Here is a 56423-nt window from a genome sequence, read left to right on the forward strand (position 1 = left end):
TACCTGATCGGCTGGGCGCTGCTGGTCACGATGCTCGACGCCGTCGCCTTCGCCGTCCTCGTCGGGCGCGGACACGTGCGGTCGCGGCGCACCGCCGCGTGGTTCTGGTGCGCGGCGCTGCTGCTCCTCGGACCCATCGCGCTGTACCGCATCGATGCCGTCACCGTGCCGATCGCCGTCGTGGCCGGCCTCTGGCTGGTGACCCGCCCGACCATCGCCGCGACGCTGCTGACCATCGGCGCCTGGATCAAGATCTGGCCCGGTGCGCTCCTCCTCGCGGCGGTCGTGGCCGCGAGGGCGCGGCTGCGGATGCTCCTGGCCGCCGCGGTCGTCACCGCCGGTGTGGTGGCGGTGCTCCTGCTGCTCGGCGCCGACACCGAGATCTTCGGCGTCCTCGCCGCGCAGACCGGCCGGGGACTCCAGATCGAGGCGGTCGCTGCAACGCCGTTCCTCTGGATGGCCGTGACGGGGGCCGCCCGCATCGAGTACAGCTACGACATCCTCACCTTCCAGATCGTCGCGCCGGGCGCGGAGGCCCTCGCGACGATCCTCACCCCGCTCCTGGTGCTCGCCGCCGCCGTCGTCACCGTCGTCGGCGGGGTCAAGGCCGCCCGCGGCGCGTCGTTCGCGCGGCTCTTCCCGCCGCTGGCCCTGCTCCTGGTGACGGTGCTCATCGCGCTGAACAAGGTCGGCTCGCCGCAGTTCCAGACCTGGTTGCTCGCCCCCGTGATCCTGTGGCTCGTGCTCGACCGCGGCCGGGCGCGCACCGCCGCCGCCCTCGTGCTCGCGCTGTGCGTGCTCACGTGTCTCGTGTATCCGCTGAGCTATGACGGGCTGCTGCGTGCCGAAGCCGCCCCCGTCCTGCTGCTCACGATGCGCAACGTCCTGCTCGTCGTCCTCGCCGCCGTGAGCGCCGTCGCGCTCGCGCGGGTCCCCGCCGTCCGTCGTCCCCGAACCCAGGAGTGAACCCATGCTGATCGCCTTCTCCGTCGCCCCCAGCGGCACGCCCGCCGACGGTGCCGAGCGCACCGATGCCTCCGTGCATGACGCGGTCGCCGCGGCCGTGCGCGTCGTCCGCGCGTCGGGACTCCCGCACCGCACGACGAGCATGTTCACCGAGATCGAGGGGCCCGACTGGGACACGGTCATGGACGTGGTCAAACGCGCGACCGAGGCGGTCCTGCCGTACGGATCGCGAGTGTCCCTCGTCCTCAAGGCGGACATCCGCCCCGGGTACACGGGGGAGCTCGACGCCAAGGTCGAGCGCCTGGAGGCGGCGATCGAGGAGTCCGACGACCGGTAAGCTGAACCGGTGAATCCCTCGACACCTTCGAGGGGTGCGGCGAAGTGGGCGCTCCTCTCCCTCGCCATCGGCAGTTTCGGCATCGGCATGACCGAGTTCGTCGTCATGGGCCTGCTGCCGAACATCGCCGCCGACCTCCTCCCGTCCGTCTGGGCGTCGAGCCAGGAGGAGGCACTGAGCCAGGCCGGCTGGCTGATCTCGTTGTACGCACTCGGCGTGGTCATCGGCGCCCCGACCATCGCCGGCTTCGTCGCCCGCTATCCGCGGCATCGGGTGATGATCGTGCTCGCCCTCGCGCTGACCGTCTTCAACGCCCTCACCGTGGTGCTGCCGACGTTCGAGCTCGTCGGGGTCTCGCGCTTCCTCGCCGGGCTCCCGCACGGCGCCTACTTCGGCATCGGAGCGCTGGTCGCCGCCGACGTGATGGGGCCGGGAAACCGTGCCAAGGGCGTCGCGTTCATCCTCACCGGCCTCACGGTCGCCAATGTCGTCGGCGTGCCGCTGGGCACCTTCCTCGGCCAGGAGTGGGGCTGGCGGGCCGCCTTCGCGGTCGTCGCGCTCGTCTTCGCGCTCGCCACCGTCTTCATCGCGCTGTTCGTGCCCGCGCACCCGAGGAACCCCGGACGCACGATGCGAGCGGAGCTCGGGGTGTTCCGCATCGGTCAGGTCTGGTTCACGCTCGGCGTCGGGGCGATCGGCTTCGGCGGGTTCTTCGCCGTCTACAGCTACATCGCCCCGCTCGTGACGGAGGTCGCCAGATCGCCAGACTGGGTCGTGCCGATCGTGCTCGTGCTCATGGGGCTCGGCATGACGGGCGGGAACCTCGTCGGCGGTCATCTGGCCGACATCGACCTCCGCCGGACGCTGCTGCTGGGCCTCGCCGCGATGGCCGTCGTGTTCGCTCTCCTCGCCGTGCTCTCGTTCTGGATCGTGAGCCTGAGCCTCGTGGTCGTCCTCGTCGGGTTCGTCTCGTCCGTGCTCAGCCCGACGATCCAGACGCGGTTGATGGACGTGGCCGGCGACAACCAGTCCATCGCGGCGGCCATGAACCACTCCGCCCTGAACATCGGCAACAGCCTCGGCGCCTTCCTCGGCGGCATCGTGATCGCGATCGGCTGGGGCTTCACGGCACCGGCGTGGACCGGGGCGGTGCTCGCGGTGGCCGGACTCCTCATCGCCCTGGTGTCGTACCGCGTGGAGGCACGGCGGGTCGCGCAGACGCCGGTCCTCGCGTCGTAGAGTGACGGGGTGACCGCTCTCGACGACGACCTCCCGCTCGCCGGAACCGTCGTGCTGCTGCGCCCGAGTCCCGGTGGCTTCGAGGTGCTGCTGCTGCGCCGTCCGTCGCGAGGCTCCTTCGCGGACGCCTGGGTGTTCCCCGGGGGGAAGGTCGAGCCGGAGGATCGGCGGGCGGGCGCGGCGGACGTCGAGGACGCGCGCCGGGCCGCCGCCCGGGAGACCGCGGAGGAGGTCGGACTCGTCGTCGACGACCTGGTGCCGCTGTCGGAGTGGCGCCCGCCCGCGGAGGCGCCCGTGCGGATCCGCACCTGGTTCTTCCTCGCCCTCGCGCCGGACGTCGAGCCGTCGCCTGCCGCCGACGAGGTCGTTGAGCTCGCCTGGGTGTCACCGGACACGGCCTTCGAGCGGCACGCGGCGGGGGAGTGGCGGCTCTTCCCGCCCACCTGGCTCACGCTGCACCGGCTCTCCGCCTTCACCGACGTCGAGGCCGCGCTGGCCTCCGGCGGGGCGGTCGAGCTGTTCCAGACGGAGGTGCGCGACGGGGGCCGGGCGTTCGGCTGGGCGCAGGGGACCCTCCACGCCCACACCCTGCCGTGGCGGTTCGACCCGGCCTGACGCGGGTCAGGCGTCGAGCAGGCGCCGCAGGTGCGTGCCGACGGCCTCGGTCTCGATGAGGAACCCGTCGTGGCCGAAGTCGCTCGTGAGCACCACCGCCTCGCCGTCGAGCACGTTCCGGATGCTCCGGGCGATCCGCTGCTGACCGTCGACGGGGAAGAGGCGGTCGCTGTCGATGCCGAGGACGAGGGTCGTCGCGGTCACCGCCTTCAGGGCCTCCTCCACGCCGCCGCGGCCCCGGCCGACGTCGTGCGAGTTCATGGCCTCGACGAGGGTGATGTAGCTGTTGGCGTCGAAGCGGCGCGTGAACTTGTTCCCGTGGAAGTCGAGGTAGGACTCGACGGCGAAGCGTCCGCCGTGGCCGAGCGGCGACACGTCCGACTGCCAGGAGCGCTGAAACCGCTGGTTGAGCTCGATCGGGCTGCGGTAGTTCAGCAGCGCCATGCGGCGGGCGAGGGCCAGGCCGCGGTGCGGGCCGTCGCCGTCCGCGAGGTCGTAGTACTCGCCGCCCTGGAAGCGCGGGTCCATGCGGATGGTCTCGAGCTGCACGGTGTTGAGCGCGATCTGGTCGGCGGTGGTGACCGGGGGCGAGGAGAGCACGGCGAGGCGCTGCACGCGGTCCGGCTGCGCCACGGCCCACTCGAGCGCATGCATGCCGCCCATCGAGCCGCCGACCACCGCCGCCCAGCTGTCGATGCCGAGCGCGTCGGCCAGGCGCACCTGCGCGGCCACCTGGTCGCGGATGGTGAGGTAGGGGAAGCGCGACGCCCACTCGTAGCCGTCCGGGGCGATGCTCGCGGGGCCGGTCGATCCCTGGCAGCCGCCGAGCATGTTCGGCGCGATCACGAACCACTCGTCGGTGTCGAGGGGCGCACCGGGGCCGACGACGTCCTCCCACCAGCCGGCGGTCGGGTGGCCGGCACCGGCGTCTCCGCGCACGTGGCTGTCCCCGGTGAGGGCGTGCAGGACGAGCACGGCGTTGTCGCGCGCGGCGTTGAGCTCGCCCCAGCTCTCGTACGCGAGGCGGATGCCGGGGAGCTGAGCTCCGCTCTCCGTGTCGAAGGCGCCGAACGCGGCGAATCGGCGGCCGCCGACGGGGTCGCCGTCGCGCCAGGCGCCGGTGGCCGGTGGTCGGGCACGGAGCAGCCGGACGTCGGCCTCCGTCACCGGTGCCGACGGCACCGTGTCCTCGGAGGTCGTCTGCCAGTCCATGTCTCCATTCTCGCCTGGCCGGTCGGTCCCGGCCCGCAGGTTACGACACCGGGAACGACGAAGGCCCCGGACCGTGCGGTCCGGGGCCTTCGCGGAGAGGATGCTCAGGCGCGCGCGGCCTCGGAGACGGCGCGGGCGGCGGCGAGTGCCTGGTCGAGATCGGCCTTGAGGTCCTCGATGTTCTCGAGTCCCACGGACAGGCGCACGAGGCCGGGGGTCACGCCCGCGGTGAGCTGCTGCTCGGGCGTGAGCTGCGCGTGCGTCGTGGAGGCCGGGTGGATCACGAGCGAGCGCACGTCGCCGATGTTGGCGAGGTGGCTGAACAGGGAGAGGCTGTTGACGAACTCGCGTCCGGCCTCGACACCGCCCTTGAGCTCGAACGACAGCACGGCGCCGACACCCTTCGGGGCGTACTCGTTCGCCTTGGCGTACCAGGGCGAGGACGGCAGGCCGGAGTAGTTGACCGCGGCCACGTCGTCGCGGCTGTCCAGCCACTCGGCGATCTCCTGGGCGTTCTGCACGTGGCGCTCGATGCGCAGGGACAGCGTCTCGACACCCTGGATGAGGTTCCACGCGCTCTGCGGGGCGATGGCCGAGCCGAGGTCGCGGAGCAGCTGGACCCGGGCCTTGATGATGTAGGCGAGCGGGTCGCCGACCGCGGCCGTGTAGCTGGCGCCGTGGTACGACGGGTCCGGCTCGGTGAGTCCGGGGAACTTCTCGACGTTCTCCGACCACGCGAACGAACCGCCGTCGATCACGACGCCGCCGATCGTGGTGCCGTGGCCGCCGAGGAACTTCGTGATCGAGTGGACGACGATGTCGGCGCCGTGCTCGAACGGGCGGATGAGGTACGGGGTGGCGATCGTGTTGTCGACGATCAGCGGGACGCCGTTCTCGTGCGCGATGTCGGCGACCGTGCGGATGTCGAGCACGTTGATCTGCGGGTTGCCGATGGTCTCCGCGAAGAAGAGCTTCGTGTTCGGGCGGACGGCGCGACGCCACTCCTCGGGGTCGTCCTGGTTCTCGACGAAGGTGACCTCGATGCCGAGCTTGGCGAGCGTGTACTTGAAGAGGTTGTAGGTGCCGCCGTAGATCGAGCTCGACGCGACGAAGTGGTCGCCAGCCTGCGCGATGTTGAGGATCGCGAAGGTGGAGGCGGCCTGACCGCTGGAGAGGACGAGGGCGCCGGTGCCCCCTTCGAGCGCGGCGAGGCGCTGCTCCAGGACGTCCTGGGTCGGGTTCTGGATGCGGGTGTAGATGTTGCCGAACTCGGCGAGCGCGAAGAGGTTCGCGGCGTGGTCGGCGCTGTCGAACACGTAGGACGTGGTCTGGTAGATCGGGGTCGCCCTGGCCTTGGTGACGGGGTCGGGGGCGGCGCCCGAGTGGATCTGCTTGGTCTCGAAACGCCAGGTCTCGGGTGCGGACATGTGTTCCCCCTGGAACGGTCGGAAGGTCGGATGGGCGGGTGCCCTTGCAGCGAGAGTACGGAATATCGGTCCGTGTCAACAACGACCGGGAAATGTGACGTAACACGGCGAGGGGGCCGGGAACGGGCGGAACCCGCGCGGACATCGTACGGTGGAGGACATGGCCAACAGACGTGCAGTGGTGACAGGTGCGAGTTCCGGGATCGGTCAGGCGACGGTGCGGGTGCTGCGGTCTCGGGGGTGGGACGTCGTGGGCGTCGCCCGTCGTGCGGACCGGCTCGCCGCCCTGTCCGCCGAGACCGGGGCGTCGACGATCGCCTGCGACCTGACCGACGACGCCGCGGTGGCGGAGCTCCTCGGGGAGATCGAGCGCACCGGACCCGTGCACGCCCTCGTCCAGGTCGCCGGTGGCGCGCGAGGGACCGACCGCGTCGAGGACGCCGCGCTCGCCGACTGGCAGTGGATGTACGACGCGAACGTGCTCGCGACCCAGCGCCTCGTCGCCGGGCTGCTGCCGATGCTCCGTCGCACCGCGGACGCGGACGGACACGCCGACCTCCTGTTCGTGACCTCGACGGCCGCGCAGACCGCCTACCCGGGTGGCGCGGGCTACAACGCGGCGAAGGCGGCCGAGGCGATGGTCGTCCGTGCGCTGCGTCAGGAGCTGAACGGCGAGCCGCTCCGGGTGGCCGAGGTCGCTCCGGGGATGGTGCACACGGAGGAGTTCACGCTGAACCGGCTCGGGGGCGACGCCGTCGCCGCGGAGGCCGTGTACTCCGGGGTCGAGGCACCCCTTCGCGCCGAGGACGTGGCGGACGTGATCGCCTACGCCCTGGACGCTCCTGCCCACGTGAACCTCGACCTCGTCACGATGCGGCCCGTCGCCCAGTCGGCGCAGCACCTGCTCGCCCGAGGCCCGCTGCGGGTCCGGCCCGTCGAGTGAGCGGAGGTCGCACCCTCGCGGAACTCGCCGACGAGGGACTGATCGACGCGGGATGGGCGGAGGCGCTGGCCCCGGTGCAGGACACCATCACGGCGCTTGGCGAGCGGCTGCGCGCCGAGCAGGCGGCCGGTCACGGATATCTCCCCGCGGGACCGAACGTGCTGCGCGCCTTCCGGCGACCACTCGCCGACGTGCGTGTGCTCATCACGGGCCAGGACCCGTATCCGACCCCCGGCCACCCGATCGGGCTGTCGTTCGCCGTGGACCGCGACGTGCGGCCGCTGCCGCGGAGCCTGACGAACATCTACAAGGAGCGGGAGGCCGACCTCGGCCTCCCGCCCGCACCGCACGGAGACCTCACCGCGTGGAGCGATCAGGGCGTGCTGCTGCTCAACCGCGTTCTGACGGTGCGCCCAGGAGCGGCCGCCTCCCACCGCGGCTGGGGATGGGAGCAGGTGACGGAGCTCGCGATCCGCACCCTCGTGGCCCGGGAACAGCCGCTCGTCGCGATCCTCTGGGGGCGTGACGCGGCGAACCTCCAGCCCCTCCTCGGCGACACCCCCGTGATCGCCTCCGCGCATCCGTCCCCTCTCTCCGCGAGCCGTGGCTTCTTCGGCTCCCGGCCCTTCTCCCGCGCGAACGCGCTCCTGGAGGGACTCGGCAGTGCTCCGGTGGACTGGAGGGTGGAGGGCGAGGGGTCCGGCTCTCTAAGCTGAGCGCATGCAGTTCGAGCCGGGGGACCGCCGCCGCGTTCTCCCGCGTCATCTGCGACCGGCGACCGCGCCGGACACGTTCTCCTACGTCATCAGACCGGCACGCGCGGCCGATCTGCCGCACGTGCGGGAGATCTACAACCACTTCGTCAGCAATTCGGCCGTCACCCTGGACGAGCGCCGCAGCAGCATCCCGTACTGGCGGGACAAGTTCACCCTGCTGGAGCGGCTCGGGCTGCCGTTCCTCGTGGCGGTGTCGCCCTCCGGCGCCATCCTCGGGTATGCGCTCGCGCAGCCGTGGGCGGGCAAGAACGCCTACCGGTATACGGTCGAGGACTCGATCTACCTCGGCCCCGGCGCGGCCGGCAAGGGCCTCGGGTCGGCCCTTCTGCAGGCGCTGATCGCCGCGTGCGAGCAGCGGGGGCTCCGGGAGATGGTCGCCGTCATCAGCGACCAGGGTGCGGAGGCCTCGATCCGGTTGCACGAGAAGCTGGGGTTCGTGGAGGCCGGTCGCATGGGGCGCGTCGGCCACAAGTTCGGCCGCGACCTCGGCACCGTCTACCTGCGCCGGGCGCTCCGCCCGTCCCGCCCTCGCCGCCGTCTCTCGCTCTTCCCGCGCTGACCCTTCGACCCACCCCCTTGCGTGCCTCCCACCCCGTTGCGGGCGCACGCAACGGGCCGGGGCGGCCGCAAAGGGGTGGGTCGGCGGTCAGGCGTCGGGGATGACGGGGATCGCGGAGAGCAGGGTGCGGGTGTAGTCCGCGGTCGGGTGCAGGAGCACGTCGCGGGTCGGACCGCGCTCGACGATGCGGCCGTCCTTCATGACGACGACCGTGTCGCAGAGGTTCTGCACCACGCCGATGTCGTGCGACACGAGCAGCAGCGTGAGCTCGTCCGCGACTCGCAGCTCCGCGAGCAGCTCGAGGATCTGTGCGCGCACCGTGACGTCCAGCGCCGACAGCGGCTCGTCGCCCACGAGGATCCGCGGACGATGGACGAGAGCGCGGGCGAGAGCGATCCGCTGCCGCTGCCCGCCGGAGAACTCGTGCGGATAGCGATCGCCCATCTCGGGGTCCAGGCCGACCCGGGCGATGACCTCGCGCACCCGTGCCCGATGGTCGCCGTCGACGCCGAGGGCCCACAACGGCTCCCGCACGATCTGCCCCGCCGTCATCCGGGGGTCGAGCGAGGCATAGGGATCCTGGAAGACGAGACCCGTCTGCCGGCGCAACCAGTGCAGCGATCGCGCGGAGGCGCCGGCATCGACGAGCCGGCCGTCGACCGACACGGTTCCCGCGGTCGGTCGGTCCAGGCCCAGCAGGAGTCGCACGAGCGTCGACTTCCCCGAGCCGGACTCGCCGATGATCCCCAGGGAGGCGCCCTCGGGCACGTCGAGGTCGGTCGGCTGGAGCGCCGTCTGCCGCCGCGTGCGCTCGAACGCCGTCCGCTTCGGCGCGACGAAGTCCCGTCGCAGCCCGCGCGCTTCGATCAGACTCATGCCTCTCCTCCCTCGGGCCGCCACAGCGTCGCGGTCGCGTCCCGCAGCAGCCCCTGCGTGACAGGAGAGGTCGGCGCGGTCAGCAGCCGCGACACCGGTGCGCTCTCGACGACGCGACCGTGCTCCAGCACGACCCCCTCCGTCGCCACCTGGGACAGCACCGCGAGGTCGTGCGTGATGAACAGGAGCGACATGCCTTCGTCGGCGACGAGCCCGAGCAGCAGGGACAGGATCTCGGCCTGGATCGTCACGTCGAGGGCCGTCGTGGGCTCGTCCGCGATCAGCAGCCGCGGACGGCAGGCGAGGGCCATCGCGATCGCGACGCGCTGCCGCTGGCCGCCGGAGAGCTGGTGCGGATACCGGTCGACGATGGTCTCCGGGTCGGGGAGTCGCACGCGGGCGGCTTCCGCGATCGCCCGGTCACGGGCCTCGCGTCGGCCCAGGCCTTCGTGGATGCGGATGGACTCCGCGATCTGGCGGCCGACCGTCCGGATCGGGTTGAGCGCCGTCCGGGGTTCCTGGAACACGATGCCGATGTCGTCGCCGCGCAGCCGGGCGAGCTCACGGTCCGGCATCCCGATCAGCTCGGTGCCGTCCCACCGGATGCTCCCGTGTACCGTCGCCCCCTCCGGCAGCAAACCGAGCACGGCGAGCGCCGTGAGGGACTTGCCGGAGCCCGACTCGCCGATCACCCCGAGGCGGGTGCCGTCGGGGACCTGGAGCGAGACGCCGTCGGCCACGCGGCGTCCGTCGATCTCGATGACGAGATCCTCGACCGTCAGACTCATGCGACCACCGCCGGTGTGTGCGTCTCGGCGGCACGGTGCCGCAGGGTGGGGTCCGTGGCTTCGCGGAGCCCGTCGCCGAGCAGGTTGAGGGCGAGCACGGTCAGGGTGATCGTGAGCCCGGGCCAGATCACGGTGAGAGGGTGCACGCCGATGTAGCGCTGGAGATCCGCGAGCAGCAGCCCCCAGCTCGGTTCCACGACCGAGGCCCCGAAGCCGAGGTACGACAGGCCGGCCTCTGCGAGCACGGCGACGGCCATCGACCAGGAGAGCTGCACGATGAACACCGGAGCCACGTTCGGGAGGAGGTGGCGGACGAGGCTCTGCGCAGGGGTGAGGCCGGACGCGCGCGCGGCGAGCACGAAGTCGCTCTGCTGCACGCGACGCAGCTCCGGCCGCGTGACCCGCGCGATGTTCACGCCGAACCCGATCCCCACCGCCCAGATCACGACCCAGAGCGATCCGCCCCACACCGACGAGATCATCATCGCGATCAGCAGCACGGGGAAGGCGATGAGGATGTCGACGAACACGGCGACCGTCTCCCGCACGAGCCGGGTGGTCAGGGCGCCGAGGGCGGCGAGGGCGATGCCGACGACGGTGGCCACGAGTCCCGCGCCGACACTGACGAAGACCGTGGTCCGCGCGCCCGCCATGAGCAGGCTCAGGATGTCCCGTCCCGTGTCGTCCGTCCCGAGCAGGTGCGGCCAGCCTGGCGACAGCCAGCGGTCGCCGATGTTCGAGGCCCGCGGGTCGAACGGCGTCCAGAAGAGGGACACGACGGCCGCCAGGGCGACGATGGCGATGACGATCAGTCCGAAGCGGCCGGTGGAGGTCCGCCAGAGCCGAGGGAACCAGCGCGTGCTCATGCGGCCTCCCGCTGTCGAGGGTCGATCGCCCGGTGCAGCAGATCCACGAGGAAGCCGACCACCAGCACGAAGCCGGTCAGCACGAGCAGCTCGCTCTGCACCTTGACGAGGTCGCGGGTGCCGACGTCGGTCACGAGCATGCGGCCGATGCCCGGAAGCGTGAACAGCTGCTCGATCACGACCGAGCCGACGATGATCCCGGCGACCTGGAGGCCGAGCACCGTGATGATGGAGAGCCCGACCGCCGGGATGCCGTGCTGGATGAGGGCGCGGGTCTTCGTCAGGCCCTTGGCGGCCGCGGTGCGGACGAAGTCCTGTCCGGCCGCCTGCAGGGTCGCGCTGCGCACGAAGCGCATGAGCATGGCGCCCTCGACGATGCCGATCGTGAGGGCGGGCAGCAGCAGCGCCTCGATCGCTCTGCCCGGTGTCGACCACCCGGTGCGGGGGAAGCCCTGGGGCGGCAGCCAGCCGAGCCACACGGAGAACACGACGATCAGCATCATGCCCGCCCAGACGACGGGGACGGCCGCGAGAGCCTGCGCGCCCACGCTGAGCGCCGTGCCGTCGCGGTGGCCGCGACGCAGGGCGGCGAGGATCCCGAACGGCACGGCGATGAGCACGGCGATCACCAGCGACATGATCCCGAGCGGAACGGTGACCTGTGCCTTCAGCAGCAGCTCCTCGCCGACGGAGGCGCCGGACAGCAGCGACGTGCCCAGGTCGCCGCGGAGGATGCCGCCGATCCAGTCGGCGTACTGCGCGAGCAGAGGCTGGTTCAGCCCCAGTGACTCCCGCAGCGCCTCGACCTCGGCGGGCGAGGCCTGGGTGCCGGCGATGAGCTGGGCCACGTCGCCGGGGAAGACGCGCAACGTGAGGAAGATGAGCGCGCTCGACACGAGGAGCCCTGCGATCAGCAGGGCTCCTCGGACGAGCGCGTAACGCAGCACGGAGCGTCGACCGTCGTCAGCTCACGGCGGAGACGGTCACACCCGCGAGGTTGATGCGCGAGTTGATCGAGTCCTCCGGGAAGCCGCTGACGACCGGATTCACGGCGGTGATGGTCTGACCGTTGTAGAGCCAGTCCGCCGCGTGGTCCTCGGAGACGATCCGGGCCGCCTCGGCGAGGAGCTTCGCGGAGGCCTCGGGATCGACCTCGGCCAGCGCCTGCGTGTAGAGGTCCTGCACCTCGGCGTTGTCGTAGCCGAAGTAGTAGTCCGGGTTGGCGAAGTTGCCGAAGTCCCGCGGCTCGACGTGCAGGACGAAGCTCAGGTCGTAGTCCTTGTTGGTGTACACGTCCTCGAGCCAGGTCGGGAACTCCACGGAATCGACCTCGAGGTTCACACCCACCTTGTCGAAGTCCGAGATGAGGACCTTCGGGACGGTGGTGCCGTAGAACGACGGGATCGTCAGGGTGAGGTCGAGGTCCTCCTGGCCGGCCTCGGCGAGCAGCTCCTTGGCCCGCTCGGGGTCATAGGAGATGACGTCGGAGAGGTCCTCGTAGCCGGGGTCGAGCTCGGGGATGGGGCCGTACAGCGGGGTACCGGCGCCGACGGCCTCGATGAGGGCCTCATGGTCGATCGCCAGGCGCAGGGCCTCGCGCACCCGGACGTCGTCCAGCGGCGCCTTCTTGTTGTTGAAGGCGAGCGTGGCCTTGTCCGTCGTGCGTCCCGTCGTGAGGGTGAAGTCGCCCGAGTCCTCGAGCTGCGGAGCCAGGTTCGGGTCGACGGCGGTGAGCACGTCGACGTCGCCGGCGAGAGCGGCGTTCACCCCGGCCGTGAAATCGGGGATGTACTGGAACTCGACCTCGGCCACGCCGGCCGGCTCGCCCCAGTACTCGTCATTGCGGGCGAAGGTGATCGTGCTGCCCTTGTTCCAGCGCGTGAGGGTGAACGGCCCGGTGCCGTTCTCCGCGGTCTTCAGATCGGTGGTGTCGCCGTCCTTGAACACGAGCCCGGCAGGTCCGGTGAGGGCGAAGAGGAAGTTCTGGTTCGGCTGCGACAGCACGATCTCGACGGTCGTGTCGTCGGGAGCCGAGATCGAGGAGACGGACGCGAACTCCTCGTTGCCCTGCACCGTGTCATCGGTGCGGACGGTCTCGTAGGAGGAGACGACGTCGGCCGCCGTCAGGGGCGAGCCGTCGTGGAAGGTGATCCCGTCGTTGAGGGTGAAGGTGTACGTGAGGCCGTCGTCCGACACCTCGTACTCCGAGGCGAGCCGCTCCACGATCTCGTTCTCCTGCGTGCGGCTGACCAGTCCCTCGTAGATGTTGTCGATGAGGATCTGCTCCAGCGCGGCACCGCTGGTGTGCCGGATGTCGAGGTTGGTGGGCTCGAGCACGAGACCGACGTGCAGGGTGGCGTCGGGGTCGGGCTCGCCGCCCGTGGACGGGGCAGGCTCGGCGGAGCCGGAGCAGGCGCTGAGGATCACGGCGGTGGCCGCGAGCGCGGAGATCAGCGCGAGGCGTCGGTGACGTCGGAACATGGGTGTTTCCTCTCGGTGCGGCAGGTGCTGTGTGCCGGTGGGACGAGCCTAGGGTCGGGCGGGATTCGGCGCGGCGGACGTGGAACGGAGCGTCATATTCCGGCTGCGGTCGCCGAGCCGACGAGCAGGGCGAGGTCTCGGGGCGCCGTCTCCTGCACGTTGTGCGTGGCGTCCATCGCGACGACCCGCGCTTCCGGAAGGCGGCGCTGGAACTCCTCCGCGTCGGCAGCGCTCACAAAGCCCCGCTCGGCGCGGACGAGCGTGACGGGCGCGGTGACCGCCGCCAGATCGTCCCAGCCGGTCTCATGCAGGACCGACGGCGCCGTCGCGGTGCCGGGGTCGTGGGCGGCCAGAGCGGTGGCGGCGAGGTGGGCGAAGTGGTGCTTCCACTCGACGCGGCCGTCCGCGCGGACACGGGTGTTCAGGAAGACGCCGCGCTCGGTCTCGGGGCGAGTGCCGCCGAACCCCAGGGCCATCGCCTTGTCGACGAGCTCGTCGCGGGTCGCGAAGTCCGTGGGCCCGGCGTAGAACTCCCGGAGCGCCGCGGGGCCGGCGGACACATCGATCCCGGGCGTGATGTCGACGACGATCAGAGCGGCCACGAGGTCGGGCCGCGCCGCGGCGACGGCGGTGCCGGTGAGACCGCCGAGCGACTGTCCCACGAGGATCTGCGGCGCGGAGACCCACGCGTCCAGAGCGGCGACGACGTCGGCGGCGAGGGTGCGGGGGGAGTAGTCCGCGTCGTCGCGCCAGGAGGAGTCGCCGTGGCCGGCGAGGTCGATCGCCAGGAGCGGCTGCCCCAGCGCCAGCGCCGTCGTGTCCCAGGTGTGGGCGTTCAGGCCGGCGCCGTGCAGCAGCGTGATGCGCGGCGGCTCGGACCCGAAGCGCAGCCCGCTCACGACGCGACCCTCGGGGAGGGGGAGCGTCAGGCGCTCCACAGTCGGAAGCGGAACGCCGAGCGCGTCGGCCTGCGCGGGAAGATAGGAGAACTCGCTGGTGTCGATCGCCACGCGGCTATTCTGCGCCCCGATTCGACCTGGCGGGAAATGCCGGAGCAAAGTGACAAGCTGCGGGGCGGACCGACGGGGCGAAATGTAGAGTAACGGCACTTACGGGTTGGCAGTGTGCATTTCGGTGCGGCCGGTCCCGCACCGTCTCCCGCGCCCGGCGACGAATATCATGGAGGTATGACCGAACAGCGCGTGCACCTGTCCAAGACGGAGCCTGCGGCCTACCAGGCCCTCGATGCCTTCTCGAAGACGGTCGGCACGATCTGCGCCGAGAACGGGATCGACGATCGCCTGAAGGAGATCGTCATGATCCACTGCTCGCAGCTGAACGGCTGCAGCTACTGCACGCGGGTGCACGTGGACCGGGCGGTCGCCGCCGGGCTGGACGTCGACACGATCAGCCAGATCGCCGTGTGGCGGGAGAGCGGTGTGTTCAGCGATCGCGAGCGTGCCGCGCTCGAACTGGCTGAGGCCTTCACCTTCATCGCGGAGGACGGCATCTCGGACGAGGTCTACGACCTGGTCGGGAGTGTGTTCACCGAGAAGGAGTACGCCGCGTTGAGTTGGGCGTGCGTGTCGATCAACGCCTTCAACCGCATCGTCATCGCCGGGCGCTACCCGGTGCCCCCGCGCGGCCCCCGGGCGGGCGCGTGACGATCCTCGACGTCGAGGGCGTCACGAACGTCCGCGACGTCGGCGGGATCCCCGCGGAGGGTGGACGCATCCGCCCCGGCGTCCTGCTGCGCTCCGGCCAGCTCTCCACGGCGACCACGAACGGCGCGGCGCTCCTGCGGGCGACGGTGCGTCACATCGTCGACCTCCGCGACGGGGAGGAGGTCGCCGCGGAACCGAGCGAGATCGAGGGTCCGGAGACGACTCACCTGCCGCTGTTCCTCGGGTCCGTGCGCTCCTTCTTCGAATCCGACACGAGTCTCGACGACCTGTACCTGCATCTCCTGGAGGAGAGCGGGGAGCGCCTGGTCGCCGCTGTCCGGGTGATCGCCGCGGGCGAGCCGACCCTGGTGCACTGCACGGTGGGCAAGGACCGCACGGGGGTGACGGTCGCGCTGGCGCTCTCGGCGGTCGGCGCCGATCGGGATGCCGTCATCGCCGACTACGCCCTCACCGAGTCGCAGTTGCCGGCCGAACGCTCGCGGCGCATCGCCGCGTATCTGCGGTCGCAGCACCCCGAGGCGGTGCACGCGGTGGATCTCGCCACCCGCTCTCCCGCCGAGGTGATGCGTCGCCTGCTGGCCCAGGTGGACGAGCGCTGGGGGTCGGCGGCCGGCTACCTGCGCGCGAACGGCATGACAGAGGGGGAGCTCGCCGCGCTGCGCGAGGCCCTCGTCGAGCCCATGACGGAAGAAGGCGTCTTCGAAGGTTAGGCAAGCCTTCGCTTGGTGTACGATGGGATCACCATGGACACCACGCTCGACACCCGAGGCACGCGTGCGGCTCGCCGCGCGGCGCGCCGTCGCGCACACCACCTGGTGACCGCCGACGAGCACTCCCTGCTCGACCTCGAGGCGTTCCTCGCGACCCTCCCGCTGTGCGCGTCCGGTCGCATCTTCATCGAGGTTCCCGACGTCTCCGACATCGGCGTCATCCACGCGCCCGGTCGCATGACGGTCACCTGGCTCGCCCGCTCCGCGCGCTCCGGAGCCCCGGGAAGCGGTCGCGGCTGCGCGCCGGGGCAGGCCCTGGCCCGAGCCACCTGCGCATGGGCCGACGAGATGCTCGTCGACGACGAGGTCGAGACGCACGTCACGCTGCTCGGGGGCTACCTCGGCACGGCCGACATCGTCGAGCACCTCACCGACCGCCTCGGCGTGGCCGTGAACCGGATCCGCGTACCGGAGCGCTTCGGACTGCTTCCCGTCGAGGGCTGAGTCAGCGGGGGCGGCGCACGTAGTTGCCGTCTTCCAGCCCGGCTTCAATCTCGAAGCGGTTCCGCAGCGGGTCGCGTCCCGCGAACAGATAGAGCACCGGCATCAGGAAGCCGTAGCGCAGCCACTGCTGCTTGTGCACGGCCTCGTGGCGCAGCACGGCGTCGGTGGGCCGCGTGTCGCCGGTGAGGAAGCACCCGCCCACGCAGACGCCGCCGCGGTGGAAGGTCCATCGGGGCATGCCCCGGAACACCCAGAGACCGCCGCGCCGTTCGATCGGGCCGGTGCTCCACAGAGCGCCCCAGATCCAGCCGACGGCCGTGCCCCAGAGGTAGCCCAGGCGGCTGATCGGGGAGCGCAGCAGGAAGGAGGGGATGCGGCGGTCCGACCGTCGTCCGCGGGCGAGGCGTTCCGCCGCGACGGCCTCCCACCCCGGCGCCGGGCTCACGCGACGGCTCCGACGAGACGCAGGATCGCGCCGAGGTCGTCGACGGCGTCGGCCGGCGTGCGAGGGGCGAAGCCCGCGATGGTCGCCCCGGCGAGGGGGACGCGGCTCCGGAGCTCTCGGATCGCCGTGCTCAGGGACGCGGGGGTCACGCCGAAGGGCACGGCGGCGGAGACTCCGGCGAACGACGCCGGGTCGAGGACGTCGACGTCGATGTGCACCCACACCCGCTGCGCCCCCGTGGCCTGCACGGCGTCGGCGAGCGCCGCCGGGTCGTCCAGATCGGCCACCCCGAGATTCCGGAGGCGGTCCCATTCGCCGGTCTCCGCCTCGTCGAGGTTGCGGACACCCACGGTGACGACACGATCCCGGGGGATGCCGGGGGACAGGGCGAGCTGCGGTTCTCCCTCACCGAGGACGGCACGCAGCGCCATGCCGGAGAAGGCCCCGGACGGCGAGGTGTCCGGCGTGTGCAGATCGCCGTGGGCATCGCACCAGACCACGGCGAGGTCATCGGTACCGCCGGGGAGCGTGTCGAGTGCGGCGACGGTGATGCTGCAGTCGCCACCGATCAGCACGGTTCCGGCTTCGAGATGTCCGGCGACGAGCTGCCGCGTACGGGCGAGGGCGCTGAGCCTCCGGACACCCGTGCCCAGCGCCTCGCCGGCTTCGACCGGAACGTCGAGGACGGTCGTGGCCGCACGCGGCAGATCGCCGGCGATCGCCGACGCGCCGTCGACGAGGAGCATCGCGCGGGCGGCGGGCGAACCCTGCCACTGCGGCACGACCAGGAAACGCACCATGGGAGACCTCCCGGAGACGGAACCGCGGATGCCCGGGCGTGCGCCCGGGCATCCGCGTCGGTGTCAGTTGCCTTCGAGCGCCTGGCGCGGCGCGGTGCCGCCGGCCTTCAGCTCGGCGAGGCGCGCCTCGACCTCGGTCAGCTCGCCGAGGTCCTCGAGGCTCTCGAATTGGGCGTCGAGGCTCGACGCGGCGAGCTCCGCCTTGCCCTGGGCGAGAGCCTCCTGGCGGCGGACCTTGTCCTCGAACCGGCCGAGCTCGCTGGTGGGGTCGAGCACGTTGATGGAGCTGACCGCGTCCTGCACCTTGGTCTGCGCCTCGGCGACCTTGGCGCGGGCGAGGAGCTCGCTGCGCTTGTTCTTGAGCTCGTTGAGCTTGTCCTTCATGCCGTTCAGGCCGCTCTTGAGCTTGTCGACGATCTCCGTCTGGGCCGCGATCTGCGGTTCCGCGCTCGTCGCCTCCCGCTCGGCGCTGATCTGGCGCTGCAGGGCGATCTTCGCGAGGTTGTCGAACTTGTCGGCGTCGGCGGTGTTGCCCGCGCCGCGCATCTCGTCGGCCTTGCGGCTGGCGGCGAGGGCCTTGTTGCCCCACTCGTTGGCCGCCTGCACGTCTTCCTCGTGGTCGCGCTCCAGCAGCCGCAGGTTGCCGATGGTCTCCGCGATGGCGGACTCGGCGTCGGCGATGCTGTTGGTGTAGTCGCGGACGAGCTGGTCGAGCATCTTCTGCGGGTCCTCCGCAGAGTCCAGGAGGGCGTTGATGTTCGCGCGGACGAGGGTGGAGATCCGTCCGAAGATGGACTGCTTGGTCATGCGTGGTTCCTTTCAGAGGGGCGTCTTCGATAGCTTGGCGTATATGTCTGTGCGGGGGATCAGAAGCGTCGACCTCCGGAGCGTCCGCGTCCGCCGCCCCCGCGGGATCCGCCTCCGCCGAAGCCGGAGCTGCGGAAGCCGCCCGAGGAGCGCCAGCCGCTGCTGCGCCGGGACGAGCCGCCGCCCCCGCCGCCGGCGAGGAGTCCGCCGATGATCCCGCCGAGGATGTCCCCGCCGATGCCGGAGCCGCTGGAACGGGAGCCGGAGCCGCCGAAGACTCCGCCCCAGCCGTCGTCCGGATAGCCGCCGGGGGTGTATGCGCGGAGATCGGCCTCCGCGGCGGACGTGGCCTGGCGCGCGAGGTCGAGGGCGCGCTGGGCCTCGGCCAGGGCGTTCTCGACATCCGACGTGCGCAGGGTGAGAGCCTGGGTCAACGCGGCGTCGGCGGTCGCCAAGCGGGTGCGGGCGGTGGAGCCCACGGTGCCGCGGCGCGTCTCGATGAACTCCCGGGCGGCCCGGATCTCGGAGGCCGCCTGGGCCAGGGTCTGCTCCAGGAGCTGCTGGGCCCGTCGGGCGCGCTCCACGGCTTCGTGTCCCTGCGCGATCGCGCCGTCGATCTGGGCATTCGCCGCCGTGAGGGCGTCGAGGGCCCGCTGTGGGTTGCGTGGGGTGGCGACGAGGTCGGCCTGCGCCGTCTGCAGCTGTGCGGTCACCGCGTGGGACGCACTCGCCAGGGCACCGGTCGGGTCGGGCAGTTGCGCTGCCGCAGTGACATCGCTCTGGAGTTCGGTGACGAGCGCCTGCGCCTGCGCCTCGATGCCGGACAGCTCGGTGCCGAGCGCGGTGATCGCCTGGACCAGCTGCGCCGCCTGGGCCACCGCCTGCTCGGCCGTGCGGATCGCGAACGCCGCTTCACCGGTGCGCCCGTTCGCGAGGGCCTGGGCCGCGGCGTCGATCGCCCGATCGGCCAACGCCGCGCGCTCCTGGGCCTGCGCCGGGTTGTCCGTCACGGTGCTCAGGGCGGCCGGGTCGTAGGTCGCGGCGAGAGCGGCGAGGGCGGGAGCGGCCGAGGCGAGGAGCGGCGTCAGGTCGGCGCGCTCTCGTCGCACCCGCTCCAGCTCCTGCGGTGCGTTCTGCTCGAGCTGGCGCAGCTCGTCGAAGGCCTCGGTGTTGTCGTCGAGGATGTCGTCGATCTCGTCGGCAAGCCGGATGATGCGGATGTGCCACGCACGGCGGTCGTGGACGGAATCCTCGATCTCGTCGTCGAGCTTCTGCCGGAGGTCGAACGCCTCGGCGATCTTCGCCTTCGCCGCGTCGACGGCGCGGGAGAACTCCGCGGTCGCGCCCTCGCCGTATTGCGCCACGGCGAATCCCAGCTCCTCCCGGCTGGAGGTGATGGCGTCGTCCGCGCGCACGAGCGCGACGCCGGCCTGCTGCTCGACCTGGGCATCGGTGAGCGTGGAGAACGGGTCGGCGGGATCCGGGGTCTCCGGCATGGCGCCTCGCTCGCGGATGGCCGCGGTGCGGCGTGCGCGTCGGACCAGAGCGACGACGAGCCAGATGAGCAGGGCGGCCGCGACCACCCCGACGACGATCAGGGTGACGCGGAGCGCCCCGGCGCCCCCGTCCCCCTGGATCTCGTCCGCGGCCAGCGTGATCGCGCCGACCCAGTCGCCGTCGCCGGCGAGGGGCGCGATCGCGTCTTCGATGGCGGCGAGCTGCCCGTCGCTCAACGGCCCGGAGGAGTCCGCGGAGATGTAGAGGCTGCGGCCCTCGACGGCGATCGCGAGCAGGTACTGATCGGGGCCGAGCCGGTTGTCGTTCGCGACCTGATCGGCCCAGGCGACGCTGTCGCTCGGGTCGGTGAAGTCGTCGACGAGGACGACGAACAGGTCGGCGGAGGAGTTGTCGGTGAGCTCCTGCAGGCGCGACTCGACCTGTTCCTCCTCGGCGGGGGAGAGGACGTCGGCCTGGTCGGTGACATACCCGGAGTCGAGCGTGAGCGGATCGGTCGCGGACGCCGCCGAGGCGGACAGCGCACCCGTCGCGACCGCGAGGGCGAGAGCGCCCAGCGTCAGCCACCGTTTCGTCATCGTGTTCCCTCCGACCGGCAGCCGAGCCCCATGTGTCGAGTCTATGCACTGGGTCCGACACGCGACAGCACTCGCGCGCGTCTCGGCGTTCGCCCTCAGCGGAGACACATACGCTGGAAGGCATGGACGACAGGTACGGATCCGACGTGCTGGCAGCGGGCTGGCGCGAGCGCGGCGTGAAGCCGGTGCCGCAGGTGCCCGCCGAGGTCGACCTCGTGGTCGAGGTCGCGGCGGACGGATTCTGCGGCGCCGTGACGAAGGTGCAGGGTGGCACCGTGGAGCTCGAGGACCGCGTCGGGCGACGGCGGCTGTTCCCCCTCGGCGGCGGCTTCCTCATCGACGGGGCACCGGTGCGTCTCACGGTGCCGGCGGCATCCGCGCAGGGACCTCGCCGCACCGCCTCCGGGTCCTTCGCGGTGGCGGATCAGCGGGCGCGGACGGCGCTGCCCAGCCGGATCCTCGTCGAAGGACGGCACGACGCCGAGCTCGTCGAGAAGGTGTGGGGTGCCGACCTGCGCGTCGAAGGCGTCGTCGTCGAGTACCTGCAGGGCGTGGACCTGCTCGACGAACTCCTCGCGGCGGAGCCGCCGAGTGCGCGCCGGCGGTACGGCGTCCTCGTCGACCATCTCGTCCCCGGGTCGAAGGAGTCCCGCATCGCCGAGGCGGTGGCCCGCGGACCGCACGGCCGGCACGTCCGCATCGTCGGCCACCCGTTCGTCGACGTCTGGCAGTGCGTGACCCCGCGGGCCCTCGGCATCGCGGCGTGGCCCGAGATTCCGCGCGGCGTCGACTGGAAGACGGGCATCTGCCGTGCCTTCGGCTGGCCGCACGAGACGCAGGCCGACACGGCCAGGGCCTGGCAGCACATCCTGTCGAAGGTGACGACCTACCGCGACCTGGAGCCCGCGCTCCTCGGCCGGGTGGAAGAGCTGATCGACTTCGTCACCGCGCCCGCGGGCTGACCGCGTCCGGCGGCGGCGGCCCCGGCGGCTACCCTGGATCCATGCCCGAACCGCGTACCTTCCGCGACGAGCCGGTGTCCTTCGTGCGTCGGAGCGGCCGGATGTCCGAGGCGCAGGAGCGCGCCTTCAGCGACCTCGCCCCGCGCTATCTGCTGGATGTCCCGCGCGCAGTGGCATGGACCTCCGTGCACCCCGAGGCGCGGTTCGACGTCGCCGCCGAGTACGGCAGGGAGGCGGACCTCTTCGTCGAGATCGGCTCCGGCCAGGGGCATGCCATCGTCGCCGCCGCGTCGAGCCGGCCGCACGACGACTTCCTCGCCGTCGAGGTCTTCCGCGCGGGCCTCGCCCGGACCATGCTCGACGCCGACCGTGCGGGTGCACAGAACCTCCGCGTCGTGGAGGCCAATGCGCCGGAGGTGCTCTCCTCGTACCTGCCGGAGGCCGCGGCAGCCGAGGTGTGGATCTTCTTCCCCGATCCCTGGCACAAGAAGCGCCACACGAAACGTCGTCTGGTGCGGCCCGGATTCGGTGACACGGCGGCCAGGGCGCTGCGCGACGGCGGCCTCCTGCGGCTCGCGACCGACTGGGAGGACTATGCGCTCCAGATGCGGGAGGTGCTCGACGCCGAGCCCCTGTTCGAGCGGGCCTTCGAGGGTGACTGGGCCGAGCGGTTCGACGGTCGGGTCATGACCGCGTTCGAGCGGAAGGGTCTCGCGAAGGGGCGCGATATCCGCGACCTCGTGTACCGCCGACGGGATCGTGCATGACGCAGGCCCCTCCGAGCGCGCCCGTGGGGGTGCGCCTCGTCCCGGCGGCGCTGGTGTGTGCGGCCGCCCCCGCCTTCTTCGTCGTGGCGCTGCCCTGGCTCGGTTGGCTGCTGCTGGCGCTGGGCGTCGGTGCCGCCCTGCTCCTGGAGCGCCGCGGCGAGGCGCTCACCGGGGCCGAGGGGTCCCGGCGGCCATCGCTCACGCGAGACCTCTCGCTGATCGCGCTCGGCATGCTCATCGTGAGTGTGATCCCGCTCGCGGCGGAGCTGGACAACCTGGCCATGCTGCGCTTCACGCTCGCGCTCGGCGGCGCGGTGCTGGTGCCGTATCTGGTCTCGCGGTTCGTCTATCGCGACCGGGCGATCCGGTTCCCCTGGCGCACCGGGCAGCGCTGGGGAGTGCTCCACTGGGGCTGGCTCGTCGCGGTGCTCGTGCTCGGCTGGCTGATCCTGCCCTTCTACTTCATTACCAGCGGCGTCTATCAGAACTGGCCCGTGGTGGACACGCCCGATCTCATCGCGCGGCTGTTCGTCGGCGTCGGCGCCGTCGGCATCTGGGACGAGCTGTTCTTCATCTGCACCGTCTTCGCGCTGCTGCGGCGCCATTTCCCCGATGCGCTCGCGAACGTGCTGCAGGCCGTCGTGTTCGTCTCCTTCCTGTGGGAGCTCGGGTACCGTGAATGGGGCCCGCTGCTGACCATCCCGTTCGCGCTCCTGCAGGGATTCATCTTCCTCCGGACGCACTCGCTGGCCTACGTCGTCACGGTGCACCTCCTCTTCGACGCGGTCGTCTTCGCCGTCCTCGTCCACGCCCACAATCCCGGGCTCCTGCCGGTCTTCCTCGTCTGACGGGGTGACTTCCCGGGCGTCAGCGGCCACACTCGATGCATGGCCGAGTGGGTGCTGCACGTCGACATGGATCAGTTCATCGCCGCGGTCGAGGTGCGGCGCCGTCCGGAGCTGGCCGGGCGTCCGGTCATCGTCGGGGGCCGCGGTGATCCGACCGAGCGGGCGGTCGTCTCGACGGCGTCGTACGAGGCGCGTGCGTTCGGCATCGGGTCGGGGATGCCGCTGAAGATCGCGGTGCGCAAGGCACCGGAGGACGCGGTGTTCCTGCCGGTAGATCACGCGGAGTACGAGCGGGCCTCCGAGGAGGTGATGACGGCGTTGCGGACCCTGCCGGACGTGGTGCTGGAGGTGCTCGGATGGGACGAGTGCTTCCTCGGCGTCGCGACCGACGATCCGGAGGGCGTCGCGCGGGCCGCGCAGCGGGCGGTGGAGGAGGCCACGGGCCTGCACTGCTCGGTCGGCGTGGGCGACAACAAGGTGCGCGCGAAGATCGCGACGGAGTTCGGCAAGCCGCACGGCGTCTTCCGGCTGACCGCCGACAACTGGTTCGCCGTGATGGGCGACCGGCCCACCCGCGATCTCTGGGGCGTGGGGCCGAAGGTGCAGAAGCGCCTCGCGGCACACGGCATCGCCACGGTGCGCGAACTCGCGGCGGCGGACGAGGAGACCCTCGTCGCGGAGTTCGGCCCCAAGATGGGGCGGTGGTATCTCGGGCTGGGCTCCGGGCTGGGGCCGCGGATCGTCGACGATACTCCGTGGGTGGCACGGAGCCACAGTCGGGAGACCACGTATCAGCAGAACCTCACGACGCCTGAGTCGGTGCAGGACGCGCTGCGGGAGCTCGCGGGACACGCGTTCGACGACTGCGCCGCCGAGGGGCGCCCGGTCATGCGGGTGCATCTCAAGGTGCGGTACGCCCCGTTCGAGACGAGGACCTTCGGCCGGAAGCTCCCGGCTCCCACGGCGGATCGAGAAGACGTGGTCGCGATGGCGCTCGCGCTCGGTGAGACCCTCGACCCCGCCCGGGAAGTGCGTCTGCTCGGCGTCCGTGCCGAGATGACGATGCCCGACGAGCCGGACGGCGTCGAACGCACCCCCGTGCGCGGTCGCATCTGACTCAGTCGCGGATGGTCGCGGCGATCGCGCTCACCTCGATGAGGGCTCCGGGCACGCCCAGGCCCGCCACCCGGGCGGCGGTGACCAGCGGCGGGGCGCCGTCCCTGGCGAGGGTGGCGGCCACGGCGCCATACGCCGCGCGCAGATCGGCATCCTGATCGATGAGGATGGTCCAGCTCACGACGTCGTCGAGCGTCGCCCCCGCCGACTCCAGCGCGACCCGGGCGTTGTCGAGAGCGCGAAGCGCCTGCGCCCCCACGTCCGGGGAGACGACGGCGCCGGAGGCGTCGACGCCGTTCTGCCCTCCGATGTAGACGGTGGTCGCCCCGGGAGGGATGACGGCGGCATGGCTGAAGGCGGGGCTGCGGACGAGGCCGTCCGGCTGCAGGAAGGTGATGTCCATGCGCAGATCATGCCCGAGGGCACCGACATCGCGCACCCCGTCCTCACACGGCGTCGGACGGCACGAGGGGTGGCGGGGCCGGGACGCTGGTGACCGTGCCGGTCGTGCCGAGAGCGCCGAGGGCGTCGAAGACCGCGACCACGACCGCGGCGCTGACGAGGGCGCCGTGCAGCGGGTGGTGCCAGAACTGCAGGCGGGCGATCAGCCGGTCTCCGCTCACGCCGACCACGAGCGCCCGCACGCCCTCGTGCCGGTGCACGCCCTCCGCCGTCCGCGCGGCGTCGACGAGCGGTGCGAGCACGCCGTCGATCCCGGTCGTCCCGTCCCGTCGCACCCTGACCTCCACCTCGCTGCGCCGGGCTCCGCGGGTGGAGTCGTTGACCACGGGGTCGGAGAGCAGCCGCGCGTTGGGGATGTGCAGGGTGCGCCCGTCGACCGTGTGCAGGATCACCGCGCGGGCGTTGAGCTCGGTCACCGTCCCCGCGATCACGGAGTCCAGCGCCTCCACGACGATCTCGTCTCCGATGCGGACCGTCTGCCGTGCCTGCAGCAGCACGCCGGCCGCGAAGTTGTCGGCGACACCGCGGAGGACGAGGATCGCGACGACGCCGAGGATGACGACGATCGCGAGCAGCGGCTGCACGTTGGCGCCGAGCATCGCGAGCGCGATGCCGAAGCCCAGCAGGAGGATGGCGTAGCCGACGAACTGCGCGATGGCCGTCCCGACGGCGGTGGAGATCCCGGGGGCGCGCCGGAGCAGGGCGGTGGTGCCCCGGCGCGCGAACCGCGAGATGATCCAGGTCGCGAGGGCCACGAGCAGGGCGAGCAGCAGCTGCCACCAGTCGATGTCGGTGGGCAGGAGATCCTGCAGGTCCATGCCGCGGGCTCCTCGCGCTGGTGCGGTCCGGGCTGCGCCTTACTGCAGCGCCTTCGCCTTGATGAGGGAGTACTCGTCCGGCGTGATGGTTCCGGCGTCCAGGAGCGCCTTCGCCTTCGCGATCTCCTCGCTCGGACTGCTGCCGGCAACCTGCTGGATGTAGGCGTTCGCCGCCTCCTGCGCCCGACGCGCCTCGGCGCTGCTGCGTTCGGCCATGCCGTTGCCGCGGGCGATGAGGTAGACGAGGGCGGTGAGGAACGGCACGAAGATCAGGAAGAAGATCCACACGGCCTTCCACCAGCCGCTCAGCTTGTGATCGCGGAACAGGTCTCCGATGATCGCGAACAGAGCGAAGAGATACGCGGTGAAGGCGAAGATCCACAGGAACCACCAGATGATGTCCCAGAACGATGCCCAAAATCCCATGACTGCTCCTTTCTCGGTGCCGCCGTCGCCGGGGGCACGCTGGGACCATACCGGCGGGCGCTGTGGCTGCGCACCGCTTCCGTCGGGAGTTCACCCGGGTGACTCACGGCCCGTCCGGCGTCCCCGGCGGGCCGCCGCGGGAGCGTCGGCAGTACGCTTCCCTCGACGGCGGAGGGAGTCCCCATGAGCGCAGCGCGCAGACCGTCCTGGCTGCTGAGCACGCTGGACGGGTACCAGCCCCGCTGGATCGTGCGGGACGTGCTCGCCGGCCTCTCCGCGGGCGCCGTCGTGGTGCCGCAGGCCATGGCCTATGCGACGATCGCCGATCTTCCGGTGCAGGTCGGCCTCTACACCTGCATCGTGCCGATGCTCGTCTACGCCCTCCTGGGCGGCAGCCGGGCGATGAGCGTCTCTACGACGTCGACCATCGCCACCCTCACGGCGACCACGCTGGTCTCGGCGGGTGTCGCCGCGGGCGCGGACGACGCCATCGGGGCGCTCATGATGCTCACCCTCCTGGTGGGCGTGGTGCTGCTGCTCGCCCGGGCGTGCCGCCTGGGCTCGCTCGTCGAGAACATCAGCGGGGCCACTGTTCTCGGGTTGAAGATCGGGGTCGGGGCGACGGTCGCCGTGGGGCAGCTCCCGAAGCTCCTGGGGGAGTCCTTCGACTTCTCCGGCCACGGCTTCCTCCGCTCTCTGGTCGCCGTGGGGGAGGCGCTCGACAGCGTCAACATCCCCACGTTGCTCCTCTCGATCGGCTCCATCGCCACCCTCCTGCTCCTGAAGCGCTTCGCCCCTCGCGTGCCGGGCACCCTCGTCGTCGTCGCGGCCGGCATGCTGCTCGTCGGGGTCGGCGGGATCGATGAGCTCGGGGTCGACCTCATCGCCCCGGTGACCGGCGGACTGCCGGTCCCGGGGATCCCGGACCTGTCCGAGGCCGCGGCTCTCGTGCCCGGAGCGCTTGCCATCGCCGTCATGGCGTTCCTCGAGTCCGCCGCCGTCGCGCGCAGCCTGCGTCAGGCGACGGAGCCGCAGATCGACAGTGACCAGGAGCTCTTCGCCACCGGCGCGGCGAACACGGTCGGCGCGTTCTTCTCGGCCATGCCCGCGGCGGGGGGATTCTCGCAGAGCGCCGTGAACCAGGGGGCCGGAGCCCGCTCCCAGCTGGCGACGCTGACCACGGTCGCGCTCGCCGTGGCGGTCGCGCTCTTCCTCGCCCCGGTGCTCAGCCTGCTGCCCGAGGCCACGCTCGCGGCGATGGTCTTCACGGCGGTGGCCGGACTCGTCAACATCCCGGAACTCGTGCGGTGGGCGCGCATCAGTCGGATGGACTTCTGGGTCGCCACGGCCGTGGCGGCGATCGGGCTCACCGCGGGACTCCTGCCCGCTGTCGCCGTGGGGGTGGTGGTGACCCTCGTGCTCGTCCTCCGGGAGCTCAACATCCCTCGGATCCGTGTGGTGGGCAGGAGAGGGAGTGCCCTCGGGGTGGAGTCGGAGCGGGGGCTGTACACGGCGAACGCGCTCGCCAACCAGCGGCTCATCGTCCAGACCGTCTCAGCTCAGGCCGAGCCGGTCCGGACGCTCGTCCTCGGGCTGCCGCAGCAGGTGGTGATGTCCATCACCGTGCTCGACACGCTCGAGGCGCTCGACCGGGAGCTGTCCCAACTCGGCGTGCGGCTCCACCTCGCGGCGGTGCCGGAGGCGGCGGCGGCCGTCGCGGCGCGGACGCCGTGGTACTCCGGGCTGGTGGAGGACGGCCGTGTGCACCCCACTGTCGACATCGGGCTCCGGGCCGCTGCAGATCGGGAGGGGAGCGGAGGCGTTCACCCGGGTGAAGTGGCCGACGAGCGGTGACGTGCGGTCATCGCCTGCCTAGGCTGACGGCACGGAGGATCCGAGGGGCGATCGAGAACGGGGAGTGCATGCCCGACCGCAGCCGGAGCCGGAGAGCGAGACGGTGATGGCGGCGCGCGGGGGACTGACCTGGCGATGGTCGCGGTTCGGTCTCGGCCTCCTATACGCCGTGCCCTCGATGGCGGTCGCCCCGTTCGACCCTGCCGTCGCCCTGGCCCTCAGCATCGGCGTCCTTCCCGCGGCCGCCATGGGACTGCCGGCGCGGCGGCGGGCCCGGTCGGCGATCCCGGTGCTCGGGACGCTGGTCGCGCTGGGGCTCCTGCTCGGCGCGACCCTCGCGCTCGCACCGGTCCTCGCCGTGCCCGCCCTCGCGGTGCTGGCGGTGATGGCCAGCATGCTCGCCGCCCGCGAGCGTGCCGGACCGCTCGCGCTGACGCTGGTCCTGCCCATGGTCGGGCTCGGTCTGAGCTTTCCTCTCTCGGCGACGACCATCCTCCTGGCGGGCGCGATCGTCGCGGGCTCGGTGTACGCGTGGCTCATCGCCCTGCTGTGGCCGGAGCACCGGGCGGGCGCGCGGGTCCCGGCCGCCATGCCCAAGGGACGCGCTCTGCTGGTCTACGGCGTCCTGCTGGGTGCGGCCGCGGGGACGGCCGCCGCGATCGGCTTCGCGACCGGGGTCGAGCACGTGGGCTGGGCGACCGGCGCCGTGCTGCTCGTGATGCGTCCGGTGCGCGGCCAGCTCGTCCTGCGCAGCGTCGGTCGGGCAGCGTCGGTGCTCATCGGGGCCCTGGCGGCCGCCGGTTTCGCCCTGCTCTCTCCGAGCGGCGTGGTGGTCGCGCTCGCGATCGGTGTTGTGGTGGGCGGCCTCGGCGCGGTCCAGGAGAGTCGGTGGTACGTCGCGCCGGCCTTCACGACCTTCCTCGTGCTCTCCCTGCTGCTCTCGACGTCGGACGCATCGCCGACGTCGCGGTTCCTGGAGCGGACCCTCGAGACGCTGCTCGGTGTGGCTCTCGCCCTGTTCTTCGGCGCCCTCGTGCCGGCGCTTCTCGCGATGCGGCGGCCGTCGCGCGCGGACGTCTCCGAGTGATCCCCTCTTGCGGGACCGCTCCCACCTTGCAATAGACTGCCCGCGAGGGGGAGCAAGGTCGAAATCGGGGGGTTTCGAGTGCTGCACAGTGCAAGAACGGCGGGAACGAGCGAGAGCCCAGGATCCGCTGCGGTGAAGGGCGAGGTCCGTCGAGAGCGCCTGCTCTCGCGGTTGACGGCGGCGATGGACGGGCCGTGGACGCTCACGCTCGTGAGCGCGCCGGCGGGATCCGGCAAGACGAGGCTGCTGTCGCAGTGGGCGCAGGGTCTGCGTGCCGATCCCGGTATCGACCTCGTGTGGGTGTCCCTGGAACGCGGCGAGGCGGACCTGCCGCTCCTGCGCGCCGCCCTCGAGAGGATCGACGATCCCGGACTCCAGGACGCGCTCGCGGCCGTACCCGCCGTGCACTCCGCGACGACGGCGCGTGCGCTCGCCAGGGCCCTCCGAGAGGCGAGGAACCGGATCGTCCTCATCGTCGACGACGTGCACCGCGTCGAGGACGAGCACACCGCCCAACTGATCTCGACGTTCGTGCAGAGCGCTCCCGGCACCGTGCACGTGGTGCTTTCCGGGCGCGGGACGCGGGCGATCCCGCTGGCACGACGCCGCATCGCCGGCGTGGCCCTCGAACTCGACGCCCGTGCGCTCGCCTTCACCCCGGCCGAGGTCCGCGCCTTCTTCGGCGCGCGAGGTCTCCGGCTCTCTCAGGGCGAGGTCAGTACCGTGCTCGCCCGTACCGAGGGCTGGGCGACCGGGCTGCAGCTCATGATGCTCGACGCCGCCGGGGCGCAGACCGTCCTCGGGCCCACGCTGCGCGGGGACGCCCCCGAGGTGGCGGACTACTTCGTCGAGGAGGTGCTCGCCGACCTCGACGGCCAACTGCGCGCCTTCCTCGAGGCGACCGCGGTCGTGGACCGCTTCAGTCCCGAGCTCGCCGCCGTGCTCTCCGGGGCCGATTCCGTGACCGCCATGATCGACCGACTGCTCCGCCTCAATGTGCTCGCAGGCCCGGACGCCGAGGAGCCGTCCCGCTACCACTACCCGCCGCTGCTGCGGGAGTTCCTCCTCGGCCGGCTGCGGGAAGGCGGTGCCGGCCGCGAGGAGCGGCTCCACCGGCGGGCCGCCGACTGGTTCGCGCAGCAGGGGCAGCCCCTCCTCGCGCTGCAGCACGCCGTCCGTGGCGGGGAGACGGCCTGCACGGCCGGCGTCCTGCGGCGCTGCGGGATGCAGCTCGTGCTGGACGGCCGGGCGGACACGGTGCGGCGGGTGATGGCGGAGCTGCCGACCGCCCTGCGCGCCGTGCCCACCGTCCGGATGCTCGTCGCCGCGGCGGAGCTGTCCTGCGGCGATCCGTCGGCCGCCGTGATCGTGCCACCGGTGGGCGCGGGGGAGTCCGACGCCGACCGACGCTGGCGCCTCGGGATCGAGATGCACACGGCGCTGCGGCGGGGCGGGATCGCCGAGACCCTCGACGGCGTCGGAGCCGACCTCCGCGATCTCAGCGGAGAGGAGCAGCTCGACACCTATGCCCTCCTGGAGACCGCGACGGCGGAGCTCTATGTGGGACGACTCGATCAGGCGGAGGCGACAGCGCGCCGTGCCGGTGACCTCGCGCGAGCGATCGGTGCCCGCGCCGCGGAGCTGCAGGCGCAGGCGGTCCTCGCCACCAGCGTGCTGTTCCGCGGCCGGCTCCGCGACGCGATCGAGGCGGGAGCCGCCCTGGAGCGCCGCTGGCACGAGTTCGACGAGCCGTACAGCCCGTTCTTCGAGGTGACCAGGGTGTGGCGTTTCTGGGGCTCCTACGAGGGCATGCAGATCCTGGAGGTGGCCGAGACCCTGGAGTCCTCGGCGCAGGTGATCGCCGCGGGCGGAGAGACCGCGATCGCGCGGGGCCTGCAGGGGATGCGCGCGCTGCTCGGCGCGGAGCAGGGCGGCGATCCCCACAACGCGGCCGTGCGGCTCCTCGACACCCTGACTCCCCGTGACGATCTGCCGCTTCCGCCACACTGGTACGCCATGATGGGGCCCTTCGCGGTGCACGCCTTCGACCGGTTGGGGGAGCCGACGCTCCGCGACCGGTTCCTCGCCGACATCGAGGAGGCGCTGGGGGACACGGGAGACGTGCTCGTGCTCCGGGCCATCGCCGCCGTGCACGACCGCCGTGACGGCATCGCGCGTGGCGCGCTGGCGCCGGTCCTGGAGGGCGCCGTCCCGTGTCTGCTCCCGGCATCGATGATCGACGCGTGGTTGGTCGAGGCCGAGCTCGACGTGCACGACGGGGAGCCGGATCGGGCGCAGCTCGCGCTCGCCACCGCGCTCGCCCTCGCGGAGCCGGAGGACCACGTGCGCCGCGTTGCCGAGGCCGGCCCGATCGTGTCGCGGTTGCTCGCTGCGCGGGCGACGGCGGGCGCGCGCACGCACTTCGCCGATCGCGTGCGCGAGCGGCTGTCCGCCGCCGGAGTCCTCGTCGAGGAGGAGCTGACGGAGCGGGAGCGCATCGTGCTGCGCGCGCTGAGCCGGAACGCGACGCTGCGGCAGATCGCGCAGCAGGAGTACATCTCGCCGAACACGGTGAAGACGCATGTGCGCAATATCTACCGCAAGCTCGGTGTCTCGGATCGGGACGGCGTGACAGCGGCCGCCCAGGCCCTCGGATTGCTCTGAGGGCCCGGGCGGCCGCGGGGTCGTCAGTCGCGGGCCATAGCGGCCGCCAGGTGCGCCTCCAGGTCGAGGTAGGCGTCGTCGGCGATGTCGAACACGACCTGGGCGATCTCCCCGCCGCGGAAGTCGAACCCGTAGCCGTACAGGGACGACACGGGGTCGGCGCTGTCCCGCCCGATCGTCAGGCCCTCGCCGCAGAGCGAGAAGTGACCGAGGACCGTGCGGATCTGCTTCTCGTCGACCTTTTCCTCATCGATGTAGAGCCGTGCGGGTCCGACGCCCTCCCGGTACTCGCCCATGCCCTCCTTGACGAACTCGACCCCGATGATGTGCTTCCCGGAAGTGGGGGCGGGCCCCGAGATGCGGTCTTCCGGCGGGATCCCGAGGAAGTTGTAGACGTAGTGGATCTGACCGTCCTTGACCACCAGGGCGTGTCCGCCGAACCGGGAGCCGTGCGCGAAGATGACGCCCTCGGTCTCCGGAGTGAACTCGACCTCCGCGGCGATCTTGAAGGAGACGCCGTGGGTGTTCGCCGCCGACCGCTCCGGCACCTCGCTGGTGCCCGGGTAGTAGACGAACCGGCCGGAGGGCGGCGCGGGCTGATGGAACTCCATCGCGACGAAGGTCTCGAAGTCCTCTGGGTTGCCCAGCACCTGCAGATCGTTCAGCGGAAGCACCGCGTTCGCCTTCGCCTCCTCCATCCAGAGGGCCTTGAGCTCCTCCAGCTTCTCCGGATTCTCGGCGGCGAGGTTGACGGCCTCGGCGCGGTCGACGTCCGTGTGGTACAGCTCCCACTCGTCCTCGTCGAAGTGCCCCTTGCCACTGACCGGCCCGTGCACCGTGACCGCCTTCCAGCCGTCGTGCCAGATGCCGCGCTGTCCGAACATCTCGTAGTACTGCGTCTCCTTCGCCGTCGGTGCCTCCGGTGCCGCGTCGAACGAGTAGGCCATCGAGACGCCGGAGAGCGGCGTCTGCTCGATGCCGTTGTAGACCTCCGGGAACTCGACGCCGCAGGCCTCGAGGATCGTCGGCACGATGTCGGTGGAGTGGTGGTACTGATGGCGGACCTCGCCGCGCGCCTTGATGCCGGCGGGCCAGTGGATCACCAGCGGGTCGCACACGCCGCCCTGGTAGGTGTAGCGCTTGAACATCTTGTAGGGCGTGGAGAAGGCCGCCGCCCATCCGGTCGGGTAGTGGTTGTACGTGTCGGGGGAGCCGAGCTTGTCGACGAGGCGGAGGTTCTCGGCCTCGTCGTCCGGATATCCGCCGAAGATCTTGCCCTCGTTGACGGAGCCGTTCGGGCTGCCCTCGCCGGACGCGCCGTTGTCGGCGCAGTAGATGATGAGGGTGTTGTCGAGCTGCCCCGACTCCTCCAGGTAGTCGACGATGCGGCCGACCTGGGCGTCCGTGTACTCGCTGAAGCCGGCGTAGACCTCCGCCATGCGCGAGAACATCGCCTTCTCCTCGTCGTTCAGCGAGTCCCAGGGACGCACCTCATCGGTCTGCGTGAAAGTCCCCTCCGGCATCGGGTTGAGCGCGGTGAGCTCGGTGCCCTGCGGGACGATGCCCTTCTCGATCATCCGGGCGAGGACCCACTCGCGGTAGGCTTCGTAGCCGTCGTCGAACACGCCCTTGTACTTGTCGATGTACTCCTGCGGCGCGTGGTGCGGCGCGTGATTCGCGCCGGGGCAGAACCACAGGTACCAGGGCTTGTCCGGCTCGGTCTGCTTCACGTCGCGGATCATCGACAGCGCGCGATCGGCGAGGTCCTTCGAGAGATGGTAGCCGTCCTCGGGGAGGTAGGGCTGGTCGATGTAGTGGTTGTCCTCGGCGAGGGACGGATACCAGTTGTTCGTCTCGCCGCCGATGAAGCCGTAGAAGCGGTCGTACCCCTGCGCCAGCGGCCAGTGCTTCTTGGACGCGCCGGCCGTCCACTCGTCGATCGGGACGTTGTGGTTCTTGCCCACCCAGAACGTCGACCAGCCGGCGTCGCGGAGGACGTGGGCCATCGTGGTGTTCGAGTCGGGGATGTGGGAGTTGTAGCCGGGGAAGCCGGTCGACGACTCCGAGATCGTCGCGAAGCCGTTGAGGTGGTGGTTGCGTCCGGTGAGGAACGTCGAGCGGGTGGGGGAGCACAGCGCCGTCGTGTGCCACTGCGAGTATGTCAGACCGTTCTGCGCCAGGCGATCCATGGTCGGCATGTTGATGCGTCCGCCGTACGGGGACCAGGCCGCCATGCCGGTGTCGTCATAGAGGACGACCAGCACGTTGGGTGCTCCCTCGCGGGGCTTCGCCGGGAGGAACGCCTCCCAGTCGGCCTCCGAATCGCGGACGTCGAGTTCGATCCTGCCCTGGAAGTCACGGGCCATGTCCATCTCCTTCATCTCTGCCGAGCCGCCTTTCCCCGCACAGTACTGCCGGGTCAGGGCTGGGGTCACGGGTCCCGTGTCGCGTTCATCCGGGTGATCTCCGTGGGTGCCGGCGAGCGCACGTCGATCAGACGAGGGAGGTGAGGGCCTTGTCCAGCTGCAGCACGCCGATCACGAGCAGCATCGCGGCGTTGAGCACGTGTGTGTTCCCGGCGACCCAGGTGCGCAGGCGCTCCAGCGCCGGTCGTGCGGAAACCCCGCGCGTGACGACGAACAGCACGGGGACGGCGATGGGCAGGGTGCCCAGCGCAGCGAACACGACGGTCACCCCGACGGTCGTGGCGGGAGTGACGTCGGCGCGAGGCCGAGCAAGAAGGTGCGCCCCGGGCGGAAGGTCTCCACCGAGTGCAGCCATCCGGGAAGCTGAGGCGACGCGGCCACGACCTCCCGCGGAGAGGAGGCGCCGGCCATCGCCGCGATCCGGGCCTTCCCCTGGCGATACACCCAGACCGCGGCGCCGGTGAGGAAGAGTCCCAGAAGCAGGCGGACGAGCGGCACCCAGAGCGGAGGCTCATACTGCTCGTGGACGGCGGCGCTCCGGAACACCCAGAGGAAGAGGGCCAGCAGCCCGCCCATTCCGAGCAGCCACCCGAGCAGGTACGCGATGCCGTTCGCGCGGGGGTGCCGGGAGACCAGAACCGCCACGAGGGCCATGATGGCCAGGGGGCTGAGCACCACACCGAGGAGGACGGGAAGCAGCGCGACGACGAGCTCTCCCATGATGCCCTCCCTCCTCGCGGGTCACCCGCGCGCACGCAGCGCATTCAGAAGCTGCCGATGCCCTTGCCGATCATCGACACGCCGATCACGAGCAGCAGCACGGCCATGATGACCGCGTTCTCGGCGGCGAGCCATCCCCGCAGCGCGTCGAGCGGAGCCCGCAGCCGTGCGGCCGCGACGAGGTAGCCGACGACGGGCACGAGCACGGTCGACGCCCCGATCAGCGTGAAGACGGCGATCACGAGGATCGTGGAGCCTGCATCGAGCGCTGCGCCGCCGATGTCGACCCCGGCTCCGGCGGCCAGGAGGAGGTTCTTCGGATTCACCGCCGACAGCAGGAACCCCAGTCCGAGCGCCGTGCCGAAGGACATCGTGTCGATCGCCTTCATCCACGACGGCAGGGCCGCCGGTTGCCCCGCCTTCGGGCGCTTGCGCCACTGACCGACCGCCAGCACCAGCAGCAGGAGTCCGAGGACGAGCTGGATGACGCCGCGGATCGGGCGGGAGGCATCCGGATCCTCCTCGGGGAGCACCGCCGACAGCAGGGTGAAGAGACCGACCGCCACGACGATGCCCGCGATCCAGCCGAGCAGGAATCCGACGCTCGTGACCCGTGCCTTCGGGGACAGGAGCATGAGGATCGCGGCGATGATCGGCACGGGGCTGATCGCGACGCCCACGGCGAGGGGGAGGATCTCCCCGATGACGGCACCCATTCAGCTGCCCTTCCTGTTCGGAGCCGGCGAAGCGGCATCGGTCGGCGCGAGCTCGGTGATGGCGGCGCGGTTGGTCGCGTAGACCGGTTCCCGGTCGAGGATCCCCAGCGAGCGGAGGCGGCGGAGCGTGTTCGGCCGGACGCGGCTGAAGGCGAGGGAGATCGACTGCGTGTCGAGCCACTCCCGCAGCGCCTGGAAGGCCTCAGCGCCCGTGACGTCGACGTCCGTCACCGCTTCCATGTCGACGACGACGTGCTGGACGGCGGACGGGCCTGCGGCGCGGACCGCCTCCTTCACGGCGGCCGAGAACACGGCGCCGTTCGCGAAGAACAGGGGCGCCGCGAGCCGGACGACGATGACTCCCGGGGCGGTCGTCGTGCCGGCGGGAGCGTCCTCCAAGAGGGACTCGCCGGGGTCGCCGGAGGTCTCCAGCACGTCGATCGCCGGGTGCGAGGCGCGTTGCGCGAGGTTGACGAGGGCGAGCACGAACGCCACGAGGATTCCCGCGATCGAACCGACGAACAGGGTCACGAGGAAGCAGACCGCACCGATGACGAACTCGAACCGGTCGAGGCGCCAGAGGCGGATGAAGTCGCGGATGCCGAGGAGCGGGATGATCGCGACGCCGACGATGGCGCCGATCGCCGGGGAGGGGATGTCGGCGAGCAGCGCGGTGCCGAAGAGCAGCAGCAGGAGCGTCCCGACGGCGAGCACGAGCGCCGGGAGCTGGGTGCGCGAGCCGGCCTGGTCCATCGCCGCGGTGCGCGACGTCGAGGATCCGACGGCGAAGCTGCCCTGCGCGCCGGCGGCGACGTTCGCGACGCCGAAGGCGAGCAGGTCACGGTTGGCGTGGAACGGGTAGCGATGCTTCTCGGAGTAGGAGCGCGACACGAGCAGACCCTCCGCGGTGGTGACGAGGGTCAGGGCGATCGCGGAGGGGACGAGCGCGAGCCACAGCGACCAGTCGATGATCGGCCACGTGAGCGCGGGAGGGCCGGCGGGGACCTCGCCGAGCACATCCACACCCCGTCCGTCGAGGCCGGTGAGGACGACCGTGACGGTCGTGGCGACGAGCACGATCAGTGCCCAGGGAACGGCACGGAGGTAGCGCTGTCCGAGGAGCAGCACGGCGACGGAGACGGCGGCGAGCAGCACGGACCAGCCGTTGAGCGAGGGGAGGCCGGTCACCAACGCGACGACCTTGTCCACGAACTCGGCTCCGGAGTCGATCTTCACCCCGAGCATCTTCGCGATCTGGCTGATCATGATGTCCAGGGCCAGCCCGCCGACGAAGCCGACGAGGATCGGCTTCGACAGAAAGTTCGCCAGGAATCCGAGCTTGAAGACGGCGAGCAGCACGAACATCCCGCCGCAGAGGATCGCCTGGGCGAGGGCGAGGGTCGCGTAGTCGGCGCTGCCGGCGACGGCCAGACCGCCGATGGAGGAGGCCACGAGGGCCGCGGCGGCGGCATCGGGGGAGGCGACCAGCTGACGCGACGACACCACGAGCGCGTAGACGACGGTCGGGACGATCAGCGCGTACAGCCCGGCGGTCGCGGGGAGCCCGGCGATCTGCGCGTAGCCGATGTTGAGCGGGATGGCGATCGCCAGGAGGGTGACCCCCGCGGTGAGCTCGGTCGCGAGGGTGCGTCGGGTCAGACCTGCGAGCGGTCGCGGCATGCGCTCTCCCTTCGTCACCGGTGGTGTCCGGCTTCACGATGGCATCGTCGGACGGCGACGACCAGAGCGACGGGCAACCTCGCCCTGGTGATTTCGCGGTGTGGCGCCGGCGGCGCGCGGCGTCAGCGTCGGCGGAACCGGCGCCGGGTCGGCGCCGCGGGCGGCTCCGGCGTCGGCTCGGGCACGGCCGTGCGGTCACCGCTGACCCAGCGCGCCCAGGTCGCCCCCGGGTCGCCATCCAGCACGACGGCGCGCACGAGCAGAGTCAGCGGGATCGACAGGATGGCGCCGAGCGGACCGATCACGAAGGTCCAGAAGACGACGGAGAAGAAGCTCAGCGTCAGGCTCAGGTCGACGGCGTCGCTGACGAACTTGGGCTGGACGAGCACCTGGAGCACGACGTTGACCACGCAGTACACGGCGATGACACCGAGCAGCAGCGGCCAGCCGCCCACCACGAAGGCGAGGATCGCCGGCGGGATGAGCCCCAGCACGAACCCGATGTTCGGGATGAAGTTCGTCACGAACGCGAGGATCGCCCAGACCACCGGGGCCGGGACGCCCATCCACCACAGGGCGAGACCGTCGACGATGGCCACGACGGCGCCGAACGCGGCGTTCACGACGTAGTAGCGACGGACCCCCGTCTGCAGCCGGGCGATGCGCTGCAGCGCGGGGCCGTGCGTGGCGCCGAAGAGGGCCGGAGCCGTCCGATAGCGGGCGCCGTCCGCGGCGAGGAAGATGATGTAGGCGCAGACGAAGAACAGTGCTGTCGCCACCCCGAGGACCGCGCTGCCCAGGCTCCCGGCCAGGCCGAGGAGCGTCTCGGGGTCGAGGATCGAGGCCGCGGCATCCGCCGCCTCCTGGTCCAGCCCGAGGGACTGCAGCCAGGCGACGATCTGATCGGCGGCGCGCACCAGGCCGTCCTGCGATGCGAGGTCGCCGACGAGCCGGGCGAACTGGGTGCCGGCGAGCCACAGCAGCGCCGCCATCGCCAGCAGGATCACGTAGGCGAGCACGATCACGGCGGTCGTCCCGATCCAGGCGGGCCGGCCGGGGCGCTGGAAGGGACGACGGACGGGTTCGCAGATCACCACGATGACGATCGCGAGGGCCAGCGGGCCGAACACCTCGCGCGCCAGCGAGATCCCGGCGAGGACGATCGCGCTCGCCGCCAGGATCAGCAGGGTGCGCAGAGCAGGGGCGGGCGCGTGGTCCGCTGCGGAGCGCGGAGGAGTCGGGAGCGAGGTCACGCGGCCAGCGTAGCCCGCCGCACTTTCATCCGGGTGATTGCGCCTCCGCCCCCTGGAAGGGCGCGGGGACGCGTGGTTTCGTGTTGCCATGTCGCCTCCCGTACGTTCCACGAGGCCGGGACCGGCGATGCGCTTCCGGCCGCCCGCCACGCCCATCGGCGTCGTGCCGCGGGAACGCGTGACCGCAGCGATAGCGGCTGCCGTCGATGCGGACGGTGTGACGGTGCTCAGCGCACCCAGCGGCTATGGAAAGACCACCGCCGTCGCCGCCTGGGCGTCATCGCGCGACGACGTCGCCTGGCTCGCGCTGAGTGCATCCGACGACGATCCCGCGCTGCTGACCGCCGGCGTCCTGAACGCCCTGGCGCTCGCGGCCGAGCGCGCTGGCCGGGCGTTCGTCGTGCCGCGGGACATCGAGGATCCGGTGCGCGCCTACCGGCAGATCTGCGCGGCGTTCCAGGACGCCGAGCACCCGGCGCACCTCGTCGTCGACGATGCCCACCGTGCCGGGGAGGCGTGGAGCGATGGTCTCCTCGGGCTGCTGGCAGACCAGCCTCCGGACGGGCTGCGGCTCCTCCTGGTGGGGACGACCCTGATCGAGGTCACCCTGTCCCGCCACCGCCTCATGAACCCGGGAGCCTTCGTCGGCGTGGACACCCTCCGATTCTCGACGGACGAGATCCGGAGTCTGACGCGATCGGCGCCCGGTGGGCTCGATGCGGCCGCGGTGCGCGACGAGACCGGAGGCTGGCCCATCGCGGTGCGGCTGGTCCTCGTCGGTGGCTCCCTGCCGTCGAGCCCGGCGTCGACGGCCTCGTCCTTCCTCGGCGCGTACATCCGTGAGCACGTCCTGGACGCGCTGCCGCCCGCCCTCGCGGACTTCGTCCTCGAGGGGACGGCCTGCGCGGAGCTCACTCCCGACACCGCCGGACAGGTGACGGGGAGGGACGACGCCGCCGACCTCCTGGAGACCTGCGTTCGGCTCGGGCTGTTCCTCGACCGGTTCGACGGCCCGGAGGGCCCCACGTACCGCTGGCACCCCGCGTTCGCGCGTCGGTGCGCCGATCTCGCGCGGGCGGATGCGGTGCGTTTCGCCACGGTGCACCACCGGGCCGCTCGTGCTCTCGAGCACACGGATCCGATCGCCGCCGTGACGCACGCGCGGCGCGCCGGGGATCGGGCCGGTGCCAGGGCCATCCTCCTGCGGCACTGGCTGGGTCTCGTGGTCGGCTCCTCGGCCGTCGACGTGGAGCGGACGGCGACGACTCTCCTGCGCGACAACCCGGATGATCCGCACCTGCTCCTCGTGCGGGCCGGAGCCAGCGACGTCCTCGGGGACCATCGCGTCGCCCGGGAGCTGTGTCGACGGGCCGAGGCCCTCCTGGATCGCACGCCGGGGCAGGCCGAACCCGCCGTCCTGCTCATCGTCCGCCTGCTGCTCGCGGAGTCGTCCGTCGAGGTGGCCGCGTCCGGTCCGGAGATCCGCGCGCTGCTGGATGCCGCGGACGACAGGATGTACGGCGGTCGGGTGGCGCTCAACCATCTGCTGGGGTGGACCGCGCTGCGCAATCGCGAATCGCCGGACCTCGCGATCGAGTACTTCTCGGCGGCGGCGCGCGAGGCGAGGGAGGCCGGCGATCGGGAGCTCACGTCCCGCGCCGTCGGACATCTCGCCTACGGCCTCGCCACCTCCGGCCGGCTCACGGAGGCCGCGGCTGTGCTCGCCGAGGCCGAGAGCACCCGGGAGGCTCTTCTTCCGCGGAACACCTTCGCGCGCGGAAGCGCCGTGGCCGCCGCGGGGTGGGTCGCGTACTGGTCGGGCGAGGCGGAGGAGGCGGTCCGGATCTTCGACGCGGCGCGTGAGGAAGCCGCGTCCGGCCGCGATCTGGCCGGACATGCACGCATGATGGGCGCCTATGCGGCCGCGCTCACGGGAGACCCCGCGGTCTGCCGTCGAGCGGCCATCGGCGTGCAGGAGCTCCCCATCGACGTCGTGCAGGGGGTGGAGTGGCCGGTGTTCCGGGAGTCGTCGGTGGCCCTGCTCGAAGAGGCGGTGGGGCGGAGGGAGCGCGCACTGCGCATCGCCAAGAAGTATGCCGGCGGTACCGACCTCCCGCTCGTGGGCGTCGCCCTGTCCGGGATCCTGCGTCGCGCCGAGGAGCACGCCGCGGCGCTGGAGATGCTGCGGTCGTTGCGGGGTGCGTCCGAGCTGTCTTACGTCAAAGCCGCCACGTTGATCACCGCGGCCACGCTCCGGAGGGCGACGGGGCACCAGGAGGACGCGCATGACCTGTGCGAGGCCGCCCTCGCCGTCGCGTCCGCGGAGAACCTCGTCGTGCTCTTCGGCCCGCGGGAAGTCGCGGTGCGCCGGCTGCTGCAGGCGCATGTGCATCACGGCACGCAGTTCGAGGAGTTCATCGACAGGTGTCTCGCCGTCGACGCGGTGGGCTCCGTGACCGATCGGCTGTCGGAGCGGGAACGCGACGTCTTCCACCAGATGCAGACGGCGCGCACGCTGCCGGAGATCGCCCAGGAGCTCTCCGTGTCGGTGAACACGGTGAAGACGCATCAACGAGCGATCTACCGCAAGCTCGGGGTCTCGTCCCGGCGGGAGGCCGTCCACGCGACCGTGTGAGCAGGCACGGTGTCAGGGGCTCGTGCCGAGGGTGGCGACGAGCGCGGCGTTCGCGACCGCGGAGGGGATCGCCTGCGTCGCCAGGATCCGGTCCCCGGCGTCCTCGACCTCGCGGATGAAGCGGATGTCCCAGCGCTGTTCGACGAGGATGACGGCCGCGACGGCGCCGGGAGGCACCCACGGGAGGAAATGCCGGACATCGTCGAGGGAGATCAGGCCCGGTGCGTACAGGGGCAGGCCGGCGAGCGAGAAGTCGTCGCCGTCGACCTCCGTGATGCGGTGCCCCTCGGCGGCGTCGCGGCGCACGACGAGGAAGTCGAGCACGCGCAGCGTGCCGTCCTCGACCTGACGCAGCAGCGGTTCGAGGACGGGTGGTCCCGGGTATGCGCTGCGGAGCTCGACCACGACGAACGCCACGTCGCCCAGCACCCGGCTCCTCATATCCGCCCTCGATTCGTCCCGTCCTCCGATGGTGACAGCCGCACGGAGAGGGAGTCCCGAATCCTCACCCGGAGCGGGTGAGGACCGGCGCGCGGGCGACGACGGCGGTGCCATTCTGGACCGCGGATGAAGGGTGGCGACATGAAGGAGTTCCGATTCGGGCCCGTCGAGTTCTATCTCGTGGGCTTCGACGGTGATCGGCCGGATCCGTCCACGTTCGGCACGCTGACCGACCTGGTGTCGAAGGGCGTGGTGCGCGTGCTGGACTTCGTGCTGGTGACGCGGACGGCGGAGGGGGATCTCGACATCCTCGAGGTCGAGGAGGACGACGGGTCTGCCGTCCTCGACGGCCTCGAGCCGATCGTCGCCGGGCTCGCGAGCGAGGACGACGTCCGCGCCCTGGCGGAGGTCGTGCCGCCGGGACAGTCGGCCGCGGTCGTGGTCCTGGAGCTCCTGTTCGCCCGGACCCTCGCCCAGGATGTGGCCGCCGCGGGAGGCCAGGTGCTGCGCAGCGAGCGCGTTCCGGCACCCGTCGTGAACGCGGTGATGGACATCCTCGAACAGGAAGGTGAATGACATGCCCTTGCGGAGATTCGGCCGGCCGGGGCTCATCGGTCTCGCCGCGCGGACCGCGGTGGTCGCCGGGACGGCGACCGCGGTGCAGGGAGCCGCCATGCGGCACCAGGAGCGCCGCGCACAGAGCGAGTACGAGCAGCAGCAGTACGAGGCCGCCCAGCAACAGGCCCAGATGGACGATGCGGCCCGCGCCGCGGCCGCGCAGTATGCGCCGCCGACGAGCCCGCCGGCCGCGCCGCCCGCAGCGGCGGACGACCTGATCGCCAAGCTGCAGGAGCTCGGATCGCTGAAGGCCTCCGGTGTGCTGACGGACGAGGAGTTCACGGCCGCGAAGCAGAAGCTGCTGAGCTGAGCGTCGCGACGATCGAGACGAGGCGGCGATGAGCGAGATCGAGGACCTGCGGGCACGGCTGCGTGTGCTGGAGCAGGAGAACGAGGCGCTCCGACGCCCCCGACGCCGCATCTCCGCCCGCAGCATCATCGCCGGGATCGTGCTCGTGGTCGCCGTGCTCCTCGCGCCGATCGCGGCGATGGGGACATGGGCGCGGCTGCAGCTCGTCGACGCGGACCGGTTCGTCGCGACCTTCGCCCCGCTGGCCGAGGATCCGGACGTGCAGGACTTCGTCGCCGATCAGGTGACGGCCGCCATCGACGAGCAGGTCGACCTGGATGCGGTGGTCGGCGAGCTCTTCGACGGCCTGCGTGCCCTCGACCTCCCTCCGCGCGCCACCGCCGCCCTCGGCCTGTTGGAAGCGCCGGCCGCCTCCGGCCTGTCGTCTCTGATCGACGGCGTCGTGCACGAGGTGGTGTCGTCGCAGCAGTTCGCCGACATCTGGGCGGAGACGCTGCGCTTCACCCATGAGCGCGCCGTCGCCATCCTGCAAGACGAGCCCGGCACCGCGCTGGACCTCAGCGACGACGGGGTCCTCTCGGTGGACGTGGGGGCGGTCGTCGAACGCGTCAAGGAGGCTCTGGCCGAGCGTGGGGCCGGGGTCGCCGACCTCATCCCGGTGATCGATCGCACCATCCCGGTGGTGCAGGCCGACGCCCTGGTGCTGGTCCGCACGGTATACCAGATCGCGGTGACGGCGGGCTTCTGGCTGCCCTGGGTCGTCCTCGGCCTCGTCGTCCTCGGCGTGCTGCTCGCGGTGAACCGGCCGCGGGCGCTGTTCTGGACGAGCGCCGGGTTCGCCGTCGTCTTCCTCCTCCTCGCCGCCGGGATGGGGATCGGACGCGGGTTCTTCGTCAGCGCCGTCAGCCCGTCGATCATGACGGCGTCGGCGGCCGAATCCCTCTTCGATCAGCTCACGGCCCTCCTCGGGTCCACCATCGTGGCGCTCGCCCTCGTCGGGGTCCTCATCGCGCTGTGGGCCTGGCTCGCCGGGTCGAGCCGCAGCGCCCGCACGGTGCGCGGCGTCACGGAGAGCGGGTTCGGGGCGCTGCGCGAGGCGGCGGAGGCACGGGGGATCTCCACCGGGCGGTTCGGGAGAGCGGTCGACCGCTATCGCGGCGCGATCCTCATCGCCGGGATGGCGATCGGGGTGCTCATCCTCCTGGCGACGCGTCCGGTCTCCTTCGGCGCCGTCCTGGGCGTGGCGATCGGCGTGCTCGTGCTGACGATCCTCGTGGAGCTGCTGCGACGGCCAGGCCCCTCCGCGGCGCCGGAGGAGCAGGACGCCGCCGCCGTCGCGGACGCGGGCGACGCGGAGATCACCCGGGACGGGTGAGGGCCCCTGTCGGCACGCACGCGGGGTCGAAAGACTCGGGCCGAGGAGAGCGCGGACGCGCCCTGAGCGAAGGAGAGACGATGTCGGAATTCAACGCGGACTTCTCGGGCGAGATCACGCTGGACGTCCGCGACTCTCGACCCGACTGGTCGCCGTACGAGCTGCGGAAGGCGCCGGACGGAGCGCCGAACGTCCTCGTGGTGCTGTACGACGACACCGGGCTGGCCTCGTGGTCGCCGTATGGCGGCCGCATCGCGATGCCGACGATGGACCGTCTGGCCGCCGGGGGTCTCACCTACACGCAGTGGCACACCACGGCGCTGTGCTCTCCCACGCGGTCCACCATGCTCACGGGCCGTAACCACCACGTCAACCGCGCCGGCGTCATCATGGAGGGCACGAACGGCTTCCCCGGCTTCGCGGGGCGGCTCCCCGCCGAGTGCGCGACCATCGGACAGGTTCTGCAGGAGAACGGGTACAGCACGTTCTGGCTCGGCAAGAACCACAACGTCCCGGAGGAGGACATCGCGCCCGGGGGCAGCCGCTCGATGTGGCCGCTGCAGCTCGGCTTCGACCGCTTCTACGGCTTCCTCGGCGGGGAGACCAACAACTGGTACCCCGACCTGGTCGAGGACAACCACTTCATCGAGCAGCCGTACCGCCCGGAGGACGGCTACCACCTGTCGAAGGACCTCGCCGACCAGGCGCTCGCGATGATCCGGAACCAGCAGGCCTCCAATCCCTCGAAGCCCTGGTACATGTGGTTCTGCCCTGGCGCGAACCACGCGCCGCACCACGCGCCGCAGGAGTACATCGACAAGTACAAGGGGGCGTTCGACGACGGCTACGAGGCCTACCGCGAATGGGTCCTCGCCCGCATGATCGAGAAGGGCGTGCTGCCTGAGGACACGCAGATGACGCCGTTCAATCCGCTGCCGGAGGAGGCGGCGAACCCGGCCGATCACGTGCGCCCGTGGGCGGAGCTGAACGACGACGAGCGGAGGCTGTTCGCGCGGATGGCGGAGGTCTTCGCGGGCTTCTCCGAGTACACGGATGCCCAGGTCGGCCGGATCGTGGACTACCTGGAGGAGACGGGGCAGCTGGACAACACGATCATCTTCTACTGCGCCGACAACGGCGCCTCGGGGGAGGGATCGCCGGACGGCTCCGTGAACGAGAACAAGTTCTTCAACGGCTACCCCGACGACCTCGCCGAGAACCTCGCGATGATCGACACGCTCGGGTCCGCCGACACCTACAACCACTACCCGACAGGGTGGGCGGCGGCGTTCTCCACGCCCTTCCCGATGTTCAAGCGCTACTCCCAGTACTCCGGCGGCACCTGCGACCCGATGGTCGTGCACTGGCCGAAGGGGATCGCGGCGAAGGGGGAGCTGCGCCACCAGTACCACCACTCGGTGGACGTCGTGGCGACGGTGCTCGACGTGATCGGCATCGCGATGCCGGAGTCCTACCGCGGAGTGCCGCAGCGACCGCTCGACGGCGTCTCGATGAAGTACTCCTTCGACGCCGCGCCGGACGGGCCGACGCGGAAGAGCGTGCAGTACTACTCGATGCTCGGCACCCGGGGCATCTGGAAGGACGGCTGGAAGGCGGCGGCGGTGCACGCTCCGCTGAGCGGCAAGGGCCACTTCGACGACGACGTGTGGGAGCTGTATCACGTGGCGGAGGACCGCTCCGAGTCGAACGACCTCGCCGCGACGCACCCGGAGAAGCTGCAGGAGCTCATCGCCGCGTGGTTCGCGGAGGCGGAGGCGAACTTCGCCCTTCCCCTCGACGACCGGTCGGCCCGCGAGATCCTCACGGTCCCCCGGCCTCAGGCGGAGGCGCCCCGGGAGCGGTACGTCTACTTCTCCGGCACCGCGGCGGTGCCGGAGAGCGTCGCAGTGAACGTCCGAGGGCGCTCCTACAAGATCATCGCCGACGTCATCCTGGAGCAGGGCGCCGAGGGAGTGCTCTTCGCGCACGGCTCCCGCTTCGGCGGCCACTCGCTGTTCCTCAAGGACAACAGGCTCGTCTACGTGTACAACTTCCTCGGCATCCCGCCGGAGCAGTCGTTCACCTCGGACGAGCTCGCCCCCGGACCGCACACCCTCGGCGTGGAGTTCGTGCGGGAGGGAGCGGGGGATCACGGCGAGTCCGTCGGCACCGCCACGCTGTACGTCGATGATCGCGCCGTGGCGTCCGGTCCGATGCGGGCCCAGGTCGGGAAGTTCACGCTCTGCGGCGACGGGCTCTGCGTCGGGTGGGACAGTGCCGACCCGGTGAGTGCGCAGTACGCCAACCCGTTCCCGTTCACCGGCGGCACGCTCCTGGGCGTGGCGGTCGACGTGAGCGCGGAGCAGTATCTCGATATGGAGCTCGAGGCGGCCGCGATGCTGTCGCGCGAGTGACCGCGCGGAGCGGGCGGCGGCCTAGCATGAGGGCATGACGGCGATGATCGAGGTCCCCGGCGGAACGCTCCTCATGGGATCGGACGAGTTCTACCCGGAGGAAGGCCCCGTCCACGAACGGCGCGTGGAGGCGTTCGCGCTGGATCAGCACCCCGTGACGAACCGCCAGTACGCCGCGTTCGTCGAGGACACCGGCTACGTCACGATCGCCGAGCGGCCGATGGACCCCGCCGACTACCCCGGCGTGCATCCGGATGACCTCGTCCCCGGCGCCATGGTGTTCACGCCGACCCGCGGGCCCGTCGACCTGCGCGACTGGCGTCAGTGGTGGCGGTGGGAGCCCGGGGCGTCCTGGCGCCACCCGTTCGGACCGGCCTCGTCGATCGACGACCGCCTCGATCATCCGGTCGTGCAGGTCGCGTACCCCGATGCCGTCGCCTACGCCGCGTGGGCAGGCAAGCGCCTGGCCACGGAGGCGGAGTGGGAATGGGCGGCGCGCGGCGGCCTCGTCGGCGCCCGCTTCGCCTGGGGTCAGGAGACGAAGCCGGACGGCACCCTCATGGCCGACACCTGGCAGGGCGCCTTCCCGTATCGGAACGACGGCGCCGACGGATGGATCGGTACCGCTCCGGTCGCCTCATTCCTCGCGAACGGCTACGGCCTGCACGACATGATCGGCAACGTCTGGGAGTGGACGGCGGACTACTGGACGCACCGGCACGTTCCGCCGGGCGCGGTCGGTGTCGACGCCGGTCAGCGCGCGAGCCTGCTGTCCTCCGAGCCCGGGTCGCCCATCCCTCGCCGCGTGCTCAAGGGGGGATCGCACCTGTGCGCTCCGGAGTACTGCCTCCGCTACCGCCCCGCGGCGCGATCGGCGCAGGCGGAGGACACCGCCATGACCCACATCGGGTTCCGCTGCGCCCTCTGACCGGTGATCCCCGACTCAGACGGGGTCGGGGAACATGGACGCCCAGTCGTCGCGGACGCTCACCACGGTGTACCCGCGGTCGGCGGCTGCGCGGAGGGCCTGCTCCGCTCCCGTGTCGTAGGGCGTGTCGTCGCGGTCGGCGTCGTCGTGATGGATCAGCAGCGCGAGTCCGGGCCGAGGGCCGCCGTGCGCGAAGTCGAGCATCGGCATGTCGCCGTTCGAGTTGCCGGCCGCCAGCAGCGGGCGCCGGCCGATCCGACTCCAGATCCGCACGGGCTTCTCCGGACCGTCGTCGAAGAACGCCAGGGCGGACGAGTAGCGGACGCTGGCAGCCTCCTCGTCGTAGGTGAGCCCGAGCGCCGAGCCGATCACGCGCTCGGGAGGGATGCCGTAGTTCGCCTGGGTCATCGGTCGCATGAAGTCGCGCTCGCCGCCCGACACGATGTAGCACGTGAAGCCGTGGCCCTCGAGGTACCGCAGCAGCTCGACCATCGGGCGGTACACCGATTCGGCGTAGGGGCGGCCGAGGAGCGGGTGCTGGGCCGTGCGGTAGAACTCCGCCACGGAGCGGGCGTAGTCCTCCACGCTCACGCCATCGGTCAGTCCCAGGAGCGCCTGGATGATGACGCCGAGGTCGGAGTCGTCGCCGGCGTAGTGCTTGTCGATCGCGGTGCCGAGCCAGCCGAGGTCGCCGGTGACCGCGGCGCGGTAGGGCTGCCGGTCGGCCAGGGAGGGGTCGCGGGTCGCCTCCTCGCGCCAGCGCTCGACGACGTAGTGCAGCTGGGTGGGCATGGGCTTCTCCGACCAGAGAGTGCCGTCGTTGTCGAACACCGCGATGCGTTCGTCGACGGGGACGGCGTCGGGGCCCTCCGTCACGGCGGCGACGAACGCCTCGATGGTGCGCCGCGTGCCGGTGTCCCGCCAGGAAGACAGAGGTGAGGAGTCCATGACCGCGATCCTTCCAGGCGCGGCGTCGGATGCCGAGCGTCCCTCACCCGGAGCGGACGAGTCTCGCCGCGGCCGGGCGTGCGGGAATACCCTCGGAGGGTATAAGGTTGTGCCGAAGGAGTACCCCAGGGGGGTATCCCGTGGAAAGGAAGCATGATGAGCACGAGCGAGTACCAGGTCACCGGAATGACGTGCGGCCACTGCGAGATGGCGATCCGCGACGAGGTGTCGCGCATCCCCGGTGTCGAGGGTATCGATGTCAGCGCGCAGAGCGGGAGACTCGTGGTGCGCAGCTCCGCCCCCGTCGACGACACGGCCGTGCTGGCCGCCGTGGACGAGGCGGGCTACCAGGCGGTCCGGTCCTGATGGACACCCCGTCCGCGACCAGCGTGGAGCTGGAGATCGGCGGCATGACCTGCGCGTCGTGCGCGATGCGGATCGAGAAGAAGCTCAATCGTCTCGACGGCGTCACCGCCACCGTGAACTACGCGACCGAGAAGGCGAGCGTCACGGTGCCGGCGGGCGTCGACACCGCCCTGCTCATCGCCGAGGTCGAGAAGACCGGATACACCGCCGTCCTCCCCGCGCCTCCCGCGCCGGAGGGTGCGCAGCCCGACGGAGAGCAGCCGGATCCGGAGCTCACGGCGCTGCGGCAGCGGCTGATCGCCTCCGTCGTGCTCACCGTCCCGGTCATCGCGATGGCGATGATCCCGGCGCTCCAGTTCACGTACTGGCAGTGGCTGTCGCTCGCGCTCGCGGGTCCCGTGATCGTGTGGGCGGCCTGGCCGTTCCACAAGGCGGCGTGGATCAACCTCCGGCACGGTGCGGCCACGATGGACACGCTCATCTCGATGGGCACGATCGCCGCGCTGCTGTGGTCGCTGTACGCGCTCTTCTTCGGCACCGCCGGGATGCCCGGCATGACGCACCCGTTCGAGTTCACCGTCGCGCCCAGCGACGGTGCCGGGAACATCTACCTCGAGGTCGGAGCGGGGGTGACCACGTTCATCCTCGCCGGACGCTACTTCGAGAAGCGCTCCAAGCGTCAGGCCGGTGCGGCGCTCCGCGCGCTGCTGGAGCTCGGCGCGAAGGAGGTCGCGGTACTCCGCGACGGCGTCGAGACCCGGATCCCGACGAGCGAACTGCGGGTTGGCGACGAGTTCATCGTGCGCCCGGGGGAGAAGATCGCCACCGACGGGGTGGTGGTCGGCGGCACGTCCGCGGTCGACGCCTCGATGCTGACCGGTGAGTCGGTGCCCGTCGAGGTCGGGGAGGGAGATGTCGTCACCGGCGCCACGGTGAATGCCGGGGGACGCCTCGTCGTCCGCGCGACCCGCGTCGGCGCCGACACCCAGCTCGCGCAGATGGCGCGGCTCGTGGAGGAGGCGCAGACCGGGAAGGCCGAAGTCCAGCGGCTCGCCGACCGTGTCTCCGGGATCTTCGTGCCGATCGTGATCGTGATCGCCCTCGGCACGCTCGTGGCCTGGCTCGCGACCGGGTTCCCTGCCGCCGCCGCCTTCACCGCCGCGGTCGCGGTGCTCATCATCGCCTGCCCCTGCGCGCTGGGCCTGGCCACGCCGACCGCCCTCCTCGTCGGCACGGGTCGCGGCGCCCAGATGGGCATCCTCATCAAGGGCCCCGAGGTGCTCGAGTCGACTCGGAAGGTCGATACGGTCGTGCTCGACAAGACGGGCACCGTCACCTCCGGTCGCATGACGCTGACGGCGGTGCACACCGACGACGGCGTGGAGCGCGAGGAACTGCTGCGGCTCGCCGGCGCCCTCGAGGACGCCTCCGAGCACCCCATCGCGCAGGCCGTGGCGGCCGCGGCCACCCGGGAGCTCGGCACCCTGCCGAGCGTCGAGGAGTTCGCGAACGTCGAGGGCAGGGGCGTCCAGGGCATCGTGGACGGCCACGCCGTCGTCGTGGGACGCGCCTCGTTGCTCGCCGACTGGTCGCAGCACCTGTCCGCGGGGCTGGCTGCGGTCAAGGCCGAGGCGGAGGCCCAGGGCAAGACCGCGATCGCGGTGGGCTGGGACGGTCGTGCCCGCGGGGTGCTCGTCGTCGCCGACTCGGTCAAGGCCACGAGCGCGGAGGCGGTGGCGCAGCTCCGGGCGCTGGGACTGACGCCCGTCCTGCTCACGGGAGACAACCGCGCGGTGGCCGAGCAGATCGCCCGCGAGGTGGGGATCACCGAGGTGCTCGCCGAAGTGCTGCCCCAGGACAAGGTGGACGTGGTGCGCCGGCTCCAGGAAGAGGGCAAGGTCGTCGCGATGGTGGGAGACGGCGTGAACGACGCCGCGGCCCTCGCCCAGGCGGACCTCGGGCTGGCGATGGGGACCGGGACCGACGCGGCGATCGAGGCCAGCGACATCACGCTCGTCCGCGGCGACCTGCGCAGTGCGGCCGACGCGATCCGCCTGGCCCGGCGCACGCTCGGCACGATCAAGGGCAACCTGTTCTGGGCCTTCGCCTACAACGTCGCAGCGATCCCGCTCGCAGCGCTCGGCCTGCTCAACCCCATGCTCGCCGGTGCGGCGATGGCGTTCTCCAGCGTCTTCGTCGTCGGCAACAGCCTCCGCCTGCGGTCCTTCCGCAGCAGGGCGGTGGACACCCCGTGAACGAGAGACAGAGGAGTACCGACATGTCCGATTCCCCCGCAGGATCCTGCTGCAGCGTCCCGCGCCAGAGCGGCGTCTCCGCCGAAGGACGCACCGATCTGCCCGCCGTGCCGGCCGAGGGCATGGCCGAATGCCCGGTGATGGCCGGAACACCGGTGGTGATCGCCACGGCCGAGGCCGCGGGGCTGTACCGCGACCACGAGGGCACGCGCTACTACTTCTGCTGCGCGGGCTGCGGGCCGGCGTTCGACGCCGATCCCGCGAAGTACACCAGGGCGGCCTGAGCCCCCACCCGTGCGGGGCCGCGACAGATCCGGCCCCGCACGGCATCATCGACGTTGGAGGGAAGACATGAGCACCTCGCATCACGACCATTCCGCGCACGGTCACCCCACGGGAACGGGGACCGGGACGCCCGTGGACCACACCGGACACGCGGAGCACGCCGCGCACGGAGACCACACGGACCACACCGGACACACGGAGCACGCCGGACACGCGGAGCACGCCGGACACGCGGAGCACGCCGGACACGGCGGTCACGCGGGACACGGCGGTCACGGCGGCCATGGCGGTCACGGCGACCACGTCGCCCAGTTCCGGCGGCTGTTCTGGATCATGCTCGTCCTCGCCGTGCCCACCGTGCTGCTCTCGGGCATGTTCGCGATGATCGTGGGCTACCCGCTTCCCGACATCCCGGGTCTGGTCTGGGTGTCGCCGGTCCTCGGGACGGTCATGTACGTGTGGGGAGGAAAGCCGTTCCTCACCGGCGCCGTCAGCGAGATCCGTGCCCGGCAGCCCGGCATGATGCTGCTCATCGGGCTCGCGATCACGGTGGCGTTCGTCGCGTCGTGGGGAGCGAGCCTCGGCCTGCTGCATCATGAGCTCGACTTCTGGTGGGAGCTCGCTCTCCTCATCGTGATCATGCTGCTCGGGCACTGGATCGAGATGCGCTCGCTGGCGCAGACCACCTCCGCCCTCGACTCGCTGGCCGCGCTGCTGCCGGACGAGGCGGAGCGTGTGGAGGGCGATCAGGTCGTGCGGGTCTCCCCGTCGGACCTCCGCGTGGGCGATGTCGTGGTGGTGCGCCCCGGCGGGAGCATCCCCGCCGACGGGCGGATCGTCGACGGCCGCGCCTCGATGGACGAATCCATGGTGACCGGGGAGTCCCGCACCGTCACCCGGGCGACCGGCGACGCGGTGACCGCGGGGACCGTCGCCACCGACTCGGGGCTGCGCGTGGAGATCACGGCGACCGGAGACGACACGACGCTCGCGGGGATCCAGCGGCTCGTGACGGAGGCGCAGAACTCCTCGTCCCGCGCACAGCGTCTGGCCGACACGGCAGCCGGCTGGCTGTTCTGGTTCGCGCTCGGTGCTGCCGCGATCACCGCGGTGGTGTGGAGCGCGGTCGGCCTGCCGGACGACGCCGTCATCCGCACGATCACCGTCCTCGTGATCGCCTGCCCGCACGCGTTGGGCCTGGCCATCCCCCTCGTCGTCTCGATCGCGACCGAGCGCGCGGCCCGTGGCGGGGTGCTCGTGAAGGATCGGCTGGCCCTGGAGAGCATGCGCACGGTCGACACCGTGCTGTTCGACAAGACCGGCACGCTGACCAAGGGTGAGCCCGTCGTGTCCGCGGTGTCGGTGGCCGGCGCGGAGACCGCGGAGGAGGTGCTGGCGCTCGCCGCGGCCGCCGAGGCCGACAGCGAGCATCCGCTGGCGAAGGCCATCGTCCGCGCCGCGCGCGACAAGGAACTCCGCGTGCCGGCGAGCCGCGACTTCTCGTCCTCGCCGGCGGTGGGGGTGACCGCGACGGTGGACGGTGCGGTGATCCGCGTCGGCGGCCCGCACCTGCTCACGGAAGAGGGGGCCCACGAGCTCCCCGCTGCGGAGGGCTGGCGTGCGGACGGCGCGATCATCCTGCATGTGCTGCGGGACGGCCGCGTCATCGGGGCGCTCAAGCTCGCGGACGAGGTGCGCCCGGAGTCGCGGGACGCGGTCGACGCCCTGCACGCGCTCGGTGTCCAGGTCGTGATGATCACCGGCGACGCGGAGGCCGTCGCGCACACCGTCGCGGCCGACCTCGGCATCGACCGCGTGTTCGCGGGCGTCCGGCCGGAGGACAAGGCCGCGAAGGTGCAGGAGCTGCAGCACGAGGGCCGCAGGGTCGCGATGGTGGGCGACGGCGTGAACGACGCGCCCGCGCTCGCTCAGGCCGACGTCGGCCTGGCGATCGGCGCCGGCACCGACGTGGCGATCGCCTCCGCCGGGGTCATCCTCGCCGGAGACGACCCGCGTGCGGTGCTGTCGGTGATCGAGCTCTCCCGCGCCTCGTACCGGAAGATGACGCAGAACCTCTGGTGGGCGGCCGGGTACAACCTGCTCTCCGTCCCGCTCGCGGCGGGTGTGCTCGCCCCGATCGGCTTCGTGCTGCCGATGTCGGTCGGCGCGGTGCTCATGTCGCTGTCGACGATCGTGGTGGCGCTCAATGCGCAGTTGCTGCGGCGGCTCGATCTCCGTCCGGAGGTCGTCACCGCGGACATCCTGCAGCGCTGAGCGCCACCACGCCGCCGTCTCGGTCCCGGCTCAGCGCCGACGGCCGAGGCGGCGGAGAGCGCGGACGCTCAGGACCGCCGTCAGCACCCAGGGCCCCACGACGATGATCGGGTCGAGCCAGGTGTGCCGGAGATCGATGCGGCCGCGTCCGAACCGCGACGCGAGCGGACGATGCTGCGGTTCCGCGAGGACGCCGGTCTGCGTGATGGGGTCGTCCGGCCGCCGGGTGAGCAGGGAGCGGGCGTGCGCGGTCACGGCATCGACGCGGTCGCCCAGCACGAGCAGCATCCAGCGGGTGTTCTTCGTCTCGCTGAACCGGTCGTAGGCCACGCGCCGGATGGCGCCGGACAGGCCGTGCAGCGGCTGGGCGGTGCCCCAGACGGGAGGCAGCATCCCGTGCTCGATCGAGCGCTCGCGGCCGCGGTCGGGGCCCTGACGCTCGGGGAGGTCCCAATGCGCGCCGGTGTCGCCGACATCCTCCAGCTGCTGCCAGGTGCGGCGGTGCTCGGGGGCGAGGTCGGCGCCCCAGCCCGGGATCCGGGCACGCAGCTCCTCGGGGGTCGGTGCGGGGATGGGTCGAGATCCTTCGTACGGCATGGTCATTCCTCTCCGACGACGATGAGCGGCTTGATGCAGTCGTCGAGCTTGGACGAGAACACGTGGTAGGCCTCCGCGATGTGCTCCAGGGGGAAGCGGTGCGTCAGCAGCTCGGACGGACGGATGTGCCCCGCCTGGATGTGTTCGAGCAGCCGCGGCCACTGCCTCTTCACGGGAGCCTGGTTGCCGCGCACCGTGAGCCCCTTGTTGATGATGTCGCCTAGGCGCACCGAGGTCACCAGCGGACCGTACGCGCCGAGGATCGACACGGTGCCGCCCTTGCGCACGCTGTCGATGGCCCAGTTCACCGCGACGGGGGAGCCGCCCTGCAGCTTGAGCTTGGCCGCGGTCACGTGCTGGACGACACTGCCGTCCGCCTCCGCGCCGACCGCGTCGATCACGACGTCCGCGCCGAGGTAGCCGGTCGCCTTCTTCAGCGCGAGCACGATGTCACCGGCTTCGTGGAGGTGCATCGTCTCGGCGAAGGCGAAGTCCCGTGCCTTCTCGAGCCGGTAGTCGAGGTGGTCGACGACGATGACCCGTCCGGCGCCGAGGAACCAGGCCGAGCGGGCGGCGGCCAGGCCGACGGGCCCGGCGCCGAACACGACCACCGTGTCCCCTTCGGCGATGTCGGCCTGCTGCGCGCCGAAGTAGCCGGTGGAGAACGCGTCCGTGAGCAGCAGCGCGTCTTCGGAGGTGAGCCACTCCGGGATCACCGACGGGCCGACATCGGCGAACGGCACGCGCACGCGCTCCGCCTGCCCGCCGTCGTACCCGCCTGTCGTGTGCGAGTAGCCGTAGATCCCCCCGACCGCGGTCGCATTGGGGTTCACGTTGTGGCAGTTCGAGAAGAGGCCGCGGCGGCAGAAGTAGCACGAGCCGCAGTAGATGTTGAACGGCACCATCACCCGGTCGCCCGGACGAAGCGTCTCCACGGAGGAGCCGACCTCCTCGACCACCCCGACGATCTCATGACCGAAGGTGTGCCCGATGCGGGTGTCGGGCATCATGCCGTGGAAGAGATGGAGATCCGACCCGCACACGGCTGCTCTCGTGACCCGCACGATCGCGTCGTTGGGGTGCTGGATCGTCGGATCGGGTTTCTCCTCGACGCGGATCTTGTACGGTCCGCGGTAGGTCATCGCCTTCATCGGGTGCTCCTTCTCTGCGTGGGGTGACCGACGCTAGGGACCGCCTCGAGGATGACTCAGGGCATTGACGGATGAGCGAGGGAGGCGTAGGGGATCAGGACCGCACGACGCGGATGGTCTCGACCGACGGATCCGCAGCGTCGGGGATCACCATCCCGGCCTCCGCGCCCGAGCGCAGGTAATCGACCACTGCCTCCTCGATGCGCTCGCCGGGGAGGACCGCCGGCACCCCTGGCGGGTAGGGCGTTATCTGCTCGGCGGCGATGCGTCCGACCGCCTCGACGGCCGGCACCACCTCGACGGGACCGAAGAACGCGTCGCGCGGGCGCATCACCGTCTCCAGCTCGAGATCGCCCGGCGCGGGCCGATGTACGGGCGGAGCCGCGGGCAGGCCATCCGCGGCCTGCCCGAGCGCCGTCAGGGCGGCGATCAGCAGGTCGGCCGACTCCGGCCGGTCGGCGAGGGAGAACGTCGCCTCGATGCGGGTGGGGTCGTTCAGCCCGACGTCCAGACGGGTTTCCGCGCGCAGCCAGTCCGCGGCCTGATAGCCGCTGATGCCGAGACCGCTGACATCGATGAGGATGTGCATCGGGTCGAAGTCGTGCGACGCCTCGGCGCGCACCAGCTCGTCGCCGAGGACGTGCAGCCCGGGGAGGCGGTCGATCCGCGTGCGCGCGTCATCGACGAGCTCGAGGGTCCTCCCGATCATCTCCCGGCCGTGCTGCACCATCTGCCGCCGCCAGCCGTCCATGGCCGCGTAGAGCAGGACATTGGCGCTCGTGGTCGCCAGGACATCGGCGCACTGCTGCAGGCGGACGGGGTCGACCAGGTCGCCCTGCAGATGGTAGATCGAGCCCTGCTCCAGGCCCATGCCCATCTTGTGCACGCTGACCACGCAGACATCCGCCCCGGCGTCCATGGCCCAGGTCGGCAGGTCGTCGTGGAAGGGCAGGTGCGCGCCCCACGCCTCGTCGATGATGAGCGGCTTGCCGCGCTTGTGGCAGACCTCGGCGATGGCCGCGATGTCCGCACACGTGCCGTACGGGGTCGGGCTGGTGATGAGTGCGGCGGAGGCGTCGGGGTACCGCTGCCACATCTTCTCGACCGCGTCCGGTGACGGCGGGTGGGCGATGTGAAGCTCCGGATCCCAGGTGGGGGAGATCCATCGCGGCTGAAGGCCGGAGAGGACGAGGCCTGCGGTGACGGACTTGTGGGCGTCTCTGCCGATGAGGATCTCGCCTTCCCCGCGGGTGACGGCGAGGATGGTCGCCTTGACGGACAGCGAGCTGCCGCAGGTGGAGAAGAAGGCGTGGTCGGCGCCGACGGCGTCGGCCATGAGGTTCTCCGCATCCGAGAGGTATCCGTTCGTCGAGGACCGATCGTCCAGTCCCGCCGACGCGAGCAGGTCGTTGCGGAACACATCCGCGCCCAGCACCTCGAGGACGCGCGGATCGACCCCGCGGCCTTGGCGATGCCCGGGCGGGGTGTAGCCGTAGCGGTTCAGTTCGTGGTACTCGTTCATGGCCTCGAGGATCGGTGCGCGGTTCTGGTCCATGTGCCCTGTGTAGCCGGGGGAGGGGAGGCGGTCCCGACCCTTGCGCTTCCCGCGGCGCTGTGCTCGACGCCCGGCCGTGGGCGGAGGCGCGGCATGACCCGCAGGCGTGAATTGTCAAGAGCCTGTTTCCCTTCGCGAGGCCCCGGCTCAATGCCCCTATGAGAACGATCGGTGTCGAAGAGGAACTGCTGCTGGTCCATGCGGAGACCGGTGCCCCGGTCGCGGCCGCGCCGCGGATCCTTGGCGGTGCCACCCACGCAGAGGCGCCCGCCCTGGAGGCGGAGCTGCAGCAGGAGATGCTGGAGGTGGTCGGCCCGGTATGCCGCACTCTCGACGAGCTCGC

52 protein-coding genes and 1 pseudogene (1 of these 53 only partly in view) are annotated in these 56423 nt (G+C 71.4%); 28 read left to right on the plus strand and 25 right to left on the minus strand.

The window, feature by feature from the left end; all coding sequences use genetic code 11:
- From CJ226_RS03575 to CJ226_RS03590, 4 genes are all read left to right on the plus strand, one after another.
- The coding region (locus tag CJ226_RS03575) for a hypothetical protein (RefSeq protein ID WP_102208322.1) at positions 1-966 on the plus strand (966 nt) is incomplete at its 5' end.
- A gap of 4 nt (positions 967-970) precedes the next feature.
- Positions 971-1303, plus strand: a complete 333-nt coding sequence (locus tag CJ226_RS03580) for a thiamine-binding protein (RefSeq protein WP_062635094.1) — start codon at positions 971-973, stop codon at positions 1301-1303.
- A 9-nt stretch (positions 1304-1312) separates the two neighbouring features.
- Positions 1313-2542, plus strand: coding sequence for an MFS transporter (locus tag CJ226_RS03585; RefSeq protein ID WP_102208323.1), 1230 nt, complete (start codon positions 1313-1315; stop codon positions 2540-2542).
- Positions 2543-2551: 9 nt separating this feature from the next.
- Positions 2552-3157, plus strand: a complete 606-nt coding sequence (locus CJ226_RS03590; RefSeq protein WP_062635090.1) for an NUDIX domain-containing protein — start codon at positions 2552-2554, stop codon at positions 3155-3157.
- A 6-nt stretch (positions 3158-3163) separates the two neighbouring features.
- Here the strand turns inward: CJ226_RS03590 and CJ226_RS03595 are convergent, their stop codons facing one another.
- Both CJ226_RS03595 and CJ226_RS03600 read right to left on the minus strand, forming a co-directional pair.
- On the minus strand, positions 3164-4369 hold the full coding sequence (locus CJ226_RS03595; protein ID WP_062635088.1) for a homoserine O-acetyltransferase: 1206 nt from the start codon (positions 4367-4369) through the stop codon (positions 3164-3166).
- A gap of 104 nt (positions 4370-4473) precedes the next feature.
- The gene (locus CJ226_RS03600; RefSeq protein ID WP_025103077.1) at positions 4474-5796 is read right to left on the minus strand and encodes a bifunctional o-acetylhomoserine/o-acetylserine sulfhydrylase; all 1323 of its coding nucleotides are present in this window, start codon (positions 5794-5796) and stop codon (positions 4474-4476) included.
- Between the two features lie 160 nt (positions 5797-5956).
- On the opposite strand from CJ226_RS03600, the gene CJ226_RS03605 reads away from it, so the two are divergent.
- Genes CJ226_RS03605 through CJ226_RS03615 form a run of 3 tightly spaced genes read left to right on the plus strand, consistent with a single transcriptional unit; the run spans position 5957 to position 8074 of the window.
- Positions 5957-6739 carry an SDR family oxidoreductase gene (locus CJ226_RS03605; protein ID WP_180964519.1) on the plus strand — a complete coding sequence of 261 codons (783 nt, stop codon included), beginning with the start codon at positions 5957-5959 and terminating at the stop codon, positions 6737-6739.
- Positions 6736-7455, plus strand: coding sequence for a uracil-DNA glycosylase (locus CJ226_RS03610; RefSeq protein ID WP_102208325.1), 720 nt, complete (start codon positions 6736-6738; stop codon positions 7453-7455). Before CJ226_RS03605 ends, CJ226_RS03610 begins: the two co-directional genes overlap by 4 nt.
- A gap of 4 nt (positions 7456-7459) precedes the next feature.
- A complete protein-coding gene (locus CJ226_RS03615; protein WP_102208326.1) occupies positions 7460-8074 on the plus strand; it encodes a GNAT family N-acetyltransferase in 615 nt (204 codons plus the stop codon).
- An 87-nt stretch (positions 8075-8161) separates the two neighbouring features.
- On the opposite strand, the gene CJ226_RS03620 is transcribed toward CJ226_RS03615, so the two are convergent.
- The 6 genes from CJ226_RS03620 to CJ226_RS03645 form a co-directional block, all read right to left on the minus strand.
- Positions 8162-8950 carry an ABC transporter ATP-binding protein gene (locus tag CJ226_RS03620; RefSeq protein ID WP_102208327.1) on the minus strand — a complete coding sequence of 263 codons (789 nt, stop codon included), beginning with the start codon at positions 8948-8950 and terminating at the stop codon, positions 8162-8164.
- Positions 8947-9738, minus strand: a complete 792-nt coding sequence (locus CJ226_RS03625; RefSeq protein ID WP_102208328.1) for an ABC transporter ATP-binding protein — start codon at positions 9736-9738, stop codon at positions 8947-8949. The genes CJ226_RS03620 and CJ226_RS03625 overlap by 4 nt, the downstream gene beginning before the upstream one ends.
- Positions 9735-10604: an ABC transporter permease gene (locus CJ226_RS03630; protein ID WP_102208329.1), complete on the minus strand. Its 870-nt coding sequence runs from the start codon at positions 10602-10604 to the stop codon at positions 9735-9737. Before CJ226_RS03630 ends, CJ226_RS03625 begins: the two co-directional genes overlap by 4 nt.
- Entirely contained in the window at positions 10601-11551 is a 951-nt protein-coding gene (locus CJ226_RS03635) for an ABC transporter permease (protein ID WP_071328318.1), read from the minus strand. Before CJ226_RS03635 ends, CJ226_RS03630 begins: the two co-directional genes overlap by 4 nt.
- Positions 11552-11567: 16 nt before the next feature.
- Positions 11568-13085, minus strand: coding sequence for an ABC transporter substrate-binding protein (locus tag CJ226_RS03640; RefSeq protein WP_062635074.1), 1518 nt, complete (start codon positions 13083-13085; stop codon positions 11568-11570).
- A gap of 92 nt (positions 13086-13177) precedes the next feature.
- Positions 13178-14095 (minus strand): alpha/beta fold hydrolase, encoded by a 918-nt coding sequence (locus tag CJ226_RS03645; RefSeq protein ID WP_102208330.1) that lies wholly within the window; start codon positions 14093-14095, stop codon positions 13178-13180.
- Positions 14096-14272: 177 nt separating this feature from the next.
- Between CJ226_RS03645 and CJ226_RS03650 the strand changes: the two genes are divergently transcribed.
- From CJ226_RS03650 to CJ226_RS03660, 3 genes are read left to right on the plus strand one after another with little or no spacing between them, the layout of a single operon-like run.
- A complete protein-coding gene (locus CJ226_RS03650) occupies positions 14273-14749 on the plus strand; it encodes a carboxymuconolactone decarboxylase family protein (RefSeq protein WP_062635071.1) in 477 nt (158 codons plus the stop codon).
- Positions 14746-15480, plus strand: a complete 735-nt coding sequence (locus tag CJ226_RS03655) for a tyrosine-protein phosphatase (protein ID WP_102208331.1) — start codon at positions 14746-14748, stop codon at positions 15478-15480. The genes CJ226_RS03650 and CJ226_RS03655 overlap by 4 nt, the downstream gene beginning before the upstream one ends.
- Positions 15481-15513: 33 nt before the next feature.
- A complete protein-coding gene (locus CJ226_RS03660) occupies positions 15514-15984 on the plus strand; it encodes an SIP domain-containing protein (RefSeq protein ID WP_025103089.1) in 471 nt (156 codons plus the stop codon).
- A gap of 1 nt (position 15985) precedes the next feature.
- Here CJ226_RS03660 and CJ226_RS03665 read toward each other — a convergent pair whose 3' ends face one another.
- The 4 genes from CJ226_RS03665 to CJ226_RS03680 form a co-directional block, all read right to left on the minus strand.
- Positions 15986-16429, minus strand: coding sequence for a Fe-S oxidoreductase (locus CJ226_RS03665; protein ID WP_102208332.1), 444 nt, complete (start codon positions 16427-16429; stop codon positions 15986-15988).
- A complete protein-coding gene (locus CJ226_RS03670) occupies positions 16426-17229 on the minus strand; it encodes an arginase family protein (RefSeq protein WP_102208333.1) in 804 nt (267 codons plus the stop codon). The genes CJ226_RS03665 and CJ226_RS03670 overlap by 4 nt, the downstream gene beginning before the upstream one ends.
- A gap of 63 nt (positions 17230-17292) precedes the next feature.
- Positions 17293-18036: a PspA/IM30 family protein gene (locus tag CJ226_RS03675; RefSeq protein ID WP_025103092.1), complete on the minus strand. Its 744-nt coding sequence runs from the start codon at positions 18034-18036 to the stop codon at positions 17293-17295.
- A 59-nt stretch (positions 18037-18095) separates the two neighbouring features.
- Entirely contained in the window at positions 18096-20129 is a 2034-nt protein-coding gene (locus tag CJ226_RS03680) for a TPM domain-containing protein (RefSeq protein WP_102208334.1), read from the minus strand.
- 122 nt (positions 20130-20251) lie between these two features.
- On the opposite strand from CJ226_RS03680, the gene CJ226_RS03685 reads away from it, so the two are divergent.
- From CJ226_RS03685 to CJ226_RS03700, 4 genes are read left to right on the plus strand one after another with little or no spacing between them, the layout of a single operon-like run.
- Entirely contained in the window at positions 20252-21091 is an 840-nt protein-coding gene (locus CJ226_RS03685; RefSeq protein WP_062635061.1) for a DUF3097 domain-containing protein, read from the plus strand.
- A 41-nt stretch (positions 21092-21132) separates the two neighbouring features.
- A complete protein-coding gene (gene trmB, locus CJ226_RS03690) occupies positions 21133-21858 on the plus strand; it encodes a tRNA (guanosine(46)-N7)-methyltransferase TrmB (protein WP_025103096.1) in 726 nt (241 codons plus the stop codon).
- Positions 21855-22706: a CPBP family intramembrane glutamic endopeptidase gene (locus CJ226_RS03695; protein WP_062635057.1), complete on the plus strand. Its 852-nt coding sequence runs from the start codon at positions 21855-21857 to the stop codon at positions 22704-22706. Before trmB ends, CJ226_RS03695 begins: the two co-directional genes overlap by 4 nt.
- A 39-nt stretch (positions 22707-22745) precedes the next feature.
- Positions 22746-23822, plus strand: coding sequence for a DNA polymerase IV (locus CJ226_RS03700; protein ID WP_062635054.1), 1077 nt, complete (start codon positions 22746-22748; stop codon positions 23820-23822).
- A gap of 1 nt (position 23823) precedes the next feature.
- On the opposite strand, the gene CJ226_RS03705 is transcribed toward CJ226_RS03700, so the two are convergent.
- Genes CJ226_RS03705 through CJ226_RS03715 form a run of 3 tightly spaced genes read right to left on the minus strand, consistent with a single transcriptional unit; the run spans position 23824 to position 25528 of the window.
- A complete protein-coding gene (locus CJ226_RS03705) occupies positions 23824-24225 on the minus strand; it encodes a RidA family protein (protein ID WP_062635254.1) in 402 nt (133 codons plus the stop codon).
- Positions 24226-24268: 43 nt separating this feature from the next.
- The gene (locus CJ226_RS03710; protein ID WP_062635052.1) at positions 24269-25102 is read right to left on the minus strand and encodes a mechanosensitive ion channel family protein; all 834 of its coding nucleotides are present in this window, start codon (positions 25100-25102) and stop codon (positions 24269-24271) included.
- 39 nt (positions 25103-25141) lie between these two features.
- Entirely contained in the window at positions 25142-25528 is a 387-nt protein-coding gene (locus tag CJ226_RS03715) for an SHOCT domain-containing protein (RefSeq protein ID WP_025103101.1), read from the minus strand.
- 183 nt (positions 25529-25711) lie between these two features.
- Here CJ226_RS03715 and CJ226_RS03720 point away from each other — a divergent pair, with 183 nt between their 5' ends.
- The 3 genes from CJ226_RS03720 to CJ226_RS03730 all read left to right on the plus strand — a co-directional run bounded on the left by CJ226_RS03720 (position 25712) and on the right by CJ226_RS03730 (position 31133).
- The gene (locus CJ226_RS03720) at positions 25712-27382 is read left to right on the plus strand and encodes a SulP family inorganic anion transporter (protein ID WP_180964520.1); all 1671 of its coding nucleotides are present in this window, start codon (positions 25712-25714) and stop codon (positions 27380-27382) included.
- 64 nt (positions 27383-27446) lie between these two features.
- Complete coding sequence (locus CJ226_RS03725) at positions 27447-28469, plus strand: FUSC family protein (protein WP_257996494.1); 1023 nt, start codon at positions 27447-27449, stop codon at positions 28467-28469.
- Positions 28470-28601: 132 nt separating this feature from the next.
- Positions 28602-31133: a LuxR C-terminal-related transcriptional regulator gene (locus tag CJ226_RS03730; protein ID WP_102208335.1), complete on the plus strand. Its 2532-nt coding sequence runs from the start codon at positions 28602-28604 to the stop codon at positions 31131-31133.
- 23 nt (positions 31134-31156) lie between these two features.
- On the opposite strand, the gene CJ226_RS03735 is transcribed toward CJ226_RS03730, so the two are convergent.
- The 5 genes and pseudogenes from CJ226_RS03735 to CJ226_RS03760 form a co-directional block, all read right to left on the minus strand.
- A complete protein-coding gene (locus tag CJ226_RS03735) occupies positions 31157-33499 on the minus strand; it encodes an arylsulfatase (protein WP_102208336.1) in 2343 nt (780 codons plus the stop codon).
- A 127-nt stretch (positions 33500-33626) separates the two neighbouring features.
- Positions 33627-34279, minus strand: a pseudogene (locus CJ226_RS18395) (GAP family protein).
- 44 nt (positions 34280-34323) lie between these two features.
- Positions 34324-34995 (minus strand): GAP family protein, encoded by a 672-nt coding sequence (locus CJ226_RS03750; protein WP_102208339.1) that lies wholly within the window; start codon positions 34993-34995, stop codon positions 34324-34326.
- The gene (locus CJ226_RS03755) at positions 34996-36675 is read right to left on the minus strand and encodes a SulP family inorganic anion transporter (RefSeq protein ID WP_102208340.1); all 1680 of its coding nucleotides are present in this window, start codon (positions 36673-36675) and stop codon (positions 34996-34998) included.
- Between the two features lie 122 nt (positions 36676-36797).
- A complete protein-coding gene (locus CJ226_RS03760) occupies positions 36798-37928 on the minus strand; it encodes an AI-2E family transporter (protein ID WP_257996496.1) in 1131 nt (376 codons plus the stop codon).
- An 88-nt stretch (positions 37929-38016) separates the two neighbouring features.
- On the opposite strand from CJ226_RS03760, the gene CJ226_RS03765 reads away from it, so the two are divergent.
- Positions 38017-40563, plus strand: coding sequence for a LuxR C-terminal-related transcriptional regulator (locus tag CJ226_RS03765; RefSeq protein WP_257996497.1), 2547 nt, complete (start codon positions 38017-38019; stop codon positions 40561-40563).
- A gap of 12 nt (positions 40564-40575) precedes the next feature.
- Here the strand turns inward: CJ226_RS03765 and CJ226_RS03770 are convergent, their stop codons facing one another.
- Positions 40576-40992, minus strand: a complete 417-nt coding sequence (locus CJ226_RS03770; RefSeq protein WP_102208342.1) for a DUF6325 family protein — start codon at positions 40990-40992, stop codon at positions 40576-40578.
- Positions 40993-41145: 153 nt separating this feature from the next.
- Here CJ226_RS03770 and CJ226_RS03775 point away from each other — a divergent pair, with 153 nt between their 5' ends.
- From CJ226_RS03775 to CJ226_RS03795, 5 genes are all read left to right on the plus strand, one after another.
- Entirely contained in the window at positions 41146-41580 is a 435-nt protein-coding gene (locus CJ226_RS03775) for a DUF6325 family protein (RefSeq protein ID WP_102208422.1), read from the plus strand.
- Between the two features lies 1 nt (position 41581).
- A complete protein-coding gene (locus tag CJ226_RS03780) occupies positions 41582-41932 on the plus strand; it encodes an SHOCT domain-containing protein (protein ID WP_102208343.1) in 351 nt (116 codons plus the stop codon).
- 28 nt (positions 41933-41960) lie between these two features.
- Complete coding sequence (locus CJ226_RS03785) at positions 41961-43307, plus strand: hypothetical protein (RefSeq protein ID WP_180964521.1); 1347 nt, start codon at positions 41961-41963, stop codon at positions 43305-43307.
- A gap of 80 nt (positions 43308-43387) precedes the next feature.
- Positions 43388-45721, plus strand: coding sequence for an arylsulfatase (locus CJ226_RS03790; RefSeq protein WP_102208344.1), 2334 nt, complete (start codon positions 43388-43390; stop codon positions 45719-45721).
- A gap of 43 nt (positions 45722-45764) precedes the next feature.
- Entirely contained in the window at positions 45765-46649 is an 885-nt protein-coding gene (locus tag CJ226_RS03795) for a formylglycine-generating enzyme family protein (protein ID WP_374754511.1), read from the plus strand.
- A 15-nt stretch (positions 46650-46664) separates the two neighbouring features.
- On the opposite strand, the gene CJ226_RS03800 is transcribed toward CJ226_RS03795, so the two are convergent.
- Positions 46665-47597: an HAD family phosphatase gene (locus tag CJ226_RS03800; protein WP_062635031.1), complete on the minus strand. Its 933-nt coding sequence runs from the start codon at positions 47595-47597 to the stop codon at positions 46665-46667.
- 156 nt (positions 47598-47753) lie between these two features.
- On the opposite strand from CJ226_RS03800, the gene CJ226_RS03805 reads away from it, so the two are divergent.
- The 4 genes from CJ226_RS03805 to CJ226_RS03820 all read left to right on the plus strand — a co-directional run bounded on the left by CJ226_RS03805 (position 47754) and on the right by CJ226_RS03820 (position 52777).
- Positions 47754-47963, plus strand: a complete 210-nt coding sequence (locus CJ226_RS03805) for a heavy-metal-associated domain-containing protein (protein WP_025103117.1) — start codon at positions 47754-47756, stop codon at positions 47961-47963.
- Positions 47963-50218 carry a cation-translocating P-type ATPase gene (locus CJ226_RS03810; protein ID WP_062635030.1) on the plus strand — a complete coding sequence of 752 codons (2256 nt, stop codon included), beginning with the start codon at positions 47963-47965 and terminating at the stop codon, positions 50216-50218. The genes CJ226_RS03805 and CJ226_RS03810 overlap by 1 nt, the downstream gene beginning before the upstream one ends.
- Before the next feature lie 23 nt (positions 50219-50241).
- The gene (locus CJ226_RS03815) at positions 50242-50502 is read left to right on the plus strand and encodes a YHS domain-containing protein (protein WP_102208346.1); all 261 of its coding nucleotides are present in this window, start codon (positions 50242-50244) and stop codon (positions 50500-50502) included.
- A gap of 67 nt (positions 50503-50569) precedes the next feature.
- Complete coding sequence (locus tag CJ226_RS03820; RefSeq protein WP_062635029.1) at positions 50570-52777, plus strand: heavy metal translocating P-type ATPase; 2208 nt, start codon at positions 50570-50572, stop codon at positions 52775-52777.
- 30 nt (positions 52778-52807) lie between these two features.
- Here CJ226_RS03820 and CJ226_RS03825 read toward each other — a convergent pair whose 3' ends face one another.
- The 3 genes from CJ226_RS03825 to CJ226_RS18585 all read right to left on the minus strand — a co-directional run bounded on the left by CJ226_RS03825 (position 52808) and on the right by CJ226_RS18585 (position 56080).
- Positions 52808-53374 (minus strand): hypothetical protein, encoded by a 567-nt coding sequence (locus tag CJ226_RS03825; protein ID WP_062635028.1) that lies wholly within the window; start codon positions 53372-53374, stop codon positions 52808-52810.
- Between the two features lie 2 nt (positions 53375-53376).
- Complete coding sequence (locus CJ226_RS03830) at positions 53377-54525, minus strand: zinc-dependent alcohol dehydrogenase (RefSeq protein ID WP_062635027.1); 1149 nt, start codon at positions 54523-54525, stop codon at positions 53377-53379.
- Positions 54526-54619: 94 nt separating this feature from the next.
- On the minus strand, positions 54620-56080 hold the full coding sequence (locus CJ226_RS18585) for an aminotransferase class I/II-fold pyridoxal phosphate-dependent enzyme (protein ID WP_102208347.1): 1461 nt from the start codon (positions 56078-56080) through the stop codon (positions 54620-54622).
- Between the two features lie 158 nt (positions 56081-56238).
- Here CJ226_RS18585 and CJ226_RS03840 point away from each other — a divergent pair, with 158 nt between their 5' ends.
- Positions 56239-56423 carry the beginning of a glutamate--cysteine ligase gene (locus CJ226_RS03840; RefSeq protein ID WP_062635023.1) on the plus strand. 913 nt of this gene lie beyond the right edge of the window, so 185 of the gene's 1098 nt are visible here — the first part of the coding sequence; its start codon is at positions 56239-56241; its stop codon lies off the right edge, out of view.

Origin of the sequence: Microbacterium sp. UMB0228 (assembly GCF_002871415.1) — a bacterium.
GTDB lineage: Bacteria > Actinomycetota > Actinomycetes > Actinomycetales > Microbacteriaceae > Microbacterium.

Bases quoted from the DNA above. Each gene is read 5' to 3' on its own strand.
- CJ226_RS03580 (WP_062635094.1), top strand. From the start codon at position 971: ATGCTGATCGCCTTCTCCGTCGCCCCCAGCGGCACGCCCGCCGACGGT.
- CJ226_RS03595 (WP_062635088.1), bottom strand. From the start codon at position 4,369: ATGGACTGGCAGACGACCTCCGAGGACACGGTGCCGTCGGCACCGGTG.
- CJ226_RS03600 (WP_025103077.1), bottom strand. From the start codon at position 5,796: ATGTCCGCACCCGAGACCTGGCGTTTCGAGACCAAGCAGATCCACTCG.
- CJ226_RS03605 (WP_180964519.1), top strand. From the start codon at position 5,957: ATGGCCAACAGACGTGCAGTGGTGACAGGTGCGAGTTCCGGGATCGGT.
- CJ226_RS03615 (WP_102208326.1), top strand. From the start codon at position 7,460: ATGCAGTTCGAGCCGGGGGACCGCCGCCGCGTTCTCCCGCGTCATCTG.
- CJ226_RS03620 (WP_102208327.1), bottom strand. From the start codon at position 8,950: ATGAGTCTGATCGAAGCGCGCGGGCTGCGACGGGACTTCGTCGCGCCG.
- CJ226_RS03625 (WP_102208328.1), bottom strand. From the start codon at position 9,738: ATGAGTCTGACGGTCGAGGATCTCGTCATCGAGATCGACGGACGCCGC.
- CJ226_RS03630 (WP_102208329.1), bottom strand. From the start codon at position 10,604: ATGAGCACGCGCTGGTTCCCTCGGCTCTGGCGGACCTCCACCGGCCGC.
- CJ226_RS03640 (WP_062635074.1), bottom strand. From the start codon at position 13,085: ATGTTCCGACGTCACCGACGCCTCGCGCTGATCTCCGCGCTCGCGGCC.
- CJ226_RS03650 (WP_062635071.1), top strand. From the start codon at position 14,273: ATGACCGAACAGCGCGTGCACCTGTCCAAGACGGAGCCTGCGGCCTAC.
- CJ226_RS03660 (WP_025103089.1), top strand. From the start codon at position 15,514: ATGGACACCACGCTCGACACCCGAGGCACGCGTGCGGCTCGCCGCGCG.
- CJ226_RS03670 (WP_102208333.1), bottom strand. From the start codon at position 17,229: ATGGTGCGTTTCCTGGTCGTGCCGCAGTGGCAGGGTTCGCCCGCCGCC.
- CJ226_RS03675 (WP_025103092.1), bottom strand. From the start codon at position 18,036: ATGACCAAGCAGTCCATCTTCGGACGGATCTCCACCCTCGTCCGCGCG.
- CJ226_RS03680 (WP_102208334.1), bottom strand. From the start codon at position 20,129: ATGACGAAACGGTGGCTGACGCTGGGCGCTCTCGCCCTCGCGGTCGCG.
- CJ226_RS03685 (WP_062635061.1), top strand. From the start codon at position 20,252: ATGGACGACAGGTACGGATCCGACGTGCTGGCAGCGGGCTGGCGCGAG.
- trmB (WP_025103096.1), top strand. From the start codon at position 21,133: ATGCCCGAACCGCGTACCTTCCGCGACGAGCCGGTGTCCTTCGTGCGT.
- CJ226_RS03695 (WP_062635057.1), top strand. From the start codon at position 21,855: ATGACGCAGGCCCCTCCGAGCGCGCCCGTGGGGGTGCGCCTCGTCCCG.
- CJ226_RS03700 (WP_062635054.1), top strand. From the start codon at position 22,746: ATGGCCGAGTGGGTGCTGCACGTCGACATGGATCAGTTCATCGCCGCG.
- CJ226_RS03705 (WP_062635254.1), bottom strand. From the start codon at position 24,225: ATGGACATCACCTTCCTGCAGCCGGACGGCCTCGTCCGCAGCCCCGCC.
- CJ226_RS03710 (WP_062635052.1), bottom strand. From the start codon at position 25,102: ATGGACCTGCAGGATCTCCTGCCCACCGACATCGACTGGTGGCAGCTG.
- CJ226_RS03715 (WP_025103101.1), bottom strand. From the start codon at position 25,528: ATGGGATTTTGGGCATCGTTCTGGGACATCATCTGGTGGTTCCTGTGG.
- CJ226_RS03720 (WP_180964520.1), top strand. From the start codon at position 25,712: ATGAGCGCAGCGCGCAGACCGTCCTGGCTGCTGAGCACGCTGGACGGG.
- CJ226_RS03735 (WP_102208336.1), bottom strand. From the start codon at position 33,499: ATGGCCCGTGACTTCCAGGGCAGGATCGAACTCGACGTCCGCGATTCG.
- CJ226_RS03750 (WP_102208339.1), bottom strand. From the start codon at position 34,995: ATGGGTGCCGTCATCGGGGAGATCCTCCCCCTCGCCGTGGGCGTCGCG.
- CJ226_RS03755 (WP_102208340.1), bottom strand. From the start codon at position 36,675: ATGCCGCGACCGCTCGCAGGTCTGACCCGACGCACCCTCGCGACCGAG.
- CJ226_RS03765 (WP_257996497.1), top strand. From the start codon at position 38,017: ATGTCGCCTCCCGTACGTTCCACGAGGCCGGGACCGGCGATGCGCTTC.
- CJ226_RS03775 (WP_102208422.1), top strand. From the start codon at position 41,146: ATGAAGGAGTTCCGATTCGGGCCCGTCGAGTTCTATCTCGTGGGCTTC.
- CJ226_RS03780 (WP_102208343.1), top strand. From the start codon at position 41,582: ATGCCCTTGCGGAGATTCGGCCGGCCGGGGCTCATCGGTCTCGCCGCG.
- CJ226_RS03785 (WP_180964521.1), top strand. From the start codon at position 41,961: ATGAGCGAGATCGAGGACCTGCGGGCACGGCTGCGTGTGCTGGAGCAG.
- CJ226_RS03790 (WP_102208344.1), top strand. From the start codon at position 43,388: ATGTCGGAATTCAACGCGGACTTCTCGGGCGAGATCACGCTGGACGTC.
- CJ226_RS03795 (WP_374754511.1), top strand. From the start codon at position 45,765: ATGATCGAGGTCCCCGGCGGAACGCTCCTCATGGGATCGGACGAGTTC.
- CJ226_RS03800 (WP_062635031.1), bottom strand. From the start codon at position 47,597: ATGGACTCCTCACCTCTGTCTTCCTGGCGGGACACCGGCACGCGGCGC.
- CJ226_RS03805 (WP_025103117.1), top strand. From the start codon at position 47,754: ATGAGCACGAGCGAGTACCAGGTCACCGGAATGACGTGCGGCCACTGC.
- CJ226_RS03810 (WP_062635030.1), top strand. From the start codon at position 47,963: ATGGACACCCCGTCCGCGACCAGCGTGGAGCTGGAGATCGGCGGCATG.
- CJ226_RS03815 (WP_102208346.1), top strand. From the start codon at position 50,242: ATGTCCGATTCCCCCGCAGGATCCTGCTGCAGCGTCCCGCGCCAGAGC.
- CJ226_RS03820 (WP_062635029.1), top strand. From the start codon at position 50,570: ATGAGCACCTCGCATCACGACCATTCCGCGCACGGTCACCCCACGGGA.
- CJ226_RS03825 (WP_062635028.1), bottom strand. From the start codon at position 53,374: ATGCCGTACGAAGGATCTCGACCCATCCCCGCACCGACCCCCGAGGAG.
- CJ226_RS03830 (WP_062635027.1), bottom strand. From the start codon at position 54,525: ATGAAGGCGATGACCTACCGCGGACCGTACAAGATCCGCGTCGAGGAG.
- CJ226_RS18585 (WP_102208347.1), bottom strand. From the start codon at position 56,080: ATGGACCAGAACCGCGCACCGATCCTCGAGGCCATGAACGAGTACCAC.